46 protein-coding genes, 1 other RNA gene and 1 pseudogene (2 of these 48 running past the window's edge) are annotated in these 57671 nt (G+C 61.1%); 13 read left to right on the top strand and 35 right to left on the bottom strand.

Features of this window, described 5'->3' with window-relative positions; translation table 11 throughout:
- The 3 genes from AC1ATL_RS01120 to ptsP all read right to left on the bottom strand — a co-directional run.
- Positions 1 to 883 carry the 5' portion of a C69 family dipeptidase gene (locus tag AC1ATL_RS01120; protein WP_476567829.1) on the bottom strand. Its footprint begins 710 nt before the window's first position, so the window shows 883 of its 1593 coding nt (coding positions 1-883); it begins with the start codon at positions 881 to 883; the stop codon falls past the left edge of the window.
- 119 nt (positions 884 to 1002) lie between these two features.
- Positions 1003 to 1560, bottom strand: coding sequence for a YbhB/YbcL family Raf kinase inhibitor-like protein (locus tag AC1ATL_RS01115; RefSeq protein WP_432624313.1), 558 nt, complete (start codon positions 1558 to 1560; stop codon positions 1003 to 1005).
- A gap of 244 nt (positions 1561 to 1804) precedes the next feature.
- On the bottom strand, positions 1805 to 3454 hold the full coding sequence (gene ptsP, locus AC1ATL_RS01110; RefSeq protein ID WP_026646570.1) for a phosphoenolpyruvate--protein phosphotransferase: 1650 nt from the start codon (positions 3452 to 3454) through the stop codon (positions 1805 to 1807).
- A 350-nt stretch (positions 3455 to 3804) separates the two neighbouring features.
- On the opposite strand from ptsP, the gene AC1ATL_RS01105 reads away from it, so the two are divergent.
- Positions 3805 to 4065: an HPr family phosphocarrier protein gene (locus tag AC1ATL_RS01105; protein WP_432624312.1), complete on the top strand. Its 261-nt coding sequence runs from the start codon at positions 3805 to 3807 to the stop codon at positions 4063 to 4065.
- Between the two features lie 117 nt (positions 4066 to 4182).
- The gene (locus AC1ATL_RS01100) at positions 4183 to 5211 is read left to right on the top strand and encodes a LacI family DNA-binding transcriptional regulator (RefSeq protein ID WP_476567826.1); all 1029 of its coding nucleotides are present in this window, start codon (positions 4183 to 4185) and stop codon (positions 5209 to 5211) included.
- 63 nt (positions 5212 to 5274) lie between these two features.
- Here AC1ATL_RS01100 and AC1ATL_RS01095 read toward each other — a convergent pair whose 3' ends face one another.
- The 5 genes and pseudogenes from AC1ATL_RS01095 to ffs form a co-directional block, all read right to left on the bottom strand.
- Positions 5275 to 6423, bottom strand: coding sequence for a DNA polymerase III subunit delta' (locus tag AC1ATL_RS01095; RefSeq protein ID WP_476567824.1), 1149 nt, complete (start codon positions 6421 to 6423; stop codon positions 5275 to 5277).
- On the bottom strand, positions 6420 to 7073 hold the full coding sequence (gene tmk / locus AC1ATL_RS01090) for a dTMP kinase (RefSeq protein ID WP_476567822.1): 654 nt from the start codon (positions 7071 to 7073) through the stop codon (positions 6420 to 6422). Before tmk ends, AC1ATL_RS01095 begins: the two co-directional genes overlap by 4 nt.
- Before the next feature lie 525 nt (positions 7074 to 7598).
- Positions 7599 to 10446: pseudogene (gene topA, locus AC1ATL_RS01085) on the bottom strand (type I DNA topoisomerase); the annotation flags it as partial.
- Positions 10447 to 10580: 134 nt separating this feature from the next.
- A complete protein-coding gene (locus AC1ATL_RS01080) occupies positions 10581 to 11669 on the bottom strand; it encodes a phosphatase PAP2 family protein (protein WP_432624308.1) in 1089 nt (362 codons plus the stop codon).
- A 53-nt stretch (positions 11670 to 11722) separates the two neighbouring features.
- Positions 11723 to 11819: signal recognition particle sRNA small type (ffs, locus tag AC1ATL_RS01075), an RNA gene on the bottom strand.
- 133 nt (positions 11820 to 11952) lie between these two features.
- Here ffs and glf point away from each other — a divergent pair.
- Positions 11953 to 13131 carry a UDP-galactopyranose mutase gene (gene glf, locus AC1ATL_RS01070; RefSeq protein ID WP_476567819.1) on the top strand — a complete coding sequence of 393 codons (1179 nt, stop codon included), beginning with the start codon at positions 11953 to 11955 and terminating at the stop codon, positions 13129 to 13131.
- Positions 13132 to 13225: 94 nt separating this feature from the next.
- On the opposite strand, the gene AC1ATL_RS01065 is transcribed toward glf, so the two are convergent.
- Entirely contained in the window at positions 13226 to 14368 is a 1143-nt protein-coding gene (locus AC1ATL_RS01065) for an inositol-3-phosphate synthase (protein ID WP_476567817.1), read from the bottom strand.
- 221 nt (positions 14369 to 14589) lie between these two features.
- Between AC1ATL_RS01065 and AC1ATL_RS01060 the strand changes: the two genes are divergently transcribed.
- Positions 14590 to 16896, top strand: a complete 2307-nt coding sequence (locus tag AC1ATL_RS01060) for a transglycosylase domain-containing protein (protein WP_476567815.1) — start codon at positions 14590 to 14592, stop codon at positions 16894 to 16896.
- Between the two features lie 201 nt (positions 16897 to 17097).
- Here the strand turns inward: AC1ATL_RS01060 and AC1ATL_RS01055 are convergent, their stop codons facing one another.
- From AC1ATL_RS01055 to leuA, 9 genes are all read right to left on the bottom strand, one after another.
- A complete protein-coding gene (locus tag AC1ATL_RS01055) occupies positions 17098 to 18162 on the bottom strand; it encodes a glycoside hydrolase family 43 protein (protein WP_476567813.1) in 1065 nt (354 codons plus the stop codon).
- A gap of 155 nt (positions 18163 to 18317) precedes the next feature.
- Complete coding sequence (locus AC1ATL_RS01050) at positions 18318 to 18791, bottom strand: hypothetical protein (protein WP_476567811.1); 474 nt, start codon at positions 18789 to 18791, stop codon at positions 18318 to 18320.
- 113 nt (positions 18792 to 18904) lie between these two features.
- Positions 18905 to 19801 carry a carbohydrate ABC transporter permease gene (locus AC1ATL_RS01045; protein ID WP_432624545.1) on the bottom strand — a complete coding sequence of 299 codons (897 nt, stop codon included), beginning with the start codon at positions 19799 to 19801 and terminating at the stop codon, positions 18905 to 18907.
- A 2-nt stretch (positions 19802 to 19803) separates the two neighbouring features.
- A complete protein-coding gene (locus AC1ATL_RS01040) occupies positions 19804 to 20718 on the bottom strand; it encodes a carbohydrate ABC transporter permease (protein WP_476567809.1) in 915 nt (304 codons plus the stop codon).
- Positions 20718 to 21989 carry an ABC transporter substrate-binding protein gene (locus AC1ATL_RS01035; RefSeq protein ID WP_432624728.1) on the bottom strand — a complete coding sequence of 424 codons (1272 nt, stop codon included), beginning with the start codon at positions 21987 to 21989 and terminating at the stop codon, positions 20718 to 20720. The genes AC1ATL_RS01040 and AC1ATL_RS01035 overlap by 1 nt, the downstream gene beginning before the upstream one ends.
- Before the next feature lie 218 nt (positions 21990 to 22207).
- Positions 22208 to 23227, bottom strand: coding sequence for a glycoside hydrolase family 43 protein (locus AC1ATL_RS01030; RefSeq protein ID WP_432624729.1), 1020 nt, complete (start codon positions 23225 to 23227; stop codon positions 22208 to 22210).
- A 125-nt stretch (positions 23228 to 23352) separates the two neighbouring features.
- Positions 23353 to 24426 carry a LacI family DNA-binding transcriptional regulator gene (locus AC1ATL_RS01025; RefSeq protein ID WP_476567806.1) on the bottom strand — a complete coding sequence of 358 codons (1074 nt, stop codon included), beginning with the start codon at positions 24424 to 24426 and terminating at the stop codon, positions 23353 to 23355.
- A gap of 35 nt (positions 24427 to 24461) precedes the next feature.
- Complete coding sequence (locus AC1ATL_RS01020; RefSeq protein ID WP_476567804.1) at positions 24462 to 26591, bottom strand: family 43 glycosylhydrolase; 2130 nt, start codon at positions 26589 to 26591, stop codon at positions 24462 to 24464.
- Between the two features lie 194 nt (positions 26592 to 26785).
- Positions 26786 to 28696 carry a 2-isopropylmalate synthase gene (gene leuA / locus AC1ATL_RS01015; protein ID WP_432622603.1) on the bottom strand — a complete coding sequence of 637 codons (1911 nt, stop codon included), beginning with the start codon at positions 28694 to 28696 and terminating at the stop codon, positions 26786 to 26788.
- Between the two features lie 196 nt (positions 28697 to 28892).
- On the opposite strand from leuA, the gene AC1ATL_RS01010 reads away from it, so the two are divergent.
- Positions 28893 to 30419 carry a metallophosphoesterase family protein gene (locus AC1ATL_RS01010; RefSeq protein WP_476568346.1) on the top strand — a complete coding sequence of 509 codons (1527 nt, stop codon included), beginning with the start codon at positions 28893 to 28895 and terminating at the stop codon, positions 30417 to 30419.
- Positions 30420 to 30633: 214 nt separating this feature from the next.
- On the opposite strand, the gene AC1ATL_RS01005 is transcribed toward AC1ATL_RS01010, so the two are convergent.
- Positions 30634 to 31266 carry a DUF5701 family protein gene (locus tag AC1ATL_RS01005; RefSeq protein WP_026646582.1) on the bottom strand — a complete coding sequence of 211 codons (633 nt, stop codon included), beginning with the start codon at positions 31264 to 31266 and terminating at the stop codon, positions 30634 to 30636.
- Positions 31267 to 31644: 378 nt separating this feature from the next.
- On the opposite strand from AC1ATL_RS01005, the gene asd reads away from it, so the two are divergent.
- Positions 31645 to 32739 (top strand): aspartate-semialdehyde dehydrogenase, encoded by a 1095-nt coding sequence (asd, locus tag AC1ATL_RS01000; RefSeq protein WP_026646583.1) that lies wholly within the window; start codon positions 31645 to 31647, stop codon positions 32737 to 32739.
- Positions 32740 to 32925: 186 nt separating this feature from the next.
- On the opposite strand, the gene AC1ATL_RS00995 is transcribed toward asd, so the two are convergent.
- The 4 genes from AC1ATL_RS00995 to AC1ATL_RS00980 form a co-directional block, all read right to left on the bottom strand.
- The gene (locus AC1ATL_RS00995; RefSeq protein ID WP_026646584.1) at positions 32926 to 33492 is read right to left on the bottom strand and encodes an ACT domain-containing protein; all 567 of its coding nucleotides are present in this window, start codon (positions 33490 to 33492) and stop codon (positions 32926 to 32928) included.
- 76 nt (positions 33493 to 33568) lie between these two features.
- Positions 33569 to 34330, bottom strand: a complete 762-nt coding sequence (locus AC1ATL_RS00990) for an aspartate kinase (RefSeq protein WP_432622606.1) — start codon at positions 34328 to 34330, stop codon at positions 33569 to 33571.
- A 219-nt stretch (positions 34331 to 34549) separates the two neighbouring features.
- Positions 34550 to 35152, bottom strand: a complete 603-nt coding sequence (recR, locus tag AC1ATL_RS00985; protein WP_204442422.1) for a recombination mediator RecR — start codon at positions 35150 to 35152, stop codon at positions 34550 to 34552.
- A 91-nt stretch (positions 35153 to 35243) separates the two neighbouring features.
- Complete coding sequence (locus tag AC1ATL_RS00980) at positions 35244 to 37814, bottom strand: DNA polymerase III subunit gamma and tau (RefSeq protein ID WP_432622608.1); 2571 nt, start codon at positions 37812 to 37814, stop codon at positions 35244 to 35246.
- A 207-nt stretch (positions 37815 to 38021) separates the two neighbouring features.
- Between AC1ATL_RS00980 and AC1ATL_RS00975 the strand changes: the two genes are divergently transcribed.
- Positions 38022 to 38618: a TetR/AcrR family transcriptional regulator gene (locus tag AC1ATL_RS00975; protein WP_432622610.1), complete on the top strand. Its 597-nt coding sequence runs from the start codon at positions 38022 to 38024 to the stop codon at positions 38616 to 38618.
- A gap of 21 nt (positions 38619 to 38639) precedes the next feature.
- Here the strand turns inward: AC1ATL_RS00975 and AC1ATL_RS00970 are convergent, their stop codons facing one another.
- The 8 genes from AC1ATL_RS00970 to AC1ATL_RS00935 form a co-directional block, all read right to left on the bottom strand.
- Positions 38640 to 39788: a diacylglycerol/lipid kinase family protein gene (locus tag AC1ATL_RS00970; RefSeq protein ID WP_432622612.1), complete on the bottom strand. Its 1149-nt coding sequence runs from the start codon at positions 39786 to 39788 to the stop codon at positions 38640 to 38642.
- 116 nt (positions 39789 to 39904) lie between these two features.
- Positions 39905 to 40306, bottom strand: coding sequence for an Rv3654c family TadE-like protein (locus tag AC1ATL_RS00965; RefSeq protein ID WP_476567799.1), 402 nt, complete (start codon positions 40304 to 40306; stop codon positions 39905 to 39907).
- Between the two features lie 43 nt (positions 40307 to 40349).
- Positions 40350 to 40715 carry a TadE family type IV pilus minor pilin gene (locus AC1ATL_RS00960; protein WP_432622616.1) on the bottom strand — a complete coding sequence of 122 codons (366 nt, stop codon included), beginning with the start codon at positions 40713 to 40715 and terminating at the stop codon, positions 40350 to 40352.
- 3 nt (positions 40716 to 40718) lie between these two features.
- Positions 40719 to 40979, bottom strand: coding sequence for a DUF4244 domain-containing protein (locus AC1ATL_RS00955; RefSeq protein ID WP_432622667.1), 261 nt, complete (start codon positions 40977 to 40979; stop codon positions 40719 to 40721).
- Positions 40980 to 41302: 323 nt separating this feature from the next.
- Positions 41303 to 41824, bottom strand: coding sequence for a type II secretion system F family protein (locus AC1ATL_RS00950; RefSeq protein ID WP_432622618.1), 522 nt, complete (start codon positions 41822 to 41824; stop codon positions 41303 to 41305).
- The gene (locus AC1ATL_RS00945; RefSeq protein ID WP_476567796.1) at positions 41821 to 42585 is read right to left on the bottom strand and encodes a type II secretion system F family protein; all 765 of its coding nucleotides are present in this window, start codon (positions 42583 to 42585) and stop codon (positions 41821 to 41823) included. Before AC1ATL_RS00945 ends, AC1ATL_RS00950 begins: the two co-directional genes overlap by 4 nt.
- On the bottom strand, positions 42585 to 43574 hold the full coding sequence (locus AC1ATL_RS00940) for a TadA family conjugal transfer-associated ATPase (protein WP_432622622.1): 990 nt from the start codon (positions 43572 to 43574) through the stop codon (positions 42585 to 42587). Before AC1ATL_RS00940 ends, AC1ATL_RS00945 begins: the two co-directional genes overlap by 1 nt.
- Positions 43555 to 44622, bottom strand: a complete 1068-nt coding sequence (locus AC1ATL_RS00935; protein ID WP_476567793.1) for a CpaE-like family protein — start codon at positions 44620 to 44622, stop codon at positions 43555 to 43557. Before AC1ATL_RS00935 ends, AC1ATL_RS00940 begins: the two co-directional genes overlap by 20 nt.
- A gap of 640 nt (positions 44623 to 45262) precedes the next feature.
- Here AC1ATL_RS00935 and AC1ATL_RS00930 point away from each other — a divergent pair.
- From AC1ATL_RS00930 to upp, 4 genes are all read left to right on the top strand, one after another.
- Positions 45263 to 47497, top strand: a complete 2235-nt coding sequence (locus AC1ATL_RS00930; RefSeq protein WP_476567791.1) for an RNA degradosome polyphosphate kinase — start codon at positions 45263 to 45265, stop codon at positions 47495 to 47497.
- Between the two features lie 190 nt (positions 47498 to 47687).
- Positions 47688 to 48776, top strand: coding sequence for an NUDIX hydrolase (locus tag AC1ATL_RS00925; RefSeq protein ID WP_476567789.1), 1089 nt, complete (start codon positions 47688 to 47690; stop codon positions 48774 to 48776).
- Position 48777: 1 nt separating this feature from the next.
- Complete coding sequence (locus tag AC1ATL_RS00920; RefSeq protein ID WP_476568344.1) at positions 48778 to 49563, top strand: hypothetical protein; 786 nt, start codon at positions 48778 to 48780, stop codon at positions 49561 to 49563.
- A 309-nt stretch (positions 49564 to 49872) separates the two neighbouring features.
- A complete protein-coding gene (gene upp / locus AC1ATL_RS00915) occupies positions 49873 to 50514 on the top strand; it encodes a uracil phosphoribosyltransferase (RefSeq protein ID WP_476567787.1) in 642 nt (213 codons plus the stop codon).
- 192 nt (positions 50515 to 50706) lie between these two features.
- On the opposite strand, the gene AC1ATL_RS00910 is transcribed toward upp, so the two are convergent.
- Together AC1ATL_RS00910 and AC1ATL_RS00905 are read right to left on the bottom strand one after the other, a co-directional pair.
- On the bottom strand, positions 50707 to 51771 hold the full coding sequence (locus tag AC1ATL_RS00910) for a glycerophosphodiester phosphodiesterase family protein (protein WP_476567785.1): 1065 nt from the start codon (positions 51769 to 51771) through the stop codon (positions 50707 to 50709).
- Positions 51772 to 51944: 173 nt separating this feature from the next.
- Positions 51945 to 53312, bottom strand: a complete 1368-nt coding sequence (locus AC1ATL_RS00905) for an ATP-binding protein (protein WP_432622632.1) — start codon at positions 53310 to 53312, stop codon at positions 51945 to 51947.
- A gap of 278 nt (positions 53313 to 53590) precedes the next feature.
- Between AC1ATL_RS00905 and AC1ATL_RS00900 the strand changes: the two genes are divergently transcribed.
- Entirely contained in the window at positions 53591 to 53860 is a 270-nt protein-coding gene (locus AC1ATL_RS00900) for a FitA-like ribbon-helix-helix domain-containing protein (RefSeq protein ID WP_432622634.1), read from the top strand.
- Positions 53857 to 54312 (top strand): PIN domain-containing protein, encoded by a 456-nt coding sequence (locus AC1ATL_RS00895; RefSeq protein ID WP_476567782.1) that lies wholly within the window; start codon positions 53857 to 53859, stop codon positions 54310 to 54312. Before AC1ATL_RS00900 ends, AC1ATL_RS00895 begins: the two co-directional genes overlap by 4 nt.
- A gap of 215 nt (positions 54313 to 54527) precedes the next feature.
- Here AC1ATL_RS00895 and AC1ATL_RS00890 read toward each other — a convergent pair whose 3' ends face one another.
- Both AC1ATL_RS00890 and AC1ATL_RS00885 read right to left on the bottom strand, forming a co-directional pair.
- A complete protein-coding gene (locus AC1ATL_RS00890; RefSeq protein ID WP_476567780.1) occupies positions 54528 to 56228 on the bottom strand; it encodes an isopeptide-forming domain-containing fimbrial protein in 1701 nt (566 codons plus the stop codon).
- Between the two features lie 160 nt (positions 56229 to 56388).
- On the bottom strand, positions 56389 to 57671 hold the final stretch of the coding sequence (locus tag AC1ATL_RS00885) for a Spy0128 family protein (protein ID WP_476567778.1). 4759 nt of this gene lie beyond the right edge of the window; 1283 of the gene's 6042 nt are visible here — the last part of the coding sequence; its start codon lies off the right edge, out of view; it ends in the stop codon at positions 56389 to 56391.

The raw sequence follows: 57671 nt of genomic DNA, 5'->3' as shown, positions 1-57671 counted from the left end.
CCGAGGTCGGCTGGCGGTCGGCGTCCTGGCCGTCCCACTGCTCGTCGTACGGGTTGAGGAAGCGCTGCATGTACCAGGCGCGCGGCGTGTTGTAGACGTGGTCGGAATCGGAGTGGGAGCCGAAGGCGTCGCGCGGGTTGAACGGGGTGACGTTCTCCACGGACAGGTCCAGATGGTTGCGTTCGATGAACTCGCCCAGATCCGCGGAGCACATGTGCTCCTCCTGATCTCCGAGGGCGTCGTCGAGGTCGAATTCGTCGATGCCGAGCTGGTTCGGCATGGTCACGTACGCCTCGTCCGGCACACGCTTGGCAATCCAATGGTGGCCGCCGACGGTTTCGAGCCACCAGATCTCGTTGACATCGGAGAAGGCGACGCCGTTCATCTCATACGTGCCGTACTGCTCGAGCAGTTCGCCGAGACGGGTCACGCCCTCGCGGGCGGTTTTGACGTACGGCAACACGAGGGTGAGGAAATCCTCCTCGCCGATGCCGCCGGGCACTTCCGGCTCGTAGTCGTCGGCACCGGGCTGGCCCTTGGCCGGGGTGAGCTCCACGAACGGGTCGGCGCCAAGCACACGCTCGTTGGTGGTGAGGGTTTCGGTGGCGCTCATGGCCACGTTCGCCTCATTGACGCCGGCTTCGCCCCAGATACCCTCCTTCAGGTCAGCGTTCGGCACGGCCGTGTACTGCAGCGGATCGTCCGGCAAGTCGATTTCGATGTGGGACAGCACGCTCCTGTAATGCTTCGGCTGTTCCTCGGGCTTGACGACGACGAAACGCTTCGGGCAGAATTCGCCGTTCGCGCTGTCCTCATTGCGGGCGATGATGGTCGATCCGTCGTAGCTCGCGTCCTTGCCGACCAGAATCGTGGTGCATGCCATGTGTTTGCAATTCCTTTCGATGGTGTTGCTGATAGGTGTTGCCTATACGTGTGTTTCATGCGGTTCGCACGGCGATATGCGGCACACGTGCGATACCGGTTTTGCAAGGCCGGCTGCGATCAGGCCTTGCCGGTCAGGAAGACGCCGCCCTGGTCCGCGATGGTGCCGGAGGTGCGCAACGCGCGCTCCATCTCGTTGAGCCAGAAGCCCTGGTTGAGTCCGGCAAGCGGAGCCGTGGTGCCCCATACGTGCAGATAGTAGTCGTGGTCCTTGTCAGGCGGGCACGGCCCGTTATAGCGCATGGTGACGGCCGGGTCAGTGCTGCGTCCCTTGAGCAGCGGCGACGCGGCGGAAGTGCGACCCTGCACCGTTTCGGGAATCATCGCGGAAACCGTGCGGGAGAAATCGGCTGGAATCGCCAATGCGTGGGAATCGTTGAAATCGTACATCAGCGCGTCCACGGGCAGGTTGGCGAGCGCCCAATGGTTCCATTGGAAGCCGCATACCGGAATGGAATCGGGATCGACGAATTCCCAATGCAGGAACTGCACGGCAGGGTCAAGCTCGTCGATGTAGAAGGGGAAGGAAACGATCGGAGTGCCGTCGATGCGATTCTCAGGCGGCGCCGTCTTGGCGAACGCGTCGGGAATGACGGTGAAATCTGCGGAAATCTTCATATCTCCAGTATCGCGCATACCAATGTACAACGCGTCCGATTCGCCGGAAACCGAAAGCCTGCAACCGAAAACGACCCCATCCGTGCGGCAATCGCACGAAACGGGGTCGTTTCCGGGAAACAGGGCCTATCAGAACCTTGGAAACATCGTTCTCATAGGCACAGATGCATGTGTCGAAACCCTGCGGCCGCGGGAATCGCAGCCGCAAAGCCCAGACACAGCCGAGTGAAGGAAAGAAGGGAAATCACTCGGCCGGCTTGTAGAAGTCGCCGTTGAGGGCGGCGGCCGCCTTGGCCTTGGCCTCTTCGAAGGTGACTTCGGCGAGGGCCGCGCGGACGTCGTCCAGCGCGACCGGGGTCATGGACAGGGAGTTGACGCCGAGGCCGGCCAGCACAACGGCCAGATCCGGATCGGCCGCGGCCTCGCCGCACACGCCCACCGGCATGCCCTTGGCGTTGCCCGCGTCGCAGATCATCTTGATGGCGCGCAACACCGCCGGATGCCAGGCGGTCTGGTAGTTGGCCACGGAGCCGAGGGTGCGGTCGGCGGCGAGCGTGTACTGGGTCAGGTCGTTGGTGCCGATAGACACGAAGTCGGCCACGTCGGCCACCTTGTCCGCCATGAGGGCGATGGACGGCACTTCGGCCATCGCGCCCACGAACTTCAGGCCGAAGCTCTTGCCGAGCTTGACGAAGTAGTCGGCCTCATGCTGGTCGGCCACCATCGGGGCCATGACCCACAGGTTGGCGTCGGTGGCAGCATCCGCGGCGGCGAGCGCCTTGAGCTGGCCTTCGAGCACGTCCATGTGGGCGCGCAGGGTGCGCAGGCCACGCAGGCCGAGGGCCGGATTCGGTTCGTCCTCCGGGGTGAGGAACGGCAGCGGCTTGTCGGCGCCGGCGTCGAGCATGCGGATCACGACCTTCTTGCCCGGGAACTGGCTGAGCAGTTCGGTGTAGGCCTTGGTCTGCTCTTCGACGGTCGGCGGTTCGGAGTTGCCGATGAACAGGAATTCGGTGCGGAACAGACCCACGCCTTCGGCGCCGTATTCCAGCGCCTTCGCGGCGTCGGACGGCTTGCCAACGTTGGCGAGCAGCGGAATCAGGTGTCCGTCCTTGGTGGAGCCCGGCTTGCCGCGCAGCTCCTTGGCGGCGGCGGCACGGGACTTGGCGGCTTCGGCGGCCGCGATCTCCTCTTCGGTCGGATCGACCGTGATCTCACCCTTGGCCGCGTTGACGATGACGTTGGTGCCGTTCTGGAGATCTTCGGCTTCGGCGGCGGAGACGACCGCCACGATGCCGCGTGCGCGCGCCAGGATGGCGGTGTGGGACGTCGGGCCACCCTGGGAGGTGACGATGGCCAGGGTCTTGGACATGTCGAGCGCGGCGGTGTCGGCCGGGGACAAGTCTTCGGCCACAAGCACGAACGGGGTTTCGCTGGTCGGCAGGCCCGGTGCCGGGGCGCCCATGAGGTCGGCGATCACACGCTGGCCGACGTCGTGCAGGTCGGCGGCGCGCTCGGCCTGGTATCCGCCGATGGCGCGGAACATGTCCTCGACTGCGGCGAAGCCTTCCAGCACGGCGCGTTCGGCGGTCTTGCCCTGGTTGATGAGGTCCTTGATGGACTGCGCGAGGGACGGATCGGAGGCGAACATGGCGATGGCCTGCAGGATCGGGGCGGCCTGCTTGGCGCCTTCGTCTCCGTTGGCGGCCTCTTCGGCGCGACGGTTCAGATCGGCGTTGACGAGGGCGAGAGACTTTTCGACGCGGGCGATTTCGCTTTCCGCGGAGACGCCTTCCGCACGCGGAGCGTCCGATGGCTCCGGAAGCGGGGCGGCCATACGAATGACCGGGCCGACTGCGACGCCACGACCGATACCAACACCCTTGATGTTCATGGGAACTCCCTTTCCTGTTTCCTTGGAAAAAATATTGGATACGCAAACGATTGCAGGATTACACCTGCCATGCGCATGAGTTACTGCAACAATCCCCACCGTCTTCGCCGGTAAATCGTTTTCAGCCTGCAATCAGTATACACAAAATTTCCGCAAAACAAAACCGGTAAACGTTTTCTGTGTTGAGCGAAATGTGTTACACTTATTCGTAAGAAAAGCAGATGCCGGCCATTGCCGCGCAAATGCAATCGATATGCAAAAATCGATATCCATCGACGTGTAAATATCGAGCAAATATCGAAATACCAAGCGTAAGCGCAATCAAACACCAACCATTGAAGGAGTCCATCATGGCAGTCCGCAATCTCGTCATCAACGATCCGGTCGGCATCCACGCCCGTCCGGCCGCAATGTTCGCCCAGGCCGTCACCGCTTCCGGCCAGACCGTGACCATCGCCAAGGAAGGCGGCAACGCCGTCCCGGCTGGTTCCATCCTGTCCATCATGGGCCTAGGCATCAAGCAGGGCGACACCGTGGTCATCAACGTCGAAGGCGACAACGCCGAGGCCGTGGCCGACAACCTGGCCAACATCCTCGTCAACGCCGAGTGACGTTTCCGTCGCCGACATTCCAAGGTTTTGCGACCGCCCGCCGATTCGACGGGCGGTCGTCCTATTCTTGATGGGTCTTTTGATTCCGGGCTCCCGATTCAGGAAGGAACGATGCACATGGCAGGCAGAGCCGACGGCGGCAGCTCCATAACCAACGTCGCGGCGATGGCCGACGTGTCCATCGCCACCGTCTCCCGCGTGCTGTCCGGCAAGCGAGGCAAGGACGACGACATCGCACGGCGCGTGCGCGAAGCCGCCAAACAACTCGGATACTCGGTCAACTACGCGGCCAGCGCGCTGCGCAGCGACGTGACCAAAACCATCGGACTGGTCATTCCCAGCGCAACGGAAGCGTTCGCCGCGCAACTGCTCGACACGATCGAACCGACCATCGACGTGGAATCGCAGCAACTCCTGCTGGGCATCGGCGCCGCGCAGGAAACGCAGAAGGAACGCATCGAATCGCTGATCGACCGTCATGTGGACGGCCTGATCGTGGTGCCCGCACCCGGGGCGGACCATGCCGAAACGCTCGATCGCCACGCGGACGCATTGCCGATCGTGCAGATCGGCGGACGGCAGACCTCGCCGCACGTGTCCGTGGTCGGCATCGACGAAGGTGTCGCGATGGAGACGGTCATCCGGCATCTCGCCGAGCAGGGCATCGCATCCGTCGCATACATGGCCGGTGACGAGCTTTCCTTCGAATCGGCGGAGCTTTTCGCCATGTTCCATACGTATCTGCGCACGTACGGGCTCACCACGGACGAGGATTGGAACCGGTTCGGCGCATGCACGGTGCAACGCGGATTCGATTGCGCCATGCGGCTGTTCAACGGACCGATCGTGCAGCCGGAAGCCGTGGTCTGCGCCGACGACACGATCGCGTTCGGCGTGATGGTGGCGCTGAACACACTGGGCGTGCGCGTTCCGGAGGACGTGCTGGTGGTCGGCTACCACGACTCCCCCATCGCACGCACCACCATGCCGCAGCTGACGTCGATGCGCGCGCCGTTCGAACGCATCGTGTCGGAATGCCTGCGATTGCTGGCGTCCAAGCAAACGTACGACGTGGACGAGCGCGCGCCGCGCATCATGCTCGCCCCGCGGCTCATCGCGCGCGGATCCTCGACGCTTCGCAGCTGAATCGCCTGAATCGCCTGCGAACGGTCGAGGGTAAGACCAGAAGAAGCTTAGGAGACCGGAAAATCAGGGAATCAGCGCGCAGAACAACGCTTCGAAGACCAACGTCGGATTGCCGTTGCCGTTGAGCCGTCGACGTGCGGTGGCGACGTCCTCCAGCCGGCGCACGGCCTCCGCACGGTCGAGACGCACCGATAGTTCCGTGATGGCGGAACGGTTCTCAAGATTGATCAGTCCCACCGATTCCTCGGCGTTGTTCTGCAGCACCGCCACGTCGCGGTAGACGCTGGCGATGGAGTTGAGTGCGCGGTCGAGCACGTCGCGCGTGAGTCTCGTGGCGCGCCGTTTGAGCTCGTCCTTTTTGGCGATCGCATTGTATGCGCCACGCAGTTTCGGAGGGATACGGTCCTTCGCATCGAGGCCATTGACACGGCGGAAATCAGCTTCGGCTTCGGCTGCCTTGACATTGACCTCCGCTTCGGCCTGGGCTTTCGCGTTGTCGATAAGATTGCCGGCAAGCAGCACCGCATCGGACGCGCGATGCAGTTCCAGCACGCCGACGATGAGCTCGTCGCGGTCCGTCATGACGCGTTCGTTCTTGGCATATAGATTCGCGATGCCGATATGGCCTTCCGAAAGTCTCGCCGCGCGTGCGGCGATCTTCGGCTCGAATCCTTTCGATTCCAGGAATTTCGCTACCGCCTGATTGGTGGGCACCGCAAGGTTGACGATGCGCGTGCGCGAGCGGATGGTCGGCAGCACGTCCTGGGCGCTCGGCGCGCACAGCAGCCAGATGGTGTGCGCGCTCGGCTCCTCGATTTCCTTCAGCAGCACGTTGGTGGTGCGTTCCAGCATGCGGTCCACGTCCTCGATGATGATGATGCGCCACGGCGCGGTACCGGGCATCTGTTCGGACGTGGCGATGATGTCCCTGACCTCGTCGATACCGATGGTCACCTTGTTGGTGGCCAGCACAGTCACATCGGGATGGGTTCCGGCGAGCACCTGCTCGGTGGTTTTGGTGGGCTCGTCATCCAGTCCGTGATCAGGGCTTTCGAGCGCTGCGGCGAACGCACGTGCCACATTGGATCGACCGGATCCCGGAGGACCGCAAATCAGCCATGACTGCGCTATGGCCTTCGGATCGCCGTTGGAAACGGCTTTGAGCTGTTCGACCACCTGCGTTTGGCCGACTATGGAATCCCATACGCTCATGCGATGCTCCCATCAGTAGCAGTCACGTTTTCGAAATCGGCTTTAATCCGGGCCCACACCTCGTCGATGGTCACTCCGGCATCGATGACACGGAAACGTTCCGGCTCGGCTTTGGCCAGGTCGAGGAACGCGGCGCGTGTGCGACGCTGGAACTCGTCGCCGGCCGCTTCCATGCGGTCCTCGGCATGCTGAAGACGCGCGTGTGACCGCGTGGGATCCATGTCAAGCAGATACGTGCGCTTCGGCAGCAGGCCGCCGGTGGCCCACATGCTGAGGTTTTTGATTTCCGCGGACGTCAGCTCGCGGCCGCCCGCCTGGTAGGCGAGGGATGAGTCGAGATAACGGTCGGTGATCACCACCGCGCCTCGCCGCAAGGCCGGAGCAATCACTTCCGCGACGTGCTGCGCGCGGTCCGCGGCGAACAGCAACGCCTCCGTACGCGGAGCGATATCGGCGCAATCGCCGTCATTCTCCGCATCCACGCCATGCAGCAGCATCCTGCGGATCGCCACGCCCAGCGCGGTGCCGCCCGGCTCGCGCGTGACCACGCATTCGCGGTCCTGCGATTCGACGTACGCGCGCAACCGTTCGACCTGCGTGGTCTTGCCCACGCCATCGACGCCTTCGAATGAAATGAAAATGCCCTGCATACCCATCACTGTACCGTGCGCCCCTGCCGGACAACGTCAGCCGAATCGGCCAAGACGGCTGAAATTGCCGAATCGACCAAAACATGGTTTGCAATGTGTCACGATCCCGATTTTCGGGCGAAAAATGGAATCGTGACACATTTCACCACCCCCGTACCATGTTTTCGGGCCGTTTTCAGCATCTAGGGGGTATGCATACGACGAAAAATGTCGCACGATTCCGAATTATCGCCCAAATTCGGAATCGTGCGACATTCACGCACCGGCTGGCGCCGAAAATACAGCGCCGCTGGCGTCTGACAGCACCCAGCAGCAGCCGTCAGCGTGCGGGCACGACGGCGGGACGGGTATACCCTTCGTTGGCAGTGAGCCAGTCGACGTCCGACTTGACGGTGGCCGCGGTGGAACCGATTTCCTTCGCTATGCGCGTATTCGCCCAGCCCTTGTCGGCAAGTTCGCGCACTTTGGCGCGGCGGTCCGCACGGGCCTTCTCTGCCGCGCTCACCTTCGACGACTTCGCGGATTTTGCGGACTTGGCCGCGGACTTCTTGCCGCCGGACGCTTTCCTCCTGCGCTTTGACGGACCCTGCGCACGCTTCTCCGCCAGCAGACGGAACGCTTCGGCAGGTTCGATCGATTCCGGCGCATACTGCTTCGGTAACGTGCGGTTAGTCTCGCCGTCGGTGATGTACGCGCCGTAGAAGCCGTCCTTGATAGTCACGTGCTTCTGTGTCTCCGGATCGACGCCCAGATCGCGCAACGGCGGCTTGGCCGCACCACGTCCACGACCGCGTCCGTATTTCGGCTGAGCGAACAGTTCCTTCGCCTTCTCCAGGTCGACGGTGAAGATCTCGTCCTCGGAAGCCAGCGAACGCGTGTCGGACTTGCCATCGGCTCCGGTCTTGGTCAGATACGGGCCGTAGCGGCCGTTGTTGGCCTGCACGGTGACGGTCTGCATCTCGCCGGTCTCGGCGTTCGCCTCCTCATAGGAGCCGACCACGCGAGGCAGGCTCAGCAGTTTCAGCGCATCCTCCAGCGTCAGCGATTCCGGGCTCATCGTCTTGAACAGCGACGCCATCTTCGGACGGTCGGCGACCGCCTTCTTGCCGGCACGCTTCGTCTTGCCGGCCTTATCCGCCTTGTCCGCCTTGGCGTCGGCGGGCGCTTCCTGCGATTCCGGCATGACCAGCGCCACATACGGACCGAACCGGCCGTTGCGCACCTCGACGGTACCGCCGGAAACCGGATCCTTGCCCAGCTCGCGCGGGCCGCCGGAATGGTTCTCGATCAGATCATGTCCGACCTCGACGGTCAGTTCGTCAGGCGCCAGCGTGTCCGGCAGCGAGGCGCGCTTCGGATTGCCTTCGGCATCCAGATGCTTCACGTCCTCAAGATACGGGCCGTAACGACCGACGCGCACGTGCAGACCATCGCCGATCTCGATGGTGTTGATCTCACGCGCGTCGATCTCGCCGAGCTGCGCCACCTGCTGCTGCAGGCCCTCGTGCGCCTCATCGGCGGACTGCGCCGCACCATCGCCGGAACCGAAATAGAAACGCGTCAGCCATTCCTTGCCGGTCTCATGGCCGCCTGCGATACGGTCGAGTCCGGTCTCCATATCCGCGGTGAACTCGTAATCCACATACTTCGGGAACTTGGTCTCCAGCAGTTTGATGACGGAGAACGCCAGCCAGGACGGAATCAGCGCACGGCCGCGCTCATACACGTATCCGCGGTCGATAATGGTGGAGATGATGCTCGCGTACGTGGACGGGCGTCCGATCTCCTTCTGTTCCAGCGTCTTGACGAGCGACGCTTCGGTGTAGCGCGCCGGCGGCTGAGTCTCATGCCCGTCCGCGGCAACGTCCACGGCGGCGAGCTCGTCACCGGGATGCATCGGCGGCAACGAGGCGTTGTCATCGCCCTTGCCCGAGGCCTTCGAATTAACCTTCACTCCGGCTGCGGCCGCGCTCTTCTTGGCGTCGGCTACGGTACGCCGCCCCTCTCCAGTGGCCTTCATGAAGCCCGGGAATTCGATGACGGTGCCGGATGCCTGGAACATGGCCTCGCCGTCCGACTCGGTGGGCGCGGACAGACGCACGGTCGCGGTGGAACCCGTCGCATCGGCCATCTGGCAGGCCAGCGTGCGCTGCCAGATCAGCGTGTACAGCTTGAGCTGGTCCGCCGGCACCTTGCTGGCGATTTCGGCCGGGTCACGGAAATGCGCGCCCGCCGGCCTGATGCATTCGTGGGCTTCCTGCGCGCCCGCCGTTTTCGTGGCGTACTGCTTGGGCGCGTCGGACAGATACTGCTTGCCGAAATGCGTGGTGACCGCCTCACGCGCGGCCGCGATGGCCTCCTGCGACAACGTCACCGAATCGGTACGCATATACGTGATGAAACCGTTCTCGTACAGGCCCTGCGCGGCGCGCATGGTCTGCCGGGAGCTCATGCCGAGCCGGTTGCCGGCCGTCTGCTGCAACGTGGATGTGGTGAACGGCGGCACCGGACGACGACGATACGGCTTGGTCTCCATCGAAGCCACGGTGAACGTCGCATATTCCAGCGATTGTGCGATCGAACGCGCCTTCGTCTCGTCCAGCTGCGCGACATTGTCCTTCGCACCGGCCGCAGTCAGCTTGCCATCGTCGCCGAAATCCTTGGAACCGGCCAGACGACGGCCGCCGAGGGATACCATGCGCGAATCGAACGCGACGTTGTTGCCGTCGCCATCCGGCGCTTCCAGCGTGGCGGTGACGTCCCAATACGGCGCCCGCACGAAGGCCATGCGCTCACGCTCACGCTCCACGATCAGACGGGTGGCCACGGACTGCACGCGGCCCGCGGACAGACCCGGACCGACCTTGCGCCACAGCACCGGAGACAGCTCATAGCCGTACAGACGGTCCAGGATTCGACGGGTCTCCTGCGCGTCCACCATGGCACTGTCGACGTCTCGCGTGTTATTCAGCGAAGCCTTGATTGCCTCCGGAGTGATCTCGTGGAAGACCATGCGCTTGATCGGCACCTTCGGCTTGAGCGTCTGCACGAGATGCCATGCGATAGCCTCGCCCTCGCGATCCTCATCAGTCGCGAGATACAGGGTATCGGCCTTTTTCAGCGCGCTTTTCAGTTCGGAGACGGTTTTCTTCTTATTGCCGTCCACGATGTAATACGGCTTGAATCCGTCTTCGATATCCACGCCGAATTTGCCGTATTTGGCTTTGTCGGCAGCCGGCACCTGGCTGGGCTGCGCAAGATCGCGAATATGGCCTACCGATGCCATAACCGTATATCCGGAGCCCAGATATCCGCCGATTTTCTTGGCTTTAGTCGGGGACTCCACAATCACGAGTTTGCTGCCGGTAGCCATAGCCACTCCTTATTACTAGTGTTTGCAACGCAATAATACTCATGAAATGAGCGGACATGGCAAACCGTCCGTGTGCCGCGTGCCAGCGGCAAGCCGGACGCGAGGTCACCGGCAAACCCGGAACCGGCCGTTTTTCAACGCTTCGGCGGTGCGGGCGGAGCGCCCACCAAACCAAGCTTCGTCAACGGCGACGCGGTCAGCTGCCGCATCGCAAGCGTCAGACCGAACATCAGAGCGGACACGGAGGCCGTCAACACCATGGTGGAAAGATGCGCGCCGGAATTCGTCCATTCCGCGCTCATGGCAAGTCCCGGCTGAATCTGCCAGATGATGTACGCACCGTACAACGTGCCCAACACGCCAAACGTCAGCATCACGCTGCCGACGATCTGCACGCTCGCGGACGAGGCGCGCGTGCCCGGCTCATCCATGCCGTTGGAGAAGGTGGCGCCAAGCATCAGCATCGCCAATCCGCCGACAATCAGCAAACCCATGACCACGTCGGTCGGACGATGCCATTGCCCGGCGATCACCGACATGCCGACCAGCACCGTATATATCCAGCCAATCACAGCAGCCAATGCGCGGAACGCACGCGGCACGGCGCACAGCAGTATCACGCTGGCCGCGGCGGCGAGGATGACGTGTCCGGATGGCGCGGAATTACTGCGATTCGACATGAGATTGATGAGATATGGACGCGGCAGCAACGGTTTGAGCAGTTCGGCCGCGGCGAAGCACAGTCCGCCGAACACGGCGAGCTGCGCGATGGCCAGCCACCGCTTGCGGACGACCAGCACGGCTATTGCGATCACCGACATGATGACACTCACGGCGATCACCACGGCGGAGACGGTGAAGACATGCACGACCGGTTCCAGCCATCCCGGCAAAGCATCGTTGAATTTCGACCAAACGATGTCCTCATAGCTTTGGCCGTCCATGGTGCGCACGCCCAACCACCAGACGCCGACGGACGCGGCCAGCAGCAGCACGCCGAACACCACGCACAACACGACGCTGGACACCCGCGGATGGCGGGTCAGCGGATCAGCTTCCGCCAATCCCTTGCTGACATCCTGCGGAGACAGCACCGACTCGACCTCGCCCGCAGCGGGAAACGACAGCGGTTCCACCGGTTTCGACGGGACCGGCATAGGCTGCTGCAGTATGTTCGTGGTTTTTTGCGGGTCTCGGATCAGTGGCTTGAATTCGTCGGTCATATTCACCGAGAATACGGCATCGACCCTACTGTGGAACGCGCACCGAAAAAGATATAAGAAAACCTCCACGCACCCGGAAGAGGCCACTTACCCTTGCTGCATTCCTGCCCTGGGGGGATTGGGTGACGTACCGCCACGCGGAGGCTCTTGTTATATTACACCATGCCCGGACCTTGCCGTGCCGACCATGCGCGCGGGTACACTTGAGGAGGAATCGCACGCGTCGACTGTGCGTTTGCGTATTTGCATTAGGCTTCGATTTGTTTCGGAAGGTTGTTTGATTATGACTGATGCGGTGGAATATCCCGATCTGGTGGTCGTGGGCGCGGGCCTGTTCGGCCTGACCGTGGCCCAGCAGGCCGTGGAGCATACGGGCGCGAGGGTCGAGATCATCGACGTGCGCGACCATATCGGCGGCAACGCGTACAGCTACATGGACGAGGAGACCGGCGCTGAGATCCACAAGTACGGCGCGCACCTGTTCCACACGAGCAACAAGCGCGTCTGGGACTACGTGAACCGTTTCACGGGCTTCACCGGCTACGTGCACCGCGTGTACGCGACCCACGACGGCGAGGTGTATCCCCTGCCGATCAACCTGGGCACGATCAACCAGTTCTTCCACGCGAGCTACACGCCGGCCGAGGCCAGGGCCCTGGTCGAGAGGCAGGCGGGCGAGCTGGCGGGCACGGACCCGCAGAACCTGAACGACAAGGGCATTTCCCTGATCGGCCGTCCCCTGTACGAGGCGTTCATCAAGAACTACACGGGCAAGCAGTGGCAGACCGATCCGAAGGACCTGCCCGCGGGCATCATCAACCGCCTGCCGGTGCGTTTCAACTACGACAACCGGTACTTCCGCGACACGTGGGAGGGCCTGCCCACGGACGGGTACACCAAGTGGATGGAGCGCATGATCGACGACCCGCGCATCCACGTGACCCTGGAGACGGACTTCTTCGACGGATCCCAGCCGTACAACAAGGAGGCGTTGGCGGCGGCGGGCGTGCCGGTCGTGTACACGGGTCCGGTGGACCGCTACTTCGGCTACTCGCTCGGCGAGCTGAAGTGGAGGACCGTGGACTTCAAGGAAGTAAGGTACGACGAGGGCGACCACTTCGGATGCCCGGTGATGAACTTCTCCGACGCGGACGTGCCGTACACGCGCGCGATCGAGTTCAAGAACTTCAACCCGGAGCGCCGCGACAGGCAGAACCCGGACAAAACGGTGGTGTGGGAGGAGTACAGCCGTTTCGCCGAGCGCGGGGACGAGCCGTACTATCCGATCAACACGGAGGCCGACAGGGAGTTGTACGCGAGGTACGAGGCGCTGGCGAAGGCCGAGCCGAACACCGTGTTCGGCGGACGCTTGGGCACGTACAAGTACTACGACATGCACCAGGTGATCGACACGGCCCTGACCGCGTATGAGGAGCAGGTCGAACCGCTTCTCAAGAAGTAAGGTTCGAATCGCTCTTTTCGATCGGATATGAGAAATCCCCAATCCGCTGATGGCGGATTGGGGATTTTCATGTCCAGTTCAGGGAACCAGGCAATCAGGCGCGCCACACGTCCTTGCCGGCGGCCTTCGCGGCCGCCACATCGGCATCAAGCTGCTCCTCGGTGCCTTCCACATCGCCCTTGATGAACTCCTCCACCAGACGACGGGCCTCGCCGTCCTCATGCTGCACGGCCGGGGACTTCATGAAGTAGGAGCTGGGAGCCAACACCGGACCGGCCAGATGACGGTCGAGCGCGATCTTGGCCGCACGCACGGCGTCGATCACGATACCGGCGGAATTCGGCGAATCCCACACCTCAAGCTTGTATTCCAGATTCAGCGGCACATCGCCGAACGTGGTGCCCTCCAGACGAACGAAAGCGAACTTACGGTCGTCAAGCCAGGCCACGTAATCGGAAGGTCCGATATGCACGTTGTGCGGATCCATATCGTGCGGCACCACGGAGGTGACGGCGCGGGTCTTGGAGATCTTCTTGGATTCCAGACGGGAGCGCTGCAACATGTTCATGAAGTCCATGTTGCCGCCGACGTTGAGCTGGTACGTACGGTCCAAACGAACGCCGCGGTCCTCGAACAGGCGGGCCAGCACGCGGTGCGTGATGGTGGCGCCGACCTGCGACTTGATGTCGTCGCCGACGATCGGCACGCCGGCGTCGCGGAACTTCTGCGCCCATTCGAGGTCGGAGGCGATGAACACCGGCAGGCAGTTCACGAACGCGCAGCCCGCGTCCATGGCAGCCTGGGCATAGGCCTTGTCAGCCTTTTCGGAACCGACCGGCAGGTAGGAGACCAGCACGTCCACCTTCTTGTCGCGCAGCACCTGCGCCACATCCACCGGCTCCGCGTCCGACTCCTCGATCATCTGACGGTAGTACTCGCCCAGACCATCGTTGGTCGGGCCGCGCAGCACCTCGACGCCCAGATTCGGCACGTCCGCGAACTTGATGGTGTTGTTCTGCGAGGCGCCAATCGCCTCGGACAGATCCTTGCCCACCTTCAGCGCGTCGACGTCGAACGCGGTGACGAACTCGATGTCACGCACGCGGTATCCGCCGAAATTGTTGTGCATCAGGCCAGGGATCTTGTCCTCGTCCTTGGTGTCCTTGTAATACTCAACGCCCTGCACCAGCGACGAGGCGCAATTGCCCACGCCGGCGATAGCCACTCGAATGCTCATCTGAAAACGACTCCTCTTATTACGCGTTTCGCAGGTTTATCAGGTTCCAAGCATACCCGCAGACCATTTTTGAATCTGGAAAATCTCTGAAAAGGACCGGCATTGCGGCAGTTCCCAAGAATCTGTCGATTTGTAAAAAAGCTGCGGAAAAACTCGTTTTCATTGACGAAGCCGATCATCCGCACCCCTGTTTTTCAGGTCGTTCGGCTACGGTGGAAGACATGGTTTCACGAAAACGAAGTGTGAGCTCACGCTCAAGAAGCGCGCGCAGAAGCAATGCCACGTCCACGACGCCGAGAGTAGGCACCGCCTACGGCGTGCATGGCGAAGTGCTCAGCGAGCAGCCCCACGCTCCGAAACACACTTCGCACCGCGCACCCAAGAAACGCAGGAAGCACAAGCATCTCGTACTCAAATGGATACTCGGCATCTTCGCAGCGCTCATCGCGGCGGGCATCGGCTTGTTCGCGTACATGTACATCACCACGGAAATTCCGCAGCCTGAGAAATTCGCCCTGGCCGAGAAGACGACCGTGTATTACAACGACGGCACCACGCCGATCGGCAGCTACGCGGAGCAGAACCGCGAAATCATCAGTTGCGCCGATCTGCCCGACTACGTCGGCAATGCGATCGTGGCTTCGGAGGACCGTTCCTTCTATACCAACAAAGGTATCGACCCCATCGGCATCGCACGCGCGTTGTACAACAATCTGACCACCGGCAGCAGGCAGGGCGGCTCCACCATCACCCAGCAGTACGCGGAACGGTATTATCTGGGCGAGACCACGTCGTACGCAGGCAAGCTGAGGGAAGCGTTCCTGGCCATCAAAATCGCGCAGGCGCAGGACAAGAGCCAGGTGCTGTGCAACTACATGAACACCATCTACCTGGGCCGCAATGCATACGGCATTCAGGCGGCGGCCAAGGCGTACTACGGCAAGGATGCGAAGGACCTGACGCTTTCCGAGGCAGCCATGCTCGCCGGCATCATTCCGGGACCGAGCGTATGGAATCCGGACGCGAACCCCACGCAGGCCGAGAGACGATTCAAGCGTGTGATCCGCATCATGGATGAGGACGGCTACATCACACCGGACCAGAAGAAGGAAGCTGCGTTCCCGCAGGTCATCGAGATGCAGCAGAACAACCAGATGTCGGGTCCGAACGGCTACCTGCTCACCACGGTCAAGAACGAGCTGGTGAATTCCAAGGCGTTCACCGCCGAGGACCTTGAGACCGGCGGCTATAAGATCGTCACCACGCTGGACAAGACCATGCAGGACGAGATCCAGCAGGTGGGCGACACCCGTCCGGACGGCATGCCGGAAAGCATCGAGGTGGGTGGCATCGCGGTGGAACAGAAGACGGGTTCGGTCAGAGCCATTTATTGCGGCCAGGATTATCTGACCAAGCAGCTCAACAACGCCACCCAGGCCACATTCGAACCGGGCTCCACCATGAAGCCGTTCGGCCTGCTCGGCGCGGCGCAGCAAGGCGTGAACTTCAACACCATATTCAACGGCAATTCCGGACAGGTCTTCGAGACCAAGCCGGGAGTCACCGCAAGCGTGCCGAACGCGTTGAACAACAACTGGGGATACATCAACCTCTACCAAGCCACGGCCAACTCGGTGAACACCGTGTTCATGGATGTCAACAAGCACCTCGGCGCGGCCAAGCTGGCCCAGATCGCGCATCAGGCCGGCATCAAGGAAGACATCGACGAGACCACCACGTACAACATCCTGGGCATCAACGCCATCACCGTGTGGGATTTGGCCCAAGGCCATGCCACCATCGCAAACAATGGCGTGAAGAATACGCTCCACATCGTCGACAACGTCTCCACCGCGGACGGCTCCAAGGAGCTGTACAAGACCACTCAGGAGAACGATCAGGTCTTCGAGGCCAATGACTGCCATCTCGTGCAGAAGGCCATGCAAGGCACCACCACCTACGGTACCGCGGCGGGCATCGCCAAACGTCTGGGACGCGAGGTCGCCGGCAAATCCGGTACGGCGAACGATGAGCTTGCGGCCTCCTTCGTGGGGTACACACCGCAGCTGCTCAATGTGTGGGCCATCTGGAATCCGGCCGAAGACGGCAGCGCCCAAGTCGTGCCGGAATTCGCCGGATACGGCGTCTCCTCCACCGGATATCCGTCCCACCTGTTCGAGGAGTTCATGAGCCAGGCCCTTCAGGGGCAGCCTGTCGAGAACTTCACCGAGCCGACCGACAACGGCAAGATCGGCGGACCCGACGGCACTTGGGGCACCGGCGGCGGAAGCAGCTATACGCAGAAGCGCTATACCAACAATCAGTGGCGCCAATCCACGAATAGCCAGAGCACCACCACCGAAACCCCGAACACCACGGAGAACACCCAGCCAACACAACCGACGCCCACGCCGAACACCACGCCCGAAAGCGGGCAGAGCGGCAACGAAGGCACCGGCGGCAGCAGCGACAGTGGCAGCAACTCCGATCAAAGCGGTGGCGACAGCGGCTCGCAGCAACAGCAATAGCCATAGCCGTCGGATTGAAGCAACGGACGTTCGCCGACATAAATAATGGGGCTTCCCACATTCGGGAAGCCCCATTATTTTGCCCTGTTGCACCGTATTCTGACGTGTTTTGTCGGACGCGCACACGCCCCGCACGGAACCAGCAAAATCAGCGAAACCACAGAACCAGCAGAACCGTCAAGCGCGGCCCGTCGGCACCAATCAGAACGAATGCACGTGCCGGGCGAGACGGTCGTATTCGGCGCGCGTCAGCGAAGCGACGCCGCCATGCTTCGTATGTTCGGTAAGGAAGTAATCGTCCGCCCGCAACGGCGTCCATCCCTTGTCAAGGTCGCGGCTGACCATCGGCTGGTAGCCGATCGACGGAATCACGTCCACGAACAGATACCATTCGTCGTCCGCGCCGCCGTCGTTGTGATGGTTGGCGAACACCGCCGGACCTTCCACACCGCCGGGATTGCCGTCCGGCACATAGCCGGCGCCGATCCGGTCCTGAACCTTCGTCCAGACCGTTCCCGGCTCCCACCAACGCTTCGCGTCGGTGCGGTCCATCCAGATGCCGGTGCCGTGCGCGTTGTCTTTGGTGATGCGGTACGTGCGTGTGCCGCCGTCCGGTAGCGGACGTTGGATCATGGTGGTGTCGATGGCGTCACCGTGGTTGTCGATGAACACGCCGCCGTATTCGAACGTATCCTGCGTGAAATCGGTGGTGGTGCCCCATAGCACGGTGCAGTAGACGTTCTTGTCGTCGTGCGTCTTGTCATCGCCGTCGAACACAGTGCTGGACCAGTACATGACGAACGCGCCACGGCCGCCGCTGTGGCCTTGCGGATAGTAATCCGGCACCCACAGGCATTCGCAGGCCCAGGCCATGCCGAGTTCCAAATGGGAGCCGTCCGGTTTGCGGGACACGTCAAGCATGCGTGGCTCACTCCAGTGAACCAGATCGTCGGATTCCCAGATGATGAGGTTCGTACTAGCGTGATGGCTCCATTCGTACCAGCCGCCATCGTCGCCTCCGAACACGCGCAGATCGGTGGCGATGATGTACCACTTGCCGGTCTCGGGATTGCGGATGATGTGCGGGTCACGCACGCCCGTGGTGCCGAGGTGCGAGGTAAGCACGGGCTTTCCATCGTTGAGCGGCACCCAACGGTGCGGATTGTCGCCGTCGGATATATCCATGTAGATCTTCTCGGCATAGCCGTCCGGATCCTCGATGAAGTGGACGAGCAGATAGCCGTAATCGTCGGTTGTGTCGGTCATGGTCTCACCTTGTGAATGTGGATTGATGGATTGGATTGCTGAATTGGGTTACGATTGGCGCGTCACACATGCAACGACGCATGACGGGATGCCAGGATATGAAAAAAGCCGCCGCCACGAGAGCGACAGCTTTATTCAGGAAGGAAGAAGGAGGATTAGCCCTGATGCGAACGAGCCCATTTGCGGATAGCGTCCTGCTGAGCCGCAATGGCCTTGTTGCGGGCCAAGTAAATAACCAATGTGATGGAGTACAGCGCGAGCCCGATGATGTCCATCGTGCCCAGAGAGAAGACCATCACGATTGCCAGCCAGATGATCACCCACCGGCTGGTGGTGCCGGGAGTGAGGCACCGCATGGACATGATGAAGCTGACGATGCCGATGATCAGCACCAACAGCGCGTAGATACTCGCCACCGTCGAGGCGTTGTCCACCGCGGAATAGTCCGTTTTCAGCAGGCCGTTGCGTTCCAAGAGATCGTAGGCCTGGCCTTTGAACCAGCTGGTGAACATGAACAGTGTGATGGACGCCATGATCACGTTGTAGGCGGATGCGATGGTCATCAGCACCCGTTCCGCCTTGCGCGCCAATGGTGCCGGCGGCTGCATGGTGTTGCCTTGCGGATTCATATCGGTCCTTTCCGTGGGGTTGCCTCGTCCGATGCGCGATGCGCTGTTCGGGAAGAATGTCCGAAGGCCCGTCCGTGCGGGACGGACCTTCGGATTATCCTACTCGGTCAATATCAGCCCTTGAGGCCGGAGGTGATGTTCAGGGACTGCAGGAAGTACTTCTGCGCGAACAGGAACAGCAGCAGGGTCGGGATGATGGCCATGCAGGTGGCCGCCATCAGGGAGCCCATCTGGTTGTACTGACCCATCTGGTTGCTCAGCAGCTGCAGACCAGCGGTGACCGGCATCTTGTTGATGTCGTTGAACACCAAGGTCGGCCACAGGAAGTCGTTCCAGGCGCCGGTGAAGCTGAACAGGAAGATGACGATCAGGATCGGGCGGATGGCCGGCAGCATGATGCGGGTGAAGATCTGGAAGTCGGTGGCGCCGTCGATTTCGGCTGCCTCGTCCAGCTCCTTCGGGATGCCCTTCATGAAGTTGCGCACCAGGAAGATGTTCGCCACGTTGCCCAGACCGGGGATGATGCAGGCCCAGTAGGTGTTGACCCAGCCGAGGGATGCGATGATGCGGTACTGCGGGATCATGTTGACCACGGCGGGGAACATCGAGATGAGCAGCAGGACGAAGAACAGCGTATCGCGGTACTTGAAGTTCAGGCGGGAGTAGCCGAATCCGGCAAGCGCGACGATGCACACGGACAGCACCGCGAACACGGTCGAGATGATCAGCGAGTTGCCCAGCCAGTTCAGGACCGGGTAGCTGGCGGACGCCTCGATCAGCGTCACGTAGTTGTCAAGCACCCACTTCGCGGGGAGGAAGTTGAACGCATTGGAGGTGAATTCGGCCACCGACTTGAACGAGGTCGTCACGGTGTAGATCACGGGGAGCAGCCAGACGACTGCCAGCACGACGAGCAACACGTAGACGGCGATCAGCGATGGGGAGATCTTTTTGGTTTTGTTTTCGGGAATTGCCGCGCTTGCGACATTGACGGTGGTTGCAGCGGACATCTTCAGTCCTCCTTATTCATGAAGATCAGCTGGATTGCGGCGATGGCCATCAGGATGATGCCCAGCAGCAATGCCATTGCGGAAGCCATGCCGGCGGCCGCAGGGCCGGCGGGGAACGCGAGGTTTCTGATATCCATCAGCAGCACCTGGGTCTGGTAGTTCGGTCCGCCGTTGGTCAGCATGACCGGCTGGCCCCACACGTTGAAGGCGCCCGTGGTGGTCATGATGGTGGTGTAGAACAACGGCAGCTTGATTTCCGGCAGGGTGATGGAGAAGAAGATCCTGACCGGACCAGCTCCGTCGACCTTCGCGGCTTCGTACAGGCTTTCGTCCACACCGGAAAGCGCGGAACGGTAGATGACGAGGTTGCCGCCGATGCCGGCCCACAGCACGAGCACGAAGATGGTGATCCATGCGTACGGGTTCTTGCCGAGCCAGTTGATGTCGGAGTGGAAGGTGGTGTTCAGCAGGCCGAACTGGGAGTTGAAGACCATGCGCCAAACCAGTGCGCCTGCGGCGATGGAGATCAGGCCAGGGATGTAGAAGATCGCCTGGAACAGACCGGCGCCCTTGAGGCCCTTCTTGCTGAGCGCCACAGCGAGCAGCAGCGGCACGATGATGGTCAACGGCACGCTGACCACCACGAAGAGCAGGGTGTGGCCGAGGTCACGCCAGAAGATCGAGTAGAAGTAGGTGCTGGGGTCGAAGATCTTCGCGAAGTTCTGCAGGCCGACGAACTTCGGCGAGCCGACCATGTTCCAGCGGGTGAACGCCAGGCCGATGCCGAAGATGATCGGGATGATGCCGAAGACGGCGAAGATGATGAAGTGCGGAGCGATGTATGGCAGTGCGTGCCAGATGGAGTTCTTGCGCTTCATGGACGATTTTGCGGATCCGATCGTAGATGCCTTGCTCATCACGATTCCTCCTGAATCTCGATTTGGCCTTGGGCCATGAGGTCGAGGGTCTTCAGACCTTCGTCAAGACCCACGTTGCCGTAGACGATGTCGTTGTATGTACCCCAACCAGCGGTCGCGTAGCCTCCGTAGAGGTAGTTGGAGGTCTTGATGTAGCTGCGTTCCTTCTTGCTGTTGGTGAAGGACGCCTGAATCAGCTTCTGGTACTTCGGATTGTTCAGGTCACGGTATGCCGGCGAGATGGAACCGACTTCCGACCAATCCATCCAGTGCTCGTACACGTACTTGACGAAGTCGGCGGCGGCCGCGGACTTCGCGGCGGAGCGGTGCGGGTCCTTCAGCTGCATCCAGTTGCACTGGTAGAAGAAGTTCACCGGATTGTCGGCGCTGTACTGCAGGGTGTTGGCCTCAGCGATCTTGTCGGCGCCCAAAGTGTTGGACATGTTGCCCTGGGCCCAAGTGCCGAGCTGCGCGAACACGGCCTTGCCGGAGCCGAACGCCTGCTCGCCGTCGACGTCCATCGGGGCAATCACACCGGCGTCATACGCTTCCTTGAGCTTCTCCATGGGCTTGCGCCACACGTCCTTGGTCAGGTCGTCCATATCGTTCTCGAGCGTGCCGCCCGCGCCGTACAGCAGGGACATGAAGGCCCACGGAAGGTTGCCGTAGGTCAGAGCGTAGGTGCCCTTGGGCAGCTTGCCCTTGAGGTCCTTGATCTCGTCGATGGTAACGAATCCGTCGTCGAGGATGTACTGCAGGTTGTACTTCTTGACCAGGTCCTTGTTGTAGTAGATGGCCATCTGGTACAGGTACAGCGGAATGCCGTAGGCCTTGCCGTTGACGGTGACGCCCTTCCAAGTGGCGGGCAGGAAGCTGCTTTCCTTGAGGTCCGGAGCTACCTTCTGCCAATCGTCCATGGTGTCGAGCAGTCCCTGGGACTGCAGGACGGCGGTCTGGAACTGGTCGCCGATGATGATGTCGGGGATGTTCTTGCCGGTCTGCATCACGGAGTAGATCTTCGTGGTCAGATCGCCGCCGTTCATCGGCTGGAAGACAACCTTGTAATCGCTTTGGGCGTTGTACTCCTTGACGATGCGCTGCATTGCGGGACCGTCATCGCCCACCAGGTTGTTCCAGAAGTAAATGGTCTTGCTTTCGCCCGAAGATGCACCGCAACCTCCGGCGGCAAGCACCAGTCCAAGTGACGCGCACACGGCCACGGCGGCCTTGGCGAAGCGCCGCAACCCGGTAAGATGCCTGGATGTAGACATTGTTTCCTTCCTTTTTCTCAACGGCCCATCGCTGGACCGTACTTCGTTGCGTCGAATGGGAAGAATCCTTCGTACGATTGAGCCTCCCTGCTCATTTGCAACGTTGTAATTTTGATTATACAACTTTTTTCATCGTTGTACAAACGATGGCACGCCGTCAATGGCGGCCATATACGGATGGGGGTTATAGTATGGGGCCACCCCTCCGGCAGTGGTCCTCAGCGGGTCACGGCCGGAGTTCCAGCGAGCGGTCCGCCATCGGCGGGCAGCACGTCCGTGGTGGTGGGAGTCCACAGATTATCCGGTTCCGGCACGCCGAAATCCGGACCGTCGGCAGTCCATTTAACCACGCCGACACGCGCATGGCGATTCGGGTCGAACAGCGGATCGCCCTTAATCTCCGTGTAGTTGCGGCAATGGTAGATCATCAGGTCCTCGGTGTCGTCCTCGGACTTGGTGAACGAATTGTGGCCCGGACCATACTGGCCGTTCTCGGCGCAGGTCTTGAACACCGGCACCGGGCTCTTGGTCCAGGAGGCCTTGTCCAGCAGGTCGCTGCCGCGTTCGGCGGTCAGCAGTCCCACGGCGTATGGAACACCGGTGCCGGAGGCGGAGTACGTGATGTAGATCTTGTTCTCATGGAACAGGAAGGCCGGGCCTTCATTGACCAGGAAGTCGATGCACTCCCAGTCGTATTCCGGCTTGGTGAGCATGACGGGCTCGCTGCCCAGCGTCCACGGATTGGCCATTTTGGCGATGTACAGATTGGAATTGCCTTCGATCGCGGGATCCTTCTGCGCCCACACGAGATACTGCACGCCATCGATGACTTCGGTGGTGGCGTCGAGCGAGAAGGAGTCGATCGGAGTGATGATCTGACCCTTCTCCACCCAGTTGTCGGAGGTCGGGTCGTCATCGGTGTTCTCCAGCACGAACATACGGTGCGTCGGCAGTCCGGACGCCTCGAAATCCGTTGCGGCGCCGGCGAAGTAGATGTACCAAGCGCCGTTGATGCGGTGCAGCTCGGGAGCCCAGATATAGATGCTCGCCGGGCCGGATTCATGCTTGCGCCACACCACCGTCTCCGGAGCCTTCTGCAGATCGTTGATGCTTGACGCGTGGCGGATGGCGATGCAATTGTATTCCGGATCGGAGGCGGTGAAGTAGTATTCGCCATCGACCTTGATCACCCAGGGGTCTGCGCGCTGAAGCACGATCGGATTGTTGTAAACAACCATGTTTAGTCCTTCTCAATCCGTTGTTCCAGTATTTACAACGTTGAATATATCATCCTTACATCGTTGTAACAAATCGGGCGCGTCACTGTCTTCCACTTGGATACGGCGTTGACGGTGACGGAAGCTCAGACGACGAGGGCGTCGACGGGAAGCTTGGTGGATTGGCGCACAACCAGAGACGACGAGACCTTGCGGAAGACCTTCTCCCCCGGCTTGTCGACATTCGGGTCACGACCGTCGATACGTTCCTTGAGCACCTTCACCGACAGACGGGCGACCGCCTCAAGTCCCGGCGCAATCGACGTCAAAGCGGGCGACAAGTACTGCGAATCGTCGGAATTGTCGAAGCCGACCACGGAGATGTCGTCGGGAATGCGCAGACCACGCATCTGAATCGCATGCATCACGCCGGAAGCCAACATGTCGTTCAACGCGACGACGCCATCGACCTCGACGCCGGAATCCAGCAACGCGTTCATAGCCCTCACGCCATCGATACGATGCCACATGCCAGATTCGATGACCAGCCGATCATCGAATTCGACGCCGGCCTCCTCCAGAGCCTCAAGATAACCCTGATAGCGCAACGCGGCGGAACCGACCTTCTCACCCCGATGCACACCGACCACCGCCACATGCCGGCAACCGGTCGTCAACAGATACTGCGTGGCCCGCTTCGCACCTTCGACGTTCTCCGTGGCGATGTGGTCCACCTGGTCGGTGAAGATGCGTTCGCCGACCAGCACGAGTGGATAATCGACCTTCAGCTGCTCGACGTCATCCTGCCCAAGCTCCAAGGGGCTGTAGATCAGGCCGTCGATCATCGTCTGCTGGGCGCCATGCAGCGCTTCCAGCTCGCCGTCGCGCGAATACTGCGTCGGCTCCACGATCACGCGCAGGCCGACCTTCTTAGCCTCTTCGATGACGAGCGACGACAGTTGCGCGAAGTACGGCATCTGCAGGTCGGGAATGGCCAGACCGATGATGCCGGTCTGGCCCTTGCGCAGGTTGCGCGCCGAAACGTTCACCGTATACCCGAGTTCCGCGATGGCTTTGTTGACCTTGTCGCGAGTGGTCTGCGAGACGAATTCGTAATCGTTGACAACGTTGGAGACCGTTTTTATCGATACGCCGGCCGCTTTGGCCACCTCGCGCATGGTCACGACATGATCGCCGCTCCCCGCAGTTCGCTTCGGCATATATACCCCTCTACCCCTTCTGTCATTCAGCGAGCTCAGTCGCCCTCGCGACCGACCTCCATTGTCACCCCAGCATAGTCGGGGCCAAGCTCTTCCGCCGTCTGCATATCCAAAACGGGCATGCCTTCCTTGGACCAATGCACGCGGCGCACCTGGGCGTCACGGCCGCCGTAGCGCCCGTTCTCGTACTCGGCGTTGTGGAACACGTAGATGAGATTGCCGTCCTCGTCGTGCGACCACATGCCATGCCCCGTGCCAAGCTGCCACCGCCCGTTGTACATGCCGGACTTCTGCAGCGGATAATCGAGCTTCGTCCATGCGCCAGCATCGGTCAAATCGACGCCCTGCCCCGCCGGCGCGGTGACCAGGCCGGTCGTGTAGTCGATGCCGACCAGCGATCCCGAGTAGATCAGGAAGATCGTTCCGTCATGCACGATGGCGTTCGGCCCTTCGGCGATCATGTTGTCCCACGCGAATTCCGGCACGACGATCTGCTTCGGCTTGCTGGTGAGCTTCGCCGGATGACTCGGGTCGAAACTGGCAATCCAGATGCTGCCGACCTGCTGCCACGCATAGTACCAGCGGCCGGAATCATGCAGGACGGTCATGTCGAGCGAGATGCGCTGAATCGGGTTGAGCGTCTCTCCATCCGGGTCGAGGATGGGTTCGGGCGTCGTCCAATTCTCCGGCACGCGCGGATCGAAATCGGTGCCGTCGGAATGCTGCTTGAGCTGCATGATATGGCAGCTGCCGGTCCACATGTCCGGCTTGCCGGCACGGTCGTTGGGGGTGCCGTCGGGATTCTCAGCCGGCCCGTCGAAGCAAGGCATGAACAGCACCGACAGCCTGCCTCCGATCACATGCAGTTCCGGAGCCCAGAAGCATCCGGTCATCGGACGGCCTTCGGCGTTGAGGTCGCCGCATTTGAGCAGATCGATCTCCTTGGCACGTCCGCCCGCGGCGTCGGAAAGCGCTTCGATGGAATCGGCTACGCGCAGCGGCATGTGGGTCCTGCCATCGTTCGGGTCCACGCAATTGCCGTCGGTGTCGTCGGTGGCGATGAACATGAACATCGGCTTGCCGTTGAAATTCCAAGCGAACACCGACGGATCGGCACGCTCCACTGCGAACGGCACCGGATAGACGCTCTGGCGGATCGCGCCTTCGACGGTACGGGTCTGCCCGGCCTTGAACGTTCCTTCGGCCGCCTCTTGGGCAATGGCCTCAAGCTGGTCCATGTTCCAGTCCACCGCACGCGTGGCTTGCGAGCCGTCGCTGTAGAACAACTCCGCACGCGTTCCAGCCAAAGCCATGACCGCGTTCCGGGCATCCTCGCCATGCAGGCCGGCAGCGACGCGCTGAGCAGGCACGGACGCGCCGGTATTGCGGATGCGTCCGAATCGCTCCATGAGACGTTCGGCCTCCGCCTCGCTGATGGCGATGCTGTTGCCGATGACGGCGTTCGGAATGCCGAAATCGCCAGACTGGCGCTGCGGCAACGATTCAGTAGATTTAGTAGATCCAGTCGATTCCGCAACATCGAGCGGCTTGCCGGAACCGGCGACGGCGACGATATCGGCTGTCCACGCGTTGTACGTTTTGCCGTCATCGCCGGTCCAGGACACGACGTAGCGCCCGTTTTCGGCGTCGAAGACAACGGAAGGACGATTGACCCCGCCGACGGTGCGCAGCAGCACCAATCCCAGCTGGTCAAACGCCGTCAAATCCTTGCTGACGGCCAGCAGGAACGCCGAACGCTCGGAACCGTCCGGATCGCCGCCGCGGGCTGTGCGGGTCGCGGCAACGGCGAATCGACCGTCCGCAAGACGGAACAGGAATGGGTTCTTCAACGATTTCAACGTGATATCCATGCCAGGCATGACAACGCCGTGGGCAACGGCGTCCGTTGCCGGGCGCGGCGCATCGAACGGGTCGTCGGCGAAGCGTGCCGCGGCCGTGCATGCACGACGGGATTCCGCGGTCGCGGCCGCGATCGGCACGCCGGCGGCGAAGAAGATGCCGTAGTTCTCGTTAAGTGGCTGCCACTCGGCATCGTCGCCGGAGCGTAGCGCCAGATGCATGCTGTAGGCGATGTCCTCGTTGTTCGCCTCTTCGCGTCCAGTGGCTTCACGCGTATAGCACAGCAGGGAATAATTGACCGACATGGGAGATCCTTCGGTTGGCGGATACGTGATTTACAACGATGTACTATACCGTGTTTTACATCGTTGTACAACTTAGTGTGGCGCTACATGCGACGATATACTGCGGCAATATACAACAAGGGGCTTTCCGGTTGATCCGGAAAGCCCCTTGCAATCACATATGGGCGCACACCCGCTCAACGCGGGTGACTCAATCAGCGCTCGGAACGGTTGATGGCCGAGATGATGGCCTTCAGCGAGCTGGTGACGATGGAGGTGTCGATGCCGACGCCCCACACGATGCTCGCATCATCCTCTTCGCCGATCTGGCATTCCACGTAGGAGGCGGCCATGGCGTCGGTGCCGACGGACATGGTGTGCTCCACGTAATCCATGACGGAAGCCTCGACGCCGAAGTTGCTCACGGCGTTGAGGAAGGCGGCGATCGGGCCGTTGCCGATGCCGGAGACCTCACGCTCAACAGGCTCGTCGACACCAACGTTCACGCCGCGGTCGAGAATGCGGGCCTTGAGCACGGTGTCGGAACCATCCTCACCGGAGGAAACGGACACCTTGAGCAGCTTCAGACGGCCCCACTGCTTCAGGGTCTCGTCCTTGCTGTCTCCGACCACGACGCCGGCTGCGGTCGCGCCGGATTCCTCGACCGGCAGGTACTCGTCCTTGAACAGGCGCCAGATGTCCTCGTCCTTGACTTCCTTCTTGGTCTCATCGGCGTAGTTCTGCACGACCTTGTCGAACTCGACCTGCAGGCGCTTCGGCAAATCGAGGTTGTGGTTGGTCTTGAGCAGGTAAGCCATACCGCCCTTGCCGGACTGGGAGTTCACGCGGATGATCGCCTCGTAGGAGCGCCCGATGTCCTTCGGATCAATCGGCAGGTACGGCACCAGCCACACGAACTTGTCCAGATCGGCGCCGGCGCGGTCGGCGGCAACCTGACGGGCCTCGAGGCCCTTCTTGATGGCGTCCTGATGGGAACCGGAGAACGCGGTGAACACGAAGTTGCCCGCATAAGGATGACGCTCGGAGATCTTGATCTGGTTGCAGTATTCGACGGTCTTGCGAATCTCCGGAACATTGGAGTAGTCGATCTGCGGATCGATGCCCTGGGTCAGCATGTTCAGACCAAGAGTGACCAGATCGACGTTGCCGGTACGCTCGCCGTTGCCCAGCAAGCAACCTTCAACGCGGTCGGCGCCGGCCAGCACGGCCAGCTCGGTGGCGGCCACGCCCATGCCCTCGTCGTTGTGCGGATGCAGGGACAGCACGATGGAATCACGGTTGTTGAGGTTGTTGGAGACGTACTCGACCTCGTCCGCGAACACGTTCGGCGTAGTCATCTCGACCGTGGCCGGCAGGTTGATGATCATCGGATGCTCGGGGGTCGGCTTGATCACGTCGGCCACGGCATTGCAGACCTCGACGGCGTACTCGGGCTCGGTGCCGGTGAAGGACTCCGGGGAGTACTCGTAGTACAGGTCGATGCCCTTGGCTTCGCTTTCAAGGCTCTTGCACAGTTCGGCGGCGTCGATGGCCAGCTTCTTGATCTCTTCCTTGTTCTTGCGGAAGACGACCTCACGCTGCAGCACGGAGACGGAATTGTAGAAATGCACGATCGCACGCTTGGCGCCCTTCAGCGCCTCGTACGTACGGCGAATCAGATGCTCACGGCACTGGGTGAGCACGACGATGGTCACATCGTCAGGAATGAGCTCGCGCTCAATCAGCATACGGATGAAGTCGAAATCGGTTTCGGAAGCCGACGGGAAGCCGACCTCGATCTCCTTGAAGCCCATCGACACCAGCAGGTTCCAGAAACGCAGCTTGCGCTCGGAATCCATCGGGTTGACGAGGGCCTGGTTGCCGTCACGAAGATCGACGGAGCACCAACGCGGTGCACGCTGCAGTCGCTTGCCCGGCCACGTACGCTCCGGGTAATCAAACGGCACCTGCTTATCGTATGCGACGTACTTGTTGTACGGCATCTTGCTGGGCTTTTGCGGAGCTCCAATGAAACGCGCCGGAGGCAGCAGCGGGTCGTTATTCCCTCCGTTGGACGCTGCGGCGACTGCCGCGAGATCGAATACTGACGATTGATCCTGACCCATCACTCCTCCTTATCTTTAGAGTCGAACCGGTTTGTGCCGATCCACATTGTTACGTGCATGTTACCTACCTGCACTGCCGCCCATACTAGCGACAACCAATCCCATATTTTGCCGGTATTTCGAGATATGACGGATTAGTTTCGATTTTCGTCTTCTTTTTTCACCCCATATCCAGATTTGCCGCATTACAGTGGGCATCATGAGCTTGCGATTCAACAGCGACGGCACGTTCCGCGTGCTGCAGATGGCCGACATCCAGGACGGACCGGACGTGCGCGAGGACACGATCCGGCTGATCGACGCCGCCATCAAGGCATCGCACCCCGATCTCATCGTGCTCACCGGCGACCAGATTCGCGGCTACGATCCCGCATACATCGACACGTTCCTGCGCCGCCGCGGCGAGCGCCCCGGCACGCACGTGCGTGCCGTCACCGAAATCGAGGCAAAGATACGCGGTATCAAACGACACCCCCTCACCAAAGCGCTGGCCGGATCACAGCCAGTCGACGAACAGTGGATGATCGACGGCATCGGCACCGATTCGCCGAAACTGGTGAGGACCGAAGGACGAGTCAGCACAGTCGGCAAGCTGGAATCGTGGGCGGAATCCATCAACCGCGCCACCGCCGCGTCACTGCTCGACGGCACGCGGCAGAAAGTACGAAACACGTTCTCCGCTTTTCTTGGTCCGGCGTTGGAATCGCGGATACCTTTCGCCGCGACCTACGGCAACCACGATTTCCAATGCGGCATCCTCGCCGACGAGCAGGATGACATCTACCGCGAATTCCCAGGCTGCATGAATCCCGTCGCGGGCTCGTCCCCCTTGGCACTTGAGCCGGGCACGTTCGCGATGCCAATCGAGGCGTCCGACGGTTCGGGACGTATTGCGATGAGCGTGATGATGGTCAATTCGGGCGATTACGCCGACGTTTCTCCCGACGGCAGCGCACGGCAGTCGGTCACCGAATACGCGAAGTACGCGGCGAATTCTCGCGGATGGGATCTGGCCGATTCCGACGGCTACGGCACCCCTTCTTTGGAAGCCATCGAATGGCTGAAGGACGTGCAACGCGAGCTGGGCAGACGCAATGGCGACGGGCAGGCAGTGCCGGCAATCGCCTTCCAACACATTCCGCCGCAGGAATTCTACGATTGCCTGCGCGAAGTGCCCGCCTACACGCCAAACGCCGTGGAAGGCGCGCGCACATTCGCCGGACACTGCTATGTGCTCGACCGTGACGTGTGCCGGCCCGGCTCCCGACTGGGCGAGGCGATAGGATGCGCCGACGTGAACGTGGGCGAAGTGGAGGCTCTGCGCGAGGCGGGCGGCTATTTCGCGCTGTTCTGCGGGCACGACCACAAGAATTCGTTCGTCGGGCACGTGCATGACATCGACCTGGGGTATGCGCCGACCTGCGGATTCGAATGCTACGGACCAAAATCACGGTTCCGCGGCATCCGACTATTCGAATTCCGCGAAAGTAATCCGATGGCCTACGTGACGCGCATGCTGACGTGGGGCGATCTGGTCGGCCGTTATTCCAGCAACGAGATGCGCGTGTTCTTTGAGGACCATTGCGTGACCGACCTCATCGGCGTGCGCAACGAGCTGCGTCGGCCGCAGGTCAGCGCCACGCTGCTGGGCGCGGGCGCGGTGACCTGCGGTGCGATCGGATACGCGGTGCGGGGGCTGCTGCGCGGTCACGGCAGACAATAATTATTCAGCCACGCATCGCGCTTTTTCTGCTTGATACCCGGATTCCCCTTGTATTCGGATTTCCACAGGAGCCACGCGTGCACTCAGCGCGACGACCGTTACAGCGGGAGCATGTTTATTCATTGGGAAGACACGCGTTGACACGAGCCACTCTCGCCGTCATCATCATTCACGGCGGTAATGGCAACATCTCAATCCGTACGGTGACCACTGGTCAGCGGAACAGGCTCACACCGCGTCTCGCCATGCAATAGGCGTTGCCCAGCCACGTATGTCTGGAATTCGGCCACACCGCACCCAATCGCGGCGCGTTCTGGCTCATCCAGATACTGGGCACGCGGCCATCGGCGGAACGCGAGCCAAGCAGGTTGAAGCCGTTCTTCTCCAGCAACCATTCCGGATGCTGCGTGGCGATCGCAAGCCCCTCCTCCAAAGTGAGCGGCAGCCGCTCGTCGGAATCGATCAGCTTGCGGGCCACATCCGGCTCACGATTGATATAGCAGGTGCCAGTATGCGGCTCAACCACCAGGTAGAAAGGGCCCTCCGGCGGCTCGAAGCCGTCCTGCGGAAGGAAACTGGCGATGTCACGCGGCGGCATGGTGGTGAAGCCAGCCATGCGGTTGATGGAAGTACGGGCAATCAACGATTCGGGCGACACCAGTTCGCGCGTGGGAACCAGAAGAATCCGCGTATCCAATCCGGCCTCATCGCCGCAATCCTCCAACGCACGGATAAGCGGACGCGCAAGCGCGCGGAACGCGGCAGCCGACATATCGGCCACGTCCGGATAGCCCAACGCCACGATACGGTCCAGCTGCTTCTGCGCTTCTTCTGATGCCTTCGACATGCCTACCAGTGTACGCGGGCGCGTGCTTTTCCCGGTATCGGCAACGTATTGCCATCACCACATTGCCGTCGTACCGTGTTTGTCCGATTCTGGGGAAACGGACAAACACGCGCCCAAAATCGCACCATAAATGTCCGATTCCCCAGAAACGGACATTCAGACGTTCCGAATCGCACTGCGAATGTCCGAATCGCCAGAATCGGACGTTCCAGCGGGCGGACCAGCATACGGATAGCGGGAACGGCTTGACGGCACGTTTTCATAGAATTGAACAACGCGTGTGGCCGCCCACGAAGTCGTTTGGGGCCGGCTGGTCGACCTCAAGCGTGAATCAATCGAATTTGCAGAGCAATTCCGTCATGTAAGCGAGAGGTTGTTATGTCCGAAAAGATCAAAGTCGGCATTCTCGGAGCCACCGGCATGGTCGGACAGCGTTTCGTCACGCTGCTCGAAAACCATCCGTGGTTCGAACTGGTCACCCTTGCCGCGTCCGCGCACAGCGCCGGCAAGACCTACGAGGAAGCCATCGGCGGCCGCTGGAAGATGGAAACCCCCATGCCCGAGTTCGTCAAGAACATGGTGGTCAAGAACGTGGCCGATGTCGAAGACGTGGTCAAGGACGTCGACTTCGTGTTCTCCGCGGTGAACATGCCGAAGGACGAGATCCGCGCCATCGAAGAGGAATACGCGAAGACCGAAACCCCGGTCGTGTCCAACAACAGCGCCCATCGCTGGACGCCGGACGTGCCGATGGTCGTGCCGGAGATCAACCCGGAGCACTACGAGGTCATTGAGCATCAGCGCAAGCGTCTCGGCACCAAGCACGGTTTCATCGCTGTCAAGCCGAACTGCTCCATCCAGGCATACACCCCCGCCCTGGCCGCATGGAAGGAATTCGAGCCGCATGAGGTGGTCGTGAGCACCTACCAGGCCATCTCCGGCGCCGGCAAGACGTTCAAGGACTGGCCGGAAATGGTGGGCAACATCATTCCGTTCATCTCCGGCGAAGAGGCGAAGTCCGAGAAGGAGCCGCTGAAGGTGTTCGGTCATGTGGACGAGGCCAAGGGCGAGATCGTGCCGTTCGACGGCCCGCTGCGCATCACCTCCCAGTGCATCCGTGTGCCCGTGCTCAACGGCCACACCGCCACCGTGTTCATCAACTTCGGTAAGAACCCCACCAAGGACGAGCTGATCGACCGTCTGGTCAACTACACCAGCAAGGCCGCCGAAATCGGTCTGCCGCACGCTCCGAAGCACTTCATCCAGTACCTGACCGAGGACGATCGCCCGCAGGTGCTCAAGGACGTGGACTACGAGGGTGGCATGGGCGTTTCCATCGGACGTCTGCGCGAGGATTCCATCTTCGACTGGAAGTTCGTGGGATTGGCGCACAACACCCTGCGCGGTGCCGCCGGCGGCGCGCTGGAAAGCGCCGAAATGCTCAAGGCGCTGGGCTACATCACCAAGAAGTGACGTGACGGCTGCCGGCAGCCGCAACTAAGCCGCGCAACCAAAACGCCTATCCAAACGCAAGGCCGACTCTTCGGGGTCGGCCTTTCTGCTATGCACCGGCAACTCATGCCAATGCAAAAAGAGAACGGAAAAAAGGGAGCGCAGCCGTACAGACCACGCTCCCTTGAAATGCTGGAATCGCCGGAATCAGCGACCGGTGCCGCCGTACACCACGGCCTCCACCTGGTCGGCATCCAAGCCGTAGGCGGTGTGCAGCGCCTTGACGGCGTCGTTGAGCTGCTCGAGCGGCACGAGCGCGGCGATGCGGATCTCGGACGTGGAGATCATCAGCACGTTCACGCCCTTTTCGCTCAGCGCGTTGAAGAATTTCGCAGCCAGACCGGAGTGGGTCTTCATGCCCACGCCGACCACGGCCACCTTGCCGACGTTCGGGTCGATATCAAAGGACTGGTAGCCCAGCTCGGCCTGCTTCTCCTGCAGCACCTCCTGGACCTTGGAGGCGGCGGCGCCCGGCACGGTGAAGGAGATGTCGGCAGTGCCGGTGGAGGCGGAGGCCTGCACGATCATGTCCACGTTCACGCCGGCTTCGGCCAGCATGGTGAACACCTTGGCCGCCATGCCCGGCTCATTCGGCACGCGGCGCACGGTGGCCAGCGATTCGGTGCTGTCGTGCGCGACACCGGAGATGATCGGCACTTCCGGACCCAGATCGGGGAACAGGTCGCCCATGGACTGGTTGTTGTTTTCGCTCATGTTCTTACCTTCGTTTGTAAAGTCTTGCGATTGTTATCGTTTTACGATTTCTGCGATTACGCGCTCCGGCCGGCCCTCAGATGTTCGGCAGCGTGCGCGGATCGACGCCTTCCGGCACGATCAGCGTGCCGCGACGATGAGAGAAGGAGCTGCGCACGTGCAGCGGCATGCCAAATCGCTGCGCGTATTCCACGCAGCGCAGCGCCAGTACCTTGGAACCGCAGGAAGACATTTCCAGCATCGATTCGTAGTCGATGACGGGAATGCGGCGGGCGGTCGGCACGATACGCGGATCGGCGGTGAACACACCGTCGACGTCAGTGTAAATCTCGCAGATATCGGCATGCAGAGCCACGGCAAGCGCGACGGCGGAAGTATCGGAGCCGCCACGGCCAAGCGTGGTGGCGTCGCCGCCTTCGTTCACGCCCTGGAAACCGGCCACGATGGCCACAGAACCCTTGTCCAGCGCATGACGGACGCGGTCAGGCTTCACAGCCTTGATATGCGCGGTGCCGAACTGCGCGTCGGTCATGAAACCGGCCTGGGAGCCGGTGAACGAGTACGCATGGGAGCCGGCCGCATGAATCGCCATAGCGAGCAAACTCATCGAAATACGCTCGCCTGCGGTCATCAGCATATCCATCTCGCGCGCCGGCGGGTTGGAATCGATGCTGAGCGCCTGATCGATCAGGTCGTCGGTGGTGTCTCCCATGGCGGAGACCACGACGGCCACGTCATTGCCGGCGTTCTTCGTTTCGATGATGCGTCGGGCCACGCGCTTGATCGATTCTGGGTCGGCTACGGAAGAGCCGCCAAACTTCTGCACGATGAGAGCCACAACTTATCCAATCTTCTTCAACGTATCGCCTGCCTGTTTTGGCAGACGGCACCCATTATAGGAAAAGTCCGATTTGTCAAGTCAAACCGCGCCCAGCATACGGAATACGCGCCGGCCCGACTCGCCTCTTTTGGGGCGGTTTCTGGCGGTTCCCGACAGTTCCGGAAGACCATCCCATAGCTCGACGAACTTCGCCGGCAGATCGAAAAAGACGTCGGTTCAGACGGCACGACGGCCGGCAAGCGCCCTACCCAGTGTGATCTCATCGGCGTATTCGAGGTCTCCGCCCACAGGCAAACCGCTGGCGAGGCGCGTCACCTTGATATCGGTCTGGCTGAGCAACTGCGAGAGGAAGCTGGTGGTGGCCTCGCCCTCCACGTTCGGGTTGAGCGCGAGGATCACCTCCTTGACTTCGTCGTCCTTGAGCCGTTCGATGAGCTTCGCTATGTTGAGGTCGCTTGGCTGGATGTTGGCCATCGGATTGATGACTCCGCCGAGCACGTGGTACATGCCACGATATTCGCGGGTGCGTTCGATGCTCATCACGTCCTTCGGCTCCTCGACCACACAGATCACGCTATGGTCACGGCGCGGATCGGCGCACACCGGACATGGGCTGGTTTCGCACACGTTGCCGCAGATATCGCAGAACCGCACTTTTTCCTTGACTTCCGTTATGGCGTCGATGAGTTCCTGCGATTCCTCGTCGGAGGCGTTGAGCAAATGGAAGGCGATGCGCTGCGCGCCTTTCGGACCGATGCCGGGCAAGTGCCCGAACGCATCGATGAGTCGTTGGATGGCACCGTCATAGGCCAAGGCCATGGTTGTTCACACCTTTCTGGTTCACGCCTTTCATTTGGCATGGTTCCACTGTCGTTCCGCGTTTACTCCGCAACGTGAAGAGACGTGCAGGCTAGTCGTCGAGGGTCTTTTTCACCTGCATGTTACGCGGATTGTGAGGATCGTCCGCGGCGAATTCCTCCACCTTCTTCACTTCGAACAATCTGCTGAGATCGTTCACGTCCAGCGCGTCGGAAGCGCCGATGGATTCGTCGCTCATGGAGTATTCGTCATCCTCCGGGGCGACTTCGGGTTCCGGAGGGCCTGCCATCACCGGTGTGGGCGCACCCCAGGGATCGTTGGAATAATCGGCTTGCCCTGCCTGCGATTGCGCTGGCTGAGGCTGGCGCTGCGATTGCTGGGCAAGTGCGCGCGGACGAGCGCTTGGCTGTTCCGTCGGCGATGCCGCCTGCAGCGCGGATGGAGTCGAGGACGGGTTCTCAGGCGACGGCGTGGATGACGGTGCGGGCAACGGCGTGGCCCACGGGTCGGTGTCGTCGCTCATATCCGGCACGGCCACGTGTTTTTGATGGCGTTCCGGCGATTTCACATTATTGGCCGCATTGGATGCCGCTTCGGCGATTGTGGTCTGCTGCATAGGAGCGCCCCACGGATCGTCGTCCATCGTTTCCAGCTGGTCCGGCTGGGCTTTTCCTCCGGACAGCGGAATCGCCCATGGATCGTCATCGGCGAATCCGTTCCCCGCACCGGCGGAGGCGGCTCGATGGTCCTCTCCGTCGGAGGCGTCGGCGGAATCGCCGGCATCGCCCGATTCTCGGAATTCCGGCTGGGACTGTCCTTTGCCGGGCACCTCCATGTCGGATGCCTTGCCGAGATTCGCGGCCAGCAGCGTGGCCGTCTTCAACTGCTCCTGCGCCAGCTGGGCGTTGATCTTGCTCTGCTCCTCCAAGCTGAGCTTGCTCCACGGCACCGCCGTGGAACCGTCCGCGAGCTTCTTGGCTGGGGCGAGCGTGATGCCGGGGCCGAACACCTTGTGCACCTCGCCACGCACTATCTGGACCACGTTCGTGGTGCCATCGACCGATTCCTTGGCCACAGCCTTGGCGAACGCGTATTTGCTCAACGGCTTGTCGAATTTGATCCACAGACGACCCTTGCCGCTTTCCAGCATCACGCGCGGCACCTTTTCGCGGTCCACGTAGCGGCGGACGTCCTCGGGCAGTCCGGCGACGAGCGCATCCCACTTCTGGTCGGGGGTGCGATCGTCCGACATCGTCGTCCGGGCTTTGGCCGATTCGGCCAATCCGGCTGTTTCTGCGACATCCTGTGTCGTTTCGCCCATCGCCTGCTGCACTTGGGCCAGCACGGAAGCCGTTCCGGAAACGACGGCGTCGGCCGGATTCACCGGTGCCGACGATGGCGCAGCATGCCTGCCCTGTTCCTGTGACTGCGCGGCGTATCTGCGCGAACCGGTCGCACGCGGACGTTGCGAACCCGTCGAAGTGGCCGCAGGCGCGGACGCTGCCACCGCAGGCATGCCGGAGGATAGAGCGTCGGAGACGGCGATGGCCGTCTCCGTCTCGCGGCCGGCAAGCAGGCGCGCGGCCAACAGTTCCAATCGCATACGCGGGGAAATCGCACCGTTCATGTTGGCCAGCGTTGCATTGACCGTGTCCGCCATCTGCGTAAGCGCCGCCAATCCCAATGCGGAGGCCTGACGGTGCAGATCGTCCATGTTCTCGGCAGCCGTGTCATCGGAAAGCACGCTTTCCGCGCGTTCACCGCCCAAAGTGAGCACTAGCAGGTCACGCACGCGGGCCAGCAGGTCCTCCACGAAGCGACGGGGATCGAATCCGCCGACCACGACCTTCTGAATCACGCCATACAGCGCCTCGCCGTTCTTGTCGGCGACCGCATCAATCGCCTCACCGATCAGCCCATCCGGCGTGAAACCCAGCAACGCGACCGCGGAATCGTATGCAATCTTGCCGTCGACGGCACCCACCATCAACTGGTCGAGCACGGACAGCGTGTCGCGTACGGAACCGCCGCCGGCGCGCATGGCCAGGCGCAGCACGCCCTGCTCGGCCTCGATATGCTCGTCCGCGCAGATTTTCTCCAGATATGGTCCCATGACCTCCTGCGGCACCAGACGGAACGGGTAATGGTGGGTACGGGAGCGGATGGTGCCGATCACCTTGTCAGGCTCAGTGGTGGCGAAGATGAACATGACGTGTTCCGGCGGCTCCTCCACGATTTTCAGGAGCGCGTTGAAGCCCTGCGGCGTGACCATGTGGGCCTCGTCAAGGATGAAGATCTTGTAACGGTCGCGGGCGGGCGCGAAACCGGCACGCTCGCGCAGTTCGCGGGCGTCGTCCACGCCGTTGTGCGATGCGGCGTCGATTTCCACCACGTCGATGGAACCGGGACCGCCGGTGGCGAGGTCGCGACAGCTTTCGCATTCGCCGCACGGATGCGAGGTCGGGCCCTTGGCGCAGTTGACGCAACGCGCCAAAATACGGGCGGAACTCGTTTTGCCGCAACCGCGCGGGCCGGAGAACAGATAGGCGTGCGTAAGCTTGTTCTCATCAAGCGCCCTCATCAGCGGAACCGTGACCTGGTCCTGTCCGATCACGCCATCGAACGTGTCGGGACGATACCTTCTATACAGTGCCAGTGCCATCGCAATAATCCTTCCGCCGTAGTGTTCTAAGGGTACTGATGAATTACGACACGTCCGCCAGTCGGAACGCGCCAACACCCGACCAACACAGCAGGTTTGTCGCGTGTCAGTCGGATCCGTGGCCGACTTAGCCGGTAATCTGGGAGACAAGTGCGTAAAACTCCATGTCGTGTCAGCCGGATGCCAATGGGGGATTGGAGGAGAGCCATGGCCGAAACAGCCAAAACAACCATGAGTGCCATCGGAGATGCCCGACGCACGCAGATCGTGCAGGCGGCCCGGACCATCTGTCTGGAAAAAGGGTTCTCGAAGATCACGATCAGCGACATAGCCGAACGCGTCGGCATGACCAGATCGCTTTTCTACCACTATTTCCAAGACAAGAACCAAGTAGCGGACGCCGTGCTCGACGATGTCATCAACGAGGTCATCGCCCGTCTGGAGGAATGGAACGAGCATCGTGAGACGGGCAACATCTCGAAGGCGCTTGATGACGTGGTGCGACTGACCCGCTCCCTCATCGCCGACGAGGGACCGTTCAGCCAGCGTCTCATCGAAGACGGCAACGCCGGCCTGTATCTTAAGTTCATCGACCGCGCGGCCGATCGCATCTCCGATTACCTGTGCGGCTCCACGGTACGCGAGTTCAAGCAGCTTCATGGCATGCCGATCACCAACGAGCACGAGACCTTCTACACGTTGATCGTCGGTCTGATCTCGCTGATCCGTCTGCACCCCGACATTGATGACGTCATAGTCAGGCAGGTCGCGGCGCAGACGCTGCATCTCGACGAATACCTGTGATCGGACGACTCGCGGGGACGGTCAGGCGAGGAATTCTCCGGTAAGCGGATCGCGGCCGTCCCGTTTGATGGCCTCAAGCACCTGATTCCCATCGTCCGCAGCCAGGCTTTCCGCCACCGCCGGAGGAACCAGCACGCGCAGCGAACGGTTCCGTACGGAGACTCTCACCGGCAGACGCCCGACATACTCACCGTCGGCCATCAGCACCGGCGGCTCGTCGCCTTCGGCGGCGCGGGTGATTTCGATGTCACGCACGCGTTTCCATCCGAAGACCCGGCTGCCCAACAGCCTACCGTCGTAGGCGCGCGACACCGCGTCCACGCATTCGGCGAAATTCGGCATATGGTCGAACCAGACCAGATCAAGAAGGCCGTCCGAGAACCGCGAATACGGCGAGACCTCGATGCCGCCGCCGATATGGCGCGAATTGGCCACGGTCAGCAACGGGGAGACGATGTCCCGCTCCTCCACGGAGCCGTCGGCCAATGTGGCCTTGACATGGTATCCGTAGCGCTTCATGTGCGTCAGCTCCACGAGCACCGCGGCGAAATACCGCAGTGAACCGTTCGGCAGATGCGAATGGTTGGCCCGGTCGTTGATGCTGGCATCCAAGCCGCATGACAGCATGCCTGCGTAGTAGCGGTCGATGCCGTCGGCTTCCGAACGCTTCGGGGATTCCGCCGAATTCCCAGTGGTATCCAATCCGTCAACGCCCGGCTCATCATCGGCATGGCCACCAGGCAAAGACTCCACAAGACCCAGATCCACATCAACATGCGTGCCCCGCACAATCGCACCGACAATGCCGTCGACGGCGGTCTCGACACGATTGACCGGCAATGCCAGCCCGCGTGCGAAGTCGTTGCCGGAGCCGATGGCCACGATACCGAGCGGCTTGCCGGAGCAGCCTACCGCATTGGCGCCAAGAGCCACCATGCCGTCACCGCCGACCGCGACCAAATAATCATATTCGTCGCTGCGGCGACGGGCGTTCGACAGGGATTCGTCGAAGCTCGCGCCGGTCACATCGATCACGTCGAAGCCATGCCTGCGCCCGGCCTCGCGCAACAAGTCGAGGACCTGCCCGCTTACCCGCGCACCCTTGCCTTTGTTCGATGTCGGATTACCGACCACGGCGACAGTCGTATTCGCATGTGACGTTTGACTCATACTTGTACGATAGCCACGACCGGCGCCACGCGCCAGAACGATGAGACCACCGGCGAACCCGGTCTGCTGTGACGCACCGGCGAAACCGCGCACCACAGCCATACGGAGGCCATGGTCTAGCCACATGCAATTGGTCCGGCACGCGATTGACGTTCCACCCATGGTGCGAACGGCAGCTGCGTGGCCGTCCGCACCGAGACCAGCACGTCCTCGTCTTCGACGGAGCACGATCGCAGCACTGTCTCGTTGGCGGCCGCCGTACGCGAGGCGACCAAACATGGGTCGACGGCACCGTCACGCAACGAGGTCGCAGCCGCCACCGCAGCCATATCCGCCGTATTCTGCGCACGATGAGCGCAGAACAGCAGATTCGCCACCATGGCGATCGCGCCAAGCATGATCGAGGCGATTGCAATCAGCGCTACTCCGGATATGGTTCCGGAGCCTTCGTCGGCACCGGCCAGCCATCGCCTCGCATCGTTCAAGCGTTCAACAACATGTTTCACGATATGTTTCACACCTGCACATCCTTTGTGTCGGAACGATTCGGCATGCGCCTCATCAGTAGTATCTGGTTGCTTTGCCCACAACCTGGGCGGGAATCAATCCAGTCGGGTCGGACATGATGGGGCAGCGCACGGTGACGGTGACCGCATCCGTATCGTTCGTGAACGACACCGTCGATCCGTCACCGGCGACAGATTTCGCCGCGGCTACTGCCCGGCGCTCACCATCCGAGTCAATCGTCATAGCACGTGCCCCGGCGGCAGCGGCATCCTGGCAATTCATGGACACGATGGCGCCGCGTCCAAGGCACAGCACCAGCATCGCCACTACCGCCACACAGGGAAGCACCACCGCGAATTCGGCGGTGACGGCTCCACGTTCGGCCTTAACGACATGGCGCCTCCACCATCGCACGACCATGGCTTACCCCACGCTCAGCGCCTTCTTGATGATGTTGGTCAGCAGCGTCTTGACGGCATCGGATTTCACGATGGCCACCAGAACCGCGGCGAACGCCGTGGCCGCCACCAGAACCACCGCATATTCGGCGGTGACCGCGCCTTTTTCGGATTCATCGGACGGCTGCATGGACATCAGAGTGCGCATGCGCGCATCCAACAGGCAGGCCGTCCTATTGGCCCGGTCCCTGGCCGCGCCAAGTTTTCGACCCACTCGCTCCATCATTCCCGACGAGCCGTCGGCATTGATCGACATTGCGTTGTTCATGACGTTTCCTTTCTCTAATACGCGTTTCTTTTGGCACGTATCTTTTTGGTACGTGTCCGACCATCCGGCCGGATTCGTTCAGTGTCGCGCACAAGTCATCGCGTATGTCTCGTTCCCGTGGGGTTGTGGTCGGAGAATGCGGGTTATCCACACCGTCGGCGTGTCATCCACAGTTATCCACAGGCCCGCAAGGCATGCGAAAACCGAGCGACACATTCCCCGGCGAAAACACGTGATGACCGTTCATCACGGGACCCACGTCAATGCAAGATCATGCAAAATCAATGCAGGAACGACATCACAGCAGGAATCACGCCAATCGCCACAAAGGCCGGCAGCATGCACAATCCGGTCGGCAACAGAAGCCGGATCGACAGTTTCGCCGCGGATCGTTCGATCCGCGAACGCTCATCCCAGTCCAGTTGCTCAATCGCGGTTTCCAGACGATTGACGGGAGACGAGCCGCTCGACCAGGATGAGGCGAACGCGTCACGGATCACGGCAAGGTCGTTACCATCAGGCCATGCCTCATCCCAAGCGACGCCGTCCTGCAATCGTTCGCCGGCCAGACGCAGGCCGGCACCGAATTCATCGGACGCAATGTCGCCGACCGTGATCAGCGCGGTCGGAATGGATGTTCCGTGACGTATCGCCACGCCCAGCATCTCCAGTGTCAGCGGCAACGGCATGGCGCAAGGTCGTCCGCCGGAATCGGGAGGCGAACGGACCGGCGACCACTCATATAGCCATACAGCGCCTGCGGTGCATACCGCCGCCGCGACAGCCCATATTCCGTCCATCATCCTCCTTCCTGCCGCAATAGCGCACGTATCCAAACCAGACCGACGGCATAACAGCATCCCGCGAATCCAAGGCACGCCCATCCCCTGCCATCACCCAGCAGAAATCGCACGGGATGTGCGCCCATGCCTTCGCCCAACGCCACCGTCAATGCCGGCAACGCCATCAGCAGACGTGCCGTCGCCTGTGGCATGGCGTAGGCATTGGACCGCAGATCGTCCATCAATCGCTGCCGTTTCAACGATGCGGCAACCGCATCCAGGCAACGGCTCGTCTCGCAGCCAAGGGACAGGCTGAGCATGCAGACTGCATGGAGCTCCGCTCCGAGCCGTTCACGCCGTTCGGCATGACGACGGTTCCTGCAACGGCTCCGCACCGCCATGTCGATACGAAAACGGGTCAATTCAGGTACCGCGAAAGGCGCACCGTGCAACTCCTCGAACGCCTGCACCAACGAAGCCCCTCCGCGCACGGACGCCCGCAATGTGGCCACGAATGCGTCGGCACCGATGGAGGGGAGGCTGCTCGGGCTGCCATCAACGAGTTCTTTATTCTGGCCAACGTCACAATCCCGGCCGCCATCCTCATTACGGCCAATACCCGCCCCATCCTCGTGAGCTCCGCACAATGCGGTCTGGCACCAAATCAGACACCGGACCAGCAGCCGAGGAATCGGCAGATCCTCCCAGGACGCGTTCCGATTCAGCCGCATCCACACGGCCATGGCCGTCAGCATCGCGGAACAGCATTCCCAGACCCCCATCACGCACTCCACCTGTCCGCGAAGTCTCTCCAATGCTGACTGGCCCGCATCCGCCGGCCGTCCCATGCGGCCAGCAACCGCCCCCGCAACCGTCCGTCCGCCGTTTCCAACCTGCCGACCTGCGCAATGCGCCGTCTGCCACCAACGCGTTCCACGTGCATTACCACATCGAACGCGTTCTCGGCGAGCGCAGCCGTGGCCCGGGGATCCAGTCCGGCAAGCAATCCCAACGACACCAGACGCGCCGGCACCGCCTTCACCTGGTTGGCATGCAACGTGGTCATGCCGCCGCGATGTCCGGAATTCAACGCTCTCAGCAGATCCGCTATCTCACCTCCACGGCATTCGCCGACCACCACGCGGTCCGGCCGCATGCGCAATGTAGCGGCTATCAGCGTGGGCAATCCTATGGCGCCGACGCCTTCCACATTGGCTTCGCGCGTGACCAGCGAGACATGGTTGGCATGCCGGATCATGCCCAGTTCGCGCACTTCCTCGACGGTGATGATGCGCTCGTCGGGCGGGCAGAGCATCAGCATGGCCTTGAGCAGTGTGGTCTTGCCTGCTCCCGTGCCGCCGGTCACCAGCACGCTCGCCTTATTCCGCACCAAACCTTCCAGCACGGGCATCCATGCGGCCGGGAACATGGCGTTGCGCGCCAGCGATTCCAAATCAGGAGACACGGCGTTCGGCAATCGTATGCTGATGGCCGCGCCCTGCGGCACCAAAGGCGCGATAACGGCGTGCACACGCAAGCCGTCCACGGTGGATGCGTCCGCGATTGGGCGGGCGTCGTCGAGCCGTCGTCCGAGCTGTGCACATAATCGCACGGCGAAATCGCGAATCGACTTCGCGGACGGAAAGCATTCCGGAAGAGGACACGCCCGCATGCCCTGCCCCCGATCCACCCAGATCATGCCGTCGCAGGTCACCGCGATGTCCGTGACGCCCGGTTGTGAGGCGAGCGCGCTAAGGGGTCCGAGTTCCATGGTCGCCCCGCTTGCCCTCCAACGCCTCCTGCACGCCGTCCGCCAGTATGGACAGCGCCTTGGCGCTCTGCCGGTTTGGTCTGCGCAACCCAAGTCCGCCTAACAGCTCGCTGCACAATCTGGCATCCGATTTGATGACCGCTTCGACGCCACGATCGAGATAGTTTTCCGCTTCTTCGATTGTGGTCGCGCCATTGCTCCGTATGATGCCCCGCGGTTCGATGCCGACGATGAGATGTCGGTCACGGTTGTGCGGAAGATCCTTCGACTGCATGGCCGCTTTGGCGCGGGCGAGGCCAAGCACCGTCAATTCGACGGCCGTGACGCGTATGGCTTGGGTAAGTTCCGGCACATCCCGCAGACCATGCCATTGGCCGACGTCCACGACCACCGCGTCCCGTATCTGCGCGAGCGCACGGACGCACGACTGGACCTCCCACGATTGCGGATTCTCGTTTTTCCAAGGATCGCAGGCCAGCAACGGCACGCCATCCCATACCGGCAGTTCTCGTACCAACGCCTTGCCGTCGATGTTGCCAAGCGGCGCGCTGACATCCCCGAAACGGGTGCCGTCCTCGTTCTCCACGCCCAGCAGCACATCAAGTCCTCCACCTGCAAGATCGGCGTCGACCAGAACGCTTTTGCATCCGCGTTCCGTCAACTCGCGGGACAGCAAAGCCGCTAGGGTGCTGGCTCCGATTCCGGCGACGGCGGCATCGACCGTCACGACATTGCACAACGTGGCCGCCGATGCAGATGTTCGGTCCATTTCGGCTGGTCTCGAACGCGCGTTTCCCACACCCGCCATCGGACCGCGGGATCCTCCCCTGCCAGACATGTCGATCCATTGCGAGATTGCATCGTTCGCGGCGGCGGACGGTGTGTAGAACCGTTGGGGCGATACCGTCCTGCGTCCGGGAGCCGTCCGCACGTCATGGCCATCGGAATCGTCATGGGAACCGTCGGAGCGTGCGACGTGGACATTCCGCCCGCCATTTGACGGCAGCGGCACCGGAGGAATCTGCGAAAAGGAAACTGCATTACTCATATCGCGATTGAAAAGCGCGGCCGTCATCGCACGCAAGCCAATCGGCCCCTGTGGTCGGAGAACGAGGGTTATTCACAGCGCCGGTGTGTCATCCACAGCCATCCACAACGCTACAGCCAGCCACAGCACGTCAGCACGCCGTCACTCAAAACAACGCAAAATGACGCAAAACAACAAACAACGCAAAACGAGAAGCGCACAAAAAAGGAAGACCCGCCGAAGCGGGCCTTCCTGCAAGAATCCTCGGAGCAGAATCGCTGCACAACAACATCGTCGTAACGGTAAGTCTATCCAATGCCCGTTCAACGTAACAACCATTCTCGGTCATACACACCTTGTGGGGCTCTGCTCTTCAGTTGTCCTTGTACTTCGTAATTATGCTCGCCATCGCGGTGGATGCAAACCGGAACCGGACAATGTTCCGTTTTTATCCAAAGTGTTGTTTTGCGATCGCAAGAATCGAAAAAATGCATCATCGTGTGCGAATCGAACCGCGTGTATGTTCAATCACGTTCGTTTGAGCTGAAAAAGCGGCGTGTCGACCCGGATTTCGCTTAATCAATGAACGAATGTAAACTCCGCCTTAATTTTCCTGAGTTTCGCAAGACATTCCAAGCACTTAAGGATAAAGTAGAGAACCATGGCACAGATTTTTGACGCACCCTCAAAGGCGATCCTGCGCAGCCAGATAGCTGAGCACATCGCCGAAACAGATAAGAACGACAAGCGCGAGCTTCAAGCCGGTGAGGAGCCGCTCCCCACCGACCGCTTCTTCGACCGTGAATTGAGCTGGCTGAAGTTCAACAAGCGCGTCCTCGAACTCGCCCAGGACGAGGACCTGCCGGTCATCGAACGCGCGAGCTTCGCCGCGATCTTCGCGAACAACCTCGATGAGTTCTTCATGGTCCGTGTGGCTGGCCTGAAGCGCCGCATCGACACCGGCATCGCCGTGACCGCCGCCTCCGGACTGAGCCCGAGGCAGCAGCTGCGCGCCATCAGCGACGAGGCGCATCGATTGCAGGACGAGCACGCGCACTACATCATCGACCACATCCTGCCCGATCTGGCCAAGGAGCAGATCGTGCTGCTGAGCTGGGACAAGCTCACCGCGGCCGAGCAGGAGCGCCTCTCTCGCTACTACCGCCAGCAGGTGTTCCCCGTCCTGACGCCGCTCGCCGTGGATCCGGCACACCCGTTCCCGTACATCTCCGGCGGCTCGCTCAACCTCGCCGTGCTGGTGGAGAACCCAGCTTCCGGCAAGTCGCACTTCGCCCGTGTGAAGGTTCCTGGAAACCTGAACCGTCTCGTGCCCGTCGACGACCTGACCGAGGACGAGAGCAGCAACGTGCGCTATGGTTTCATCACCATGGAGAACCTGATCATCGCCCATCTGGAATCCCTGTTCCCGGGCATGATCATCAAGGAGGCCCGCTCCTTCCGCGTCACCCGTAACGAGGACATCGACGTGGAGGAGGATGACGCCGAAAACCTGCTCAACGCCATGGAGAAGGAGCTGCTGCGCCGCCGCTTCGGACCGCCGATCCGTCTGGAGATCTCCGACGAGACCAGCCCGTTCCTGTCCCAGTTGCTCGCCGACCAGCTGCGCGTCAGCGCCGACGAGGTCTACCGTCTGCCGGCACCGCTCGACGCGACCGTGCTGTTCGAGCTTGGAGGCATCGACCGTCCGGACCTCAAGTACCGTCCGTTCATTCCGACCACCAACCGTCAGATCGCGGAGGTCGAATCGTCCCGCGCGCAGGACATCTTCGCCGCCATCCGCGAACGCGACATCCTGCTGCACCACCCGTACGATTCCTTCTCGACGTCCGTGCAGGCGTTCCTGGCACAGGCCGCCGCCGATCCGAAGGTGCTGGCCATCAAGCAGACGCTGTACCGCACGTCCAGCAATTCGCCGATTATCGATGCGCTGATCGACGCCGCGCACGCGGGCAAGCAGGTGCTGGCACTGGTCGAGATCAAGGCGCGCTTCGATGAGGACGCCAACATCGCGTGGGCCCGCAAGCTCGAACGCGCAGGCGTGCACGTGGTGTACGGCATCGTGGGATTGAAGACCCACTGCAAGCTGAGCCTCGTGGTGCGCCAGGAAGCCGACGGACTGCGCCGCTACTGCCACGTGGGCACCGGAAACTACAATCCGAAAACCGCCCGCATCTACACCGATCTGGGTCTGCTGACCTGCGATCCGGTGGTCGGCCAAGATATGACCCGCCTGTTCAACCAGCTGTCCGGCTACGCACCGAAGTCGAGCTTCCACCGTCTGCTGGTGGCGCCGCGCACCGTGCGTTCCGGTCTGATCCAGCGCATCCGCCGCGAGGAGGACGCCGCGCGCGCCGGCAAGGAGGCGTGGATCAAGATCAAGGTCAACTCCATCGTCGACGAGAAGACCATCGACGCGCTGTACCGCGCCAGCCAGGCCGGTGTGAAGATCGACATCGTCGAACGTGGCATCTGCGCGCTGAAGCCCGGCGTTCCGGGACTTTCCGAGAACATCCGCGTGCGTTCCATCCTCGGACGTTTCCTGGAGCACAGCCGCATCTACGCGTTCGCCAACTCCGACGGCCCGCAGATCGGCGAAGGCCCTGCGGCCGGCCCGGAAGTGTGGATCGGTTCCGCCGATCTGATGCACCGCAACCTCGACCGTCGAGTCGAGGCGCTGGTACGCATCGTGGCTCCGGAGCAGATCGACGAGCTCATCAAGTACGTCGATTTGCAGATGGCCGATTCCACCGCGTCGTGGCACATGCAGCCCGACGGCACCTATGTGCGTCACTGCAAGGATGAGGAGGGACGCCCGCTGGTCGACAGCCAGGAATACCTCATCAAGAAGCACACCCGTCGTCCGGCACGTCACTGACGTGAATCCACGATGAATGGCCGATCCGCGTAATCGCGCGGGTCGGCCATTGCCTTGTTACGGGTGGTTTGCATACGCATAGCTTCCGTACGGAAATTTTGTACGGGCGATTGCTGTACAGGCGGTTCCCGCGGCGCAATACCACAGCCAATCCACCCAACCTGGAACCCCCAGCCTAGAATAGGAAAACATGAGCGAAAAGATGAGACGGGTCGTGGAGGCCGCCGGCGGCATCGTATGGCGATGGAAGGCCGACAGCGATATCGCGGCGAATCCGGCGATCGCGGCGCAGCGATCGACCGAAGAACAGCTCGACAGCATCGAAGTATGCATCGTGCATCGTCCGAAATACGACGATTGGAGCTGGCCGAAGGGCAAGCTTGAGCCCAACGAGACGCATCGGCACGCGGCCGTGCGTGAAATCGGCGAGGAGACGGGCGAATCCGTGTCGCTCGGACCGTATCTGTGCGAAGTCGAATACCCGCTTTCCGAGGAAGGCAAGAAAACCCGCCATTCGCGCGATTGCACGGTCGACACCAAGCATACGTTGTATTGGATGGCGCAATCGATTTCCGCCGATGACGCCGAACATCTGTTGGACGCGTTCGGGCCGGTGCACCGCGCGGACGTGGGCGAAATCAACGACATCGTCTGGGTTTCGCTACGCGAGGCGCGCAAGATTCTGACGCATTCGACGGACAAGGAAACGCTCGCCGTGTTCGTGGACCGCGTGCAGGAAGGCGCGGCACGGGCGCAGAAACTGCTGATCGTACGCCATGCCAAGGCGGAATCACGCAAATCGTGGAAGGGCACCGACGCGAACCGTCCGATCACGCCGAAAGGCGCAGCCATGGCGTTCGCACTCAATCGCGAGCTCGCCTGCTTCAACCCAACCCGCCTGGCAACGTCACCATGGTTGCGCTGCCAGGAGACGCTGCAGGTGCTCAGCTGGCAGAGCGAACGGCCGATGGAGCACGTCGACGCGTTGACGGAGGATGCGTTCGCCGAGCATCCGGCCATCGCGTGGATGGCGTTCCGCGAGCAGATCATGCGGACACTCAGCAGCCGCGAAACCACGGCCATCTGCATGCATCGTCCGGTCATCGGCGGCATGTACGACCATCTGCGCGGACTCTGCTCACGTAAGCAGCTCGCCAAGCAGCTCATCGCGAAATCGCCGTTCATGCCCACCGGAACGGCGATGGCACTGTTCATCATCGACACTCCGCAAGGCCCCAGCATCATCGACATCCAGAAGGTCGCACCCATTGTCTACTAACATGCACTACGGTTCAGGCTCAGTGATTCCCAGCCGTTCCGCCGGTTTCACGAACACCGGTTCGCCGCGTCCGGCGCGCCCCGGCCAGCTCGACCAGATGATGGCCGACAACATCGCGGGAGGCGCGGATCCGGCGCAGATCAGCGAGATGAGCCACGCTTCGGCGGCGGCCCTGCTTGACCGCGTGCACCATACGCAGAGCGCTGAGTTGGTGGAACGTGTGCTGACGCTGGTGGACCGCGAAGGTGTGGATGTGATCGCCGAATTGTGGAGTCATGCCGATCCCGATTCACTGCCGGGCATTCTATGGAGGCTGTACCTGCTGCGCACGTGGATGCGGAAGAACCGCGAATCGATCGCCCGGCTGTGGCGCATCGGCGAGCCGGTGGCCACCACGGCATCCGCGATCGCGGGCGTGGACCAGGCGCCGACGGAGGACGATATCGCCCGCACCGCCGATTCGATTCTGGCCGGCGCGTTCACCGGCGATTTCGCGGTTGCGCTCGAACGGGCCGCGGCCTTCACCGACGTGGTCGCGTTGGGCCTGCGCATCGAGGCACGCAAGCTGGCTTCGTTCGGCACTTCCGGCGATTCGGCAGCTTCCGTTGCCGCAGCTTCTTCCATGGCATCTTCCGCGGCGGCCGTTTCCACTGATCAGATTTCCGCCGTTGAGAAGCGCGCACGTGCGAAAGCCGCACGGCTGATGCACACCGCGGGCAATCTGTTCGCCACGGCCAAGGATTTCCGCCATGGGGCGAATCTGTGGAAACGTGGACGATTGGAATGATCGAAATAGTCACCGCGACACGACGACCCACAGCGTCCGAATCGACGCTACAATAGGAATTCGCGTCGGGCCATGCATAGCCCCGGGCTCCATTTTTTGCCGCTGCGAGCGGCCTTTGCGCCGACAGGCGCTTTCGTGGTTCGGCGCATTCCTTCTTCTTTTTCGAATTGTCGATTTCTGATTTGCGCCAAACCAAATTTTCGCTCAAAACCAGAACTTTGTTCCGGACTTTAGGCCGATCCACAACCTCATCCCAAGCCAAAACGACGCGTTTCCCGGCATACGGTTTATGGACTACGCTTAGAAGCCATGGATATTCACGTTTTGAACCACCCGCTGGTGGACCACAAGCTCACCGTTCTTCGTGACAAGAACACTCCTTCCTCCACCTTCCGTGAGCTCGTTTCCGAGCTCGTCATGCTGGAGGCTTACGAGGCGACCCGCGACGTCGAAGTCGTGGACAAGCCGATTGAAACCCCGGTCGCTCCCATGGTCGGCAAGCATATCGCTTCGCCGGCTCCGATCATCGTGCCTGTGCTGCGCGCGGGTCTCGGCATGCTCGACGGCATGACCAAGATGATTCCGTCCGCGGAGGTCGGCTTCTTGGGCATGAAGCGTGACGAGGAGAACCCGACCCAGCAGATCACGTATGCGAACCGTCTGCCCGAGGACCTCACCGGCCGTCAGTGCTTCCTGATCGATCCGATGCTCGCCACGGGCGGCACGCTGGTCGCGGCCACCCATTACCTGGCCGAACGCGGTGCCAAGGACATCACCGCAGTGTGCATTCTGGGCGCTCCGGAAGGTCTGAAGTTTGTCGAGGAGAACCTCGACCCGTCCATCAAGTTCAAGCTGGTGCTGTGCGCCGTCGACGAGAAGCTGAACGACAAGTGCTACATCGTGCCGGGCCTGGGTGATGCGGGCGATCGTCTGTATGGCGTGATCGACTGATCATCCATTGCGCAAGCGTCGTTACGGGCTGAAAACGCCCGTTCCGATGCCAGCAGAGCCCAATCCAACATCCACAAAAACGGCGGTGCCGGATATGCGGCCGCAACCCGAAACCGGGAAACGGACCGCACGTCCGGCACCGCCGTTTGTATATGGCCATATCAGCCGTATACAGCCGTATGCCAGCCGACGCTACTGCGCGTCGGGTACGAACGCTTCGAAGATGTGGCGGTCGAACTGGTCGCCGCACTGCGCGTATTCGTCGCGGCTGCGCACCGTCCACGACACCGGCATGGCGCCCATGAACCGCGCCAGCTTCATCTGCGGGCTGTTGCCGCCCTTCCAATCGTAGGCGATGAAATCAGGGCGGGAAATCCAGTCGAACACCAATGCGCCGGCCGCATATTCCTTGCCCAGCGCAACCGGATCGGCGGGCTTCTCATCGCCTTCCGGCCACCAGGACAGCTGTCCGCGGCACACTTCCGGGCGGTTCTCCTTGTACCAGTTCACGGCCGCCGGATTGAACGACTCGATCACGTATTTGCCGGAATAGGCCTGCAGCAGCGCGTCGCCCTTCTCCATGAGCTCCACGTCGCGCGGATCCCACTTCGAATTGTCGTCGAACTTGTATTCCACGATCAGCGGCACGCGACCGGCCACCACCTTGAGCACATCGGAGAACAGCGGCACGTGCTGGTAATAGCCTTCCGGAGCATTGTCGGGGGTGGTGACCAGCGGCGGATCCTCCAACGCCAACGGCAGCGGCGCGGCCTTGCAGGCGCCCGGAGCGTCGGTCGGGAACAGCGGAATGCGGGTCAGCTCATCGTAGGTGAGGTCCGCGATGCGGCGCGGATCGCCGGCGACGCGCATCAGATCGCCATCATGCACGACCACGACCTCGCCGTCGCGCGTCATCTGCAGATCCAGCTCGATGCCATAACCGGCCTCGCAGGCGGCGGCGAAGGCGGCAAGCGAGTTTTCCGGGGCAATGACGCCGGAAACGTCCGGGCTGCCATAACCGGCCTTCATGGCCATGCGACGGGCAAGCGCCACGTATTCGCCGCTTTCGTCGGCGTATTGCGCGGTCAGACCGGAACCGGCGTCATGCAGACCGCGGTGCGCATACCACACATCCGGAATGGCCGGCACATAGTTGCGGCGCTTGTCGGAGAAGGAACGCGGGGCGATTGCCCACACAGCGGCACCCGCGACCACGGCGCCGCCGAGCAGCGCCTTCTTGAGAAACGACTTTGACATGGGCATCCTCCTTGCGATCGGCCCGCCCGCCGCGTCCCGTTACGCGGCAAGCCATCTTCTACGAGCGTAGCCCACTTCGGCCTTTTTCGCTCACGTTTTCACCGATTATTCAGTTTTCGCCGGCACTCCGAGCGTAAGACAATGAGCACTCACCACGCCAAACATCATCACATTCATAAGCAAAACGCCATATACAACGGCAAACGGCAGATATCACCATCGACGGAAAGCGGCTTGGGGTGCAGAATGAAGCGCGTGCCCACCCGCTTGCCGAATTTGGTCTTGAATTTGTCCAACGACCGCGCCTGATACGTTTTGGAGGATTTCACCTCGATCGGCGAGATACGCATACGTCCAGCGGCGTCGTCATATCCACGGGACATCAGGAAGTCGATTTCCATGGTATTTGCACTATTCTTGTCATCCCGTTTGGCGTAGAAGAACAGCTTGTGCCCATTGCTCGCCAGTTGCTGCGCCACAATGTTTTCCGTGAACATCCCCTCATTGACATTCAATTTGCCTAACAACAAATCACGATACAGTTCATGTGGAGTCGACTCATTGTCAGCGAACAGCTGCGAAATCAGCAATCCCGTATCGGACATGTAACATTTGAACGAACTCTCATTCAGACTTGCGGACAGCCCAACGGAAGGATCGTCAACGTTGTAACAGGTACTGCTGATACATGCATCCGACAGCCAGAAAAACGCGTCGGCGTACTCACGGCTCCGCGCACTGGACTCAAGCGAAGCGAGCTTAAACCGCTTGTCATGCCGGGATAGCTGCCCGGGAATGGTAGAAAAAATACGGGCAATCCGTGGCGCATCGGTCTGCCCGAACTGGGAAATATCATTGCGGTATAGCGACAGAATCTCTCGTTTAACGGTGTCAACCACGCCGAAATCCTTGCTCTCGTTGAATGCGTTGACCGCCTGGGGCATACCGCCAACCAGCATGTATTCGCGGAACAGCCGTTCGGCCTTGCGGTGCAACGCATCCGGCATTGGCTTCAAGGTCTGGAAGGAATCCTTAATGGGTTCGATAATCGCTTCTTCACCGGTTGCGCGTAGAAACTCCTCAAAATTCAAAGGTCCCAAACGCATTGACGTTTCCTCGGACGGGATGAGGATGCCAGCCACGTTCCGTTTGATGGATATCAACGAACCAGTTTCCAGATAGTCGTATCGCCCATCCGCCACCAACTGCTTGATGAACTCGCGAGCCTGTGGGAATCGCTGCACCTCATCGAACACAATCAGCGAATCCCGCTCAGGAAGTTTCGCACCGGTATATGCCTTGAGATACATAAAAAACGTATCGATATCCGTGCGATATGCGCGGAATAAATCCTTGATGTCTTCCGAAACCTGAGAGAAATCAAGCACCAGGTGGCCCGAATACTCATTGCTGGCAAATTCCTCCGCCAACGTGCTCTTGCCAACTCGCCTGGCCCCTTCGATAAGCATGGCGGACTTGCCCTTGGAGGTATGCTTCCAATTCAGTAGCTTTGCATATGCCTTTCGTTGGAATATAGCCATTTTTCTACCACCAATCACGAAATGGAGAGTTGTTGTACCCTTAATTTTACACGAAATGGGAAGTTTGTGGATATGGTTTTATACACGAAATGGAAAGTTTCTATGCGTCGTTTCATACACGAAATGGGAAGTTTGCACTTTAGTCCACCGATTGCGAACCCGCATCGCGCCAACTTCGAAGACATCCCATAGTACGAAAGCACAGTTTTGCATTGCGTTGAATCATAGTGATAGCATTATGCTATCACTATGAGAATTCGGATACGAGAGGAGCGGAGATGGCTTCAATCACGATCCGTCGATTGGATGACGACGTGCTGGCACAGCTGAAGCAGTCGGCGCACGACCACGGACGGTCCACGGAGGCCGAGGTGCGGTCGATTCTGGAGGATTACACCGCCGGTTACGTTGCGCACGGCATAGTGACGGCCGGCGATTTCTTCAGCCAAATCCGCGCCGATTTGGATGGCGGCCTGCGCGATGATGAGTTGAATCTTCCGGCACGTCGGAACGATGAGGACGGTCCGCAACCGGTGAACGTCTCATGAATGGCGGCATCGACGCACGACGTTATCTACTGGACACCAACGTGCTTTCGGAGGCAATGAAGAGGGACTGCGATCCACACGTGCTCGACTTCCTGCAGTCACTCGACCTTTCACGGACGTTCATCAGCGTCATTTCCGTCACCGAACTACTTTATGGCATCGAACGGCTTCCCGACGGCAGACGCAGACGGCAGTTGGAACAGGCGCTGGAGCGCCTGCTCACCACGTTCGGCAGCCGCATCCTGCCGTTCGATCTGCCGGCAAGTCTCAACTGCGCCGCGATGCTGGCGATGCGCGAGCGCAATGGCAGGCCGACCGGTTTCGCGGACGCGCAGATCGCGGCGACGGCGAAGGCCAACGCCTGCGTTGTGGCGACCCGTAATATCAAGGATTTCGAGGGAGTCGGCGTGCTGCTGGTTGATCCTTGGGATTTTCAGGGGCATGTGGAGTAAGGCGCATCGAGTTGCGCGATTCAGCGGCACCGGCTTGCATGGCAATTGTCATGCAAAGATTTTCCGTATATCGCAAAGGCGCGCGCACGATAAGCAAACGTGGGCAAAGCAAAACGAAAGGGCGGTGCGCATCCGTGGGGATGTGCACCGCCCTGGTAAGCGATTCGCCTGCGATCATTCGATTATTCCGAATGTCCGCTCAGCTTAGTTCTAGCTCAGTCCTGCAGCTCGCGCTTGACGGAACGGATCCTCACCGTGACGATGGCCGCCACAGCGATCAGCAGGGCCGCGATCACGGAGAACAGGATGATGCCCGCGCCACCGGTGAGCGGCAGCTGCGTGATGGACTTCACGTTCTTCACCTTGACACGTTCGGAATTATCGGTCGAATCGGTCCAGTTGCTGGCGAGCCCCCAGCCGTTGTTGTAGGTGGTCAGCGGGTTCGCGATCTCCGGTGTATCAGAGGGGACTCCCCTGTTGGGAGCAATACTCATGTTCACGGAGAACGTCGGCATGAAGTTCTTGGCATACCCCATGGCCGGCTCGGTCTCCACGAAGGTATAGTCACCCTCCTCAAGACCCTTGAGCTGCAGCACGCCACCTTCACCGGTGGAGATAGTCGCTGAACCGTTGACCGGATCGTACTTGTACACGCCAGCCACGCTGGAATTCACCAGCGAGAACTTCAGATCGGCATTGTCGGTAGAAGCCGTGGGATCGGTACCGCGATGCACGGTGAACTTGACGCCGGAGAGCTTGGCCTCTTCGTTGTTCTCCATGCCATACTTGTAGAACTTCAGGTCGCCCACGTACTGGGTGGTCTCGCCGGCTTCGGATTCAGCACCGTCGGCATGCTTCACGGTCGCCTCGTTGTGCAGCACACGGCCGGTACCGTCGGATCCCAACACGTCAGCGGTCACCGTGGCGGTGTAGCGCAGGAACACATAGTCCCCAACATACTTGGAGACACCGGACACCACAACGGTGGTGACGGTCTCGCTGCTGGCGTTGCCGACGTAGGAATCGTTCACATTCGCTGGGCCGACGGCCGTGCACTGTGCTCCCGCAGCGGCATCCTTGGCCTTGTGGCACACGGTGATGCTGTCCTTATTGATTTGCAGACCATTGGAAGCAGTGTCCTTGAAGGTGATCGTGTAATCGTCACGCCCGTTCGCAGCCTTCGGCACGGAGGTACGCACCTGGTAGTGCAGGGTGTCGCCGATATTCACGGACTTGGTGTTCTTCAGGTTGGTGTAGCTGTCGTCCGTATAGATGTGCTTCTCAGGGGTGAGCGGGGCATTCTCGTTCTTCACATAGAAGGAGCCCAAAGTGCCATCGAGCGCGGTCTGCTCCTTGGTCTGCACAGTTTTGAACTTCGTCTTGCCCTGCACAGTGGAGGCTACGAGCACGGTCCTGAAGTCGGTACCATTCTCGCTGTCGGTTACAAGGTACCAGCCCTCGGGAACGTTCAGGACGGCTGCATTCGGAGCCGAGCCATTATCTGCAATGACCTTGGTATCCGAGGCATCCGCCAGACCGATGGTATTTTCCTTGAAGTAATCCGCGAACTTACGCGCCGTGTCAGCATCGAACGTTGCCACGAACGCCATCGGATTGTCCTGATATTCGGTCGGAAGCGTTTGACCAGCTTTTTCGATGGCCTCCTTCAATGCAGTCTGAAGATTGTCGTTCGATACCGTATCGATATCCATGGAGGTGATGGTTTCGCCATCGCTGCCGAACTGCACATTGGAGAACGTGGCCACCTGGTAGGCCTTGTAGGTGTGGCCCTGCTGCGCGTTCACAATCGTGATCGACTCGGTGCCATCGGCGGAGGCCGAGGCGGTGCCGAGTACGGCACAGCCGAGCAGGGTCGCCGCGGCGGCGATGCCTGCCAATAGTTTCCTCATTTTCATGAGATCTCCTTCTTCTGTATTCCTTACATTTCCGTGCGCGTCCGGAACGTTCCGGACGCGGCAACATCTTTTATGGATTGGTTATGGGCATCAGTTGGATTGCCCGGACCAGTTTTGGGGGTGAATACCGTCAGCCGCGAAGGCTCCGGCGGCCACCCGCCTATTCCAGCAACTGCTCCTTCCGCTTCTGCCGCAGCCACCATTCGTGGACTGCAAAACCTGCAATCAAAGCCAATACACCTATTACGCCGCCGCCGATCAGGAAGTTCCTGGTGGTCAGGCCTCCGGTGAGCGGCAGCTGCTCCGCGCCCCTGCACACGTTCACGAACGCGGCGCCGTCGTTCACGTCGGTGGCCGTCGGCGCATCGTATCCGGGCGTGGTCGCGATGACGGAATACACGCCCTTCATCTGGTCCTCCTCGACGCGGAATCGCAGATACCGTACGTTCGTGGCATACGAAAGCGTGGGATCCGAGCCAGCGTTTTCCGTCACCTTGTACACGTAGGCGCCCGGCGTGGAGAAGCTGAACTCGCCGAAGCCGATCTTGGCGAAGTCGCCGGCCGCGGTGGGCACCACATCGTTCTTGCCGACCGTGACCGACGTGCCGCCGGTTGGCGTCGGCATCGCGTTCAGCGTTGTGTTGTTCGTCGTGCAGGAGATGCTGCCGGCGTCACTGAACGCGCCGAGATTGGCGCTGTAGTTGCAACGCTCCAGCGTGAAGGTGAACCTGTCCTTGCTGCTGTCGCTCCACGCGCGCCCGGCCAGCTGCTTGTACAGCGGGGCCGAGTCCGCAGTGTTCGTGACGACCGTCGGGTTCAGCTTCTCGTAGGTGTTGGTGAACAGGATGGCATTAGCTTTGGTATTGCCGACCTTGGTGTTGCCGTTAACCGTCTGCTCCCAAGCCTTCGTGCCGGCGTTGCGGCCCTTGTAGCACGACAGCGTGGACGTCACGCCAAGCGTTCCGTCGCCCTTGTCGGTCACGGCGATCCGCACATAGTACGCCCACTGCTTGCACCAGACGCCATCGATCTTCACATCGCTCGCGTTCTCTCCGGTCGGCGCTTTGTAGTCCGCATCGGGCTTTGTGTTGGTCTTGCCGGTGTTCGGGTTCGTGTGCTGCGCCACCTCGACAATCTTGAACTCGTAGGTCTTGCCGGCGTCCGCTTCGGTGAACACCAGATCGGACAGCTTGTTCTGCATGACGTTCTTCGCACGGCGGCCACCGTTCTCGGTCGGTTCCGCAGCACCGTTGGAGAACTCGCGGTCATTGGCGAAGGTCGCCGCCGCGATGCGCTGCTCCGAGGCATCGTCCGTACCGCTGATGCGGAACGTGAACTCCCCCGCATACAGTGCGCGCGACCCATCGTTGCTGTTGTTCAGCTCCTTGGTCACGTCGAATCCCGCATATTTCAGCGATGCCGAATACACGTTCGTGAAGGCGG

The sequence above is a fragment of the Bifidobacterium sp. LH_743 genome, assembly GCF_056355775.1.
Note: the sequence above shows the minus strand (reverse complement) of the source record. Positions and strands in the feature narration are given on the sequence as shown.

Excerpts from the sequence above, each read along its gene's own strand:
- AC1ATL_RS01095 (WP_476567824.1), bottom strand. The coding sequence starts at position 6,423 with ATGAGCGTATGGGATTCCATAGTCGGCCAAACGCAGGTGGTCGAACAG.
- AC1ATL_RS01080 (WP_432624308.1), bottom strand. The coding sequence starts at position 11,669 with ATGACCGACGAATTCAAGCCACTGATCCGAGACCCGCAAAAAACCACG.
- AC1ATL_RS00975 (WP_432622610.1), top strand. The coding sequence starts at position 38,022 with ATGGCCGAAACAGCCAAAACAACCATGAGTGCCATCGGAGATGCCCGA.
- AC1ATL_RS01115 (WP_432624313.1), bottom strand. The coding sequence starts at position 1,560 with ATGAAGATTTCCGCAGATTTCACCGTCATTCCCGACGCGTTCGCCAAG.
- upp (WP_476567787.1), top strand. The coding sequence starts at position 49,873 with ATGGATATTCACGTTTTGAACCACCCGCTGGTGGACCACAAGCTCACC.
- AC1ATL_RS00995 (WP_026646584.1), bottom strand. The coding sequence starts at position 33,492 with ATGAGCGAAAACAACAACCAGTCCATGGGCGACCTGTTCCCCGATCTG.
- glf (WP_476567819.1), top strand. The coding sequence starts at position 11,953 with ATGACTGATGCGGTGGAATATCCCGATCTGGTGGTCGTGGGCGCGGGC.
- AC1ATL_RS01025 (WP_476567806.1), bottom strand. The coding sequence starts at position 24,426 with ATGCCGAAGCGAACTGCGGGGAGCGGCGATCATGTCGTGACCATGCGC.
- leuA (WP_432622603.1), bottom strand. The coding sequence starts at position 28,696 with ATGGGTCAGGATCAATCGTCAGTATTCGATCTCGCGGCAGTCGCCGCA.
- AC1ATL_RS00960 (WP_432622616.1), bottom strand. The coding sequence starts at position 40,715 with ATGGTCGTGCGATGGTGGAGGCGCCATGTCGTTAAGGCCGAACGTGGA.
- recR (WP_204442422.1), bottom strand. The coding sequence starts at position 35,152 with ATGGCCTTGGCCTATGACGGTGCCATCCAACGACTCATCGATGCGTTC.
- AC1ATL_RS01105 (WP_432624312.1), top strand. The coding sequence starts at position 3,805 with ATGGCAGTCCGCAATCTCGTCATCAACGATCCGGTCGGCATCCACGCC.
- AC1ATL_RS01050 (WP_476567811.1), bottom strand. The coding sequence starts at position 18,791 with ATGAATCCGCAAGGCAACACCATGCAGCCGCCGGCACCATTGGCGCGC.
- AC1ATL_RS00970 (WP_432622612.1), bottom strand. The coding sequence starts at position 39,788 with ATGAGTCAAACGTCACATGCGAATACGACTGTCGCCGTGGTCGGTAAT.
- asd (WP_026646583.1), top strand. The coding sequence starts at position 31,645 with ATGTCCGAAAAGATCAAAGTCGGCATTCTCGGAGCCACCGGCATGGTC.
- AC1ATL_RS00920 (WP_476568344.1), top strand. The coding sequence starts at position 48,778 with ATGCACTACGGTTCAGGCTCAGTGATTCCCAGCCGTTCCGCCGGTTTC.
- AC1ATL_RS00980 (WP_432622608.1), bottom strand. The coding sequence starts at position 37,814 with ATGGCACTGGCACTGTATAGAAGGTATCGTCCCGACACGTTCGATGGC.
- tmk (WP_476567822.1), bottom strand. The coding sequence starts at position 7,073 with ATGCAGGGCATTTTCATTTCATTCGAAGGCGTCGATGGCGTGGGCAAG.
- AC1ATL_RS00925 (WP_476567789.1), top strand. The coding sequence starts at position 47,688 with ATGAGCGAAAAGATGAGACGGGTCGTGGAGGCCGCCGGCGGCATCGTA.
- AC1ATL_RS00900 (WP_432622634.1), top strand. The coding sequence starts at position 53,591 with ATGGCTTCAATCACGATCCGTCGATTGGATGACGACGTGCTGGCACAG.
- AC1ATL_RS00890 (WP_476567780.1), bottom strand. The coding sequence starts at position 56,228 with ATGAAAATGAGGAAACTATTGGCAGGCATCGCCGCCGCGGCGACCCTG.
- AC1ATL_RS01035 (WP_432624728.1), bottom strand. The coding sequence starts at position 21,989 with ATGTCTACATCCAGGCATCTTACCGGGTTGCGGCGCTTCGCCAAGGCC.
- AC1ATL_RS00910 (WP_476567785.1), bottom strand. The coding sequence starts at position 51,771 with ATGTCAAAGTCGTTTCTCAAGAAGGCGCTGCTCGGCGGCGCCGTGGTC.
- AC1ATL_RS00930 (WP_476567791.1), top strand. The coding sequence starts at position 45,263 with ATGGCACAGATTTTTGACGCACCCTCAAAGGCGATCCTGCGCAGCCAG.
- AC1ATL_RS00955 (WP_432622667.1), bottom strand. The coding sequence starts at position 40,979 with ATGATGGAGCGAGTGGGTCGAAAACTTGGCGCGGCCAGGGACCGGGCC.
- AC1ATL_RS01055 (WP_476567813.1), bottom strand. The coding sequence starts at position 18,162 with ATGACCGACACAACCGACGATTACGGCTATCTGCTCGTCCACTTCATC.
- AC1ATL_RS00950 (WP_432622618.1), bottom strand. The coding sequence starts at position 41,824 with ATGATGGACGGAATATGGGCTGTCGCGGCGGCGGTATGCACCGCAGGC.
- AC1ATL_RS01020 (WP_476567804.1), bottom strand. The coding sequence starts at position 26,591 with ATGTCGGTCAATTATTCCCTGCTGTGCTATACGCGTGAAGCCACTGGA.
- AC1ATL_RS01060 (WP_476567815.1), top strand. The coding sequence starts at position 14,590 with ATGGTTTCACGAAAACGAAGTGTGAGCTCACGCTCAAGAAGCGCGCGC.
- AC1ATL_RS01100 (WP_476567826.1), top strand. The coding sequence starts at position 4,183 with ATGGCAGGCAGAGCCGACGGCGGCAGCTCCATAACCAACGTCGCGGCG.
- AC1ATL_RS01030 (WP_432624729.1), bottom strand. The coding sequence starts at position 23,227 with ATGGTTGTTTACAACAATCCGATCGTGCTTCAGCGCGCAGACCCCTGG.
- AC1ATL_RS01040 (WP_476567809.1), bottom strand. The coding sequence starts at position 20,718 with ATGAGCAAGGCATCTACGATCGGATCCGCAAAATCGTCCATGAAGCGC.
- AC1ATL_RS00895 (WP_476567782.1), top strand. The coding sequence starts at position 53,857 with ATGAATGGCGGCATCGACGCACGACGTTATCTACTGGACACCAACGTG.
- AC1ATL_RS00905 (WP_432622632.1), bottom strand. The coding sequence starts at position 53,312 with ATGGCTATATTCCAACGAAAGGCATATGCAAAGCTACTGAATTGGAAG.
- AC1ATL_RS00945 (WP_476567796.1), bottom strand. The coding sequence starts at position 42,585 with ATGGGGGTCTGGGAATGCTGTTCCGCGATGCTGACGGCCATGGCCGTG.
- ptsP (WP_026646570.1), bottom strand. The coding sequence starts at position 3,454 with ATGAACATCAAGGGTGTTGGTATCGGTCGTGGCGTCGCAGTCGGCCCG.
- AC1ATL_RS01045 (WP_432624545.1), bottom strand. The coding sequence starts at position 19,801 with ATGTCCGCTGCAACCACCGTCAATGTCGCAAGCGCGGCAATTCCCGAA.
- AC1ATL_RS00935 (WP_476567793.1), bottom strand. The coding sequence starts at position 44,622 with ATGAGTAATGCAGTTTCCTTTTCGCAGATTCCTCCGGTGCCGCTGCCG.
- AC1ATL_RS00940 (WP_432622622.1), bottom strand. The coding sequence starts at position 43,574 with ATGGAACTCGGACCCCTTAGCGCGCTCGCCTCACAACCGGGCGTCACG.
- AC1ATL_RS01065 (WP_476567817.1), bottom strand. The coding sequence starts at position 14,368 with ATGAGCATTCGAGTGGCTATCGCCGGCGTGGGCAATTGCGCCTCGTCG.
- AC1ATL_RS01005 (WP_026646582.1), bottom strand. The coding sequence starts at position 31,266 with ATGTCGAAGGCATCAGAAGAAGCGCAGAAGCAGCTGGACCGTATCGTG.